This window comes from Chelatococcus caeni (assembly GCF_014196925.1).
Lineage (GTDB): Bacteria > Pseudomonadota > Alphaproteobacteria > Rhizobiales > Beijerinckiaceae > Chelatococcus_A > Chelatococcus_A caeni.
Genome location: NZ_JACIEN010000010.1, coordinates 1 through 56,219, shown reverse-complemented (window position 1 = coordinate 56,219; position 56,219 = coordinate 1). Strand labels below are relative to the sequence as shown.

Sequence of the window (56,219 nt, the reverse complement as noted above, 5' to 3'; positions counted from 1 at the left end):
GCCTCCTCGACGACGTCAGGGTGCATGCCACCGTCGCCTTCAAGGGCGTGGGCGAGACCCTCATCCTCATCGGCGAGACGAAGGGCTGGCTCGGCCAGTCGCTCTACCTGCGCGACATCTGCGGGCGCGAAGCGGGCGCGCCGCCGCCGGTCGACCTCGCCGTCGAGAAGCGGAACGGCGATTTCGTACGCCACCTCATCCGCGCCGGACGCGTCAGGACCGTGCACGACTGCTCCGACGGCGGCCTCGCGGTGGCGCTCGCCGAGATGGCGATGGCGAGCGGCATCGGCTGCACGGTGGATACCGTGCCGGAGGGCCTCTCCGCCCACGCCTTCCTCTTCGGAGAGGACCAGGCGCGCTACGTCCTCGCCGTGCCGGCGCACGAGGCCGAGGCGGTCCTCGCCAGGGCGGCGGAGGCCGGCGTGCCGGCCCTGCCCGTCGGCCTCACCGGCGGCGAGGCGTTGACCCTGCCGGGCGAGGCGCCCATATCTCTGGAACGCCTCAAAACGGCGCATGAATCATGGCTGCCGGACTACATGGCGGGTCAAATCGCCTGAACTGGCACGGCGGGACAAGGGAAGGGGCTGCGGCAATGGCAATGGACGCGCACGAGATCGAAGAGCTGATCAAGGCGCATCTTCCCGATGCGACGGTGGAGATTCGCGATCTCGCCGGCGATGGTGACCACTACGCCGCGACGGTGATCTCGCCGTCGTTCAAGGGCAAGAGCCGCGTGCAGCAGCACCAGATGGTCTATGCCGCGCTGCAAGGCCGCATGGGCGGGGCGCTCCACGCCCTTGCATTGACGACGGCCGCACCCGACAATTGATGCCGAACCGCGGGTCGACGGACGAGCCCCGCGAACAGGGAAAGATCATGAGCAACGCCCACGCTTTCATCGACAACGAGGTCAAGACCAACGACGTCGTGCTCTTCATGAAGGGCACCCCGCAGTTCCCCATGTGCGGGTTCTCCGGCCAGGTCGTGCAGATCCTCGATTACCTCGGCGTGCCCTACAAGGGCGTCAACGTGCTCGAGGACGACGGCATCCGCCAGGGCATCAAGGACTATTCCAGCTGGCCGACGATCCCGCAGCTCTACGTGAAGGGCGAGTTCGTCGGCGGCTGCGACATCGTGCGCGAGATGTTCCAGTCGGGCGAGCTGCAGGGCCACTTCAGCGACAAGGGCATCGCGGTGCGCGTGCCCGAGAAGGGCTGACGCGCGGCATAGCGAAACGCAACGGGGCACGTCGCACAGCGGCGTGCCCTTTTTCATGTGCCTTTTCCCTGGCTACGACGCGACGGAGGTGCACATGCCGAAAAGTGCAGCGCTTCCTGCGGCCCTTCTGCTGGCCTTGGCCGCCGCGCCGGGAAGCCTCGCCCGGGACAAGGGCGAGAGCCCCTTCGCCGCGGCCGATGCGCCGCCGGCGAAACCGGCCGCTTGCCACGAGATCCGCGACCTCATCCGCGACGCGCCCGATCCGGAGGAGACGGCCCGCATCGACTTCGGAGCCGTCGGGCCGCTGTCGCTCGTCGAGCATGACGGGGCGCTGGCCTATCTCGGCATCTGCACGGAGCCGGACGTCCGGGTGCTCTGCGTCACCTATTCCACCAACGGCATGCAGCCGGGCGAGGTCGTCGCCGTGACGGGCGGCTACCAGCGGGCGGACGAGGACCTCGTCATCCTCGATCCCTGCCTCGCGGCACGCCCCGGCGAAGGCGGCTAGCGGCCGAGCGCTGCCTTGATCAAGGCCACCGCGTCGTCCGAATGCCACTCGGCCGGGCCGGCGAGTTCGGCAACGGCACAGCCCTCCGGCCCGACGACGAGCGTCGTCGGCATGCCGAAGGCCTTGCCGGCGGACTTGAGCTCCTGGAAGATCTTCGCTTCCGGGTCCCGATAATGGGCGAGGCGCGTGATGCCGGCGTCCTTCAGCCAGGCCTGCGGCTTCTCAGGGTCGCGCGTGTCGATATTGACGGCGACGACCTCGAAATCGGCGCCGCCGAGGTCGGCCTCGAGGGCGTCGAGCGCCGGCATCTCCTGGCGGCACGGCGCGCACCAGGTGGCCCAGAGATTGAGAAGGACGGTGCGGCCCTTGAAATCGGCCAGCGTCAGGCGCTTGCCGTCCGGCCCGTCGAAGGCGAGTGCCGGCAGGGCCTGCGGGGTCGACGGCACCTTCACGGCCGCCACTTCGCCCTTGGCGAGCGGGCGCAGCCGGTCGAGCGTCGCCTGCGCCATCTCGCACTGGGCGGCTGCAGCGTCGTTGCCGCCGACGAGCCGGCCCGTCGTGAGGGCAAGCCCCACCCCGAGGACCGCGGCCCCGAGGACGGCTACGACGAACAGCGGCCGGCGGATGAGCGGCGTGGTCTCGGCCATGGGTCTGTCACCTCTCCTCAATCACCTCATGGGCGCATTAGTGCGCGCCGGCGGCGAAATCCAGACCGTCGCCGCTCACGAAGACGTGGCCGATGGGCGCAGGTGGCGGATCGCGCCTTCGGCCGCGCGACAGTACCATCGCCGGCGTTTGGGGCTCGCGCTTCGCGATCCTTCCGCTATAGTGCGCGCCGTTTTCCCGGAGAATGCCTTCGTGCCGTCACCGCTGCCCACCGTCCGTTCCCTTGCCGTCGTCCTCGCCGTCGCGCTTGCGCTTGCCGCCTGCGGCCGACGCGGCGCGCTCGAACTGCCGCCGGACCCGAACGCCCCGGCGCAGGAGGAGAAGACCTCGACCGGCGGTGCGAGCCTGACGCCCTCACCCGTCGGCACGCCGAGGAAACAGCCGGTCGCGCAGCCGCGTCCCAACGAGCCCTTCTTCCTCGACGCCATCCTTTGAAAGAGCGGCCGCTTCGGCGGCCCGTCCGGCCATGCACCACTTCTCCTACCGTGACGACGTTCTCCATGCCGAGGACGTCGACCTCACCCGTCTCGCCGCCGAGGTCGGGACGCCGTTCTACTGCTATTCCACCGAGACGCTGAGCCGGCACTACCGCGTCTTCGCGGAGGCTTTCGCCGGCGAGAAGGCACTCGTCTGCTACGCCGTGAAGGCCAATTCGAATCAGGCGGTGCTCAGGACGCTCGCCGATCTCGGCGCCGGCATGGACATCGTTTCGGCCGGCGAACTCGCCCGCGCGCTCGCGGCCGGCGTGCCGGCGCACAAGATCGTCTTCTCCGGCGTCGCGAAGACGAAGGAGGAGATGGCGACGGCGCTCGACGCCGGCATCCTGTGCTTCAACCTCGAATCGGAGCCGGAGCTCGAGGCCCTGTCCGAAGTGGCGCAGTCGCGCGGCCAGGTCGCGCCCATCTCGGTGCGCGTCAATCCGGACGTCGACGCGAAGACCCACGCCAAGATCTCGACCGGCAAGTCCGAGAACAAGTTCGGCATCCCGATCTCCCGCGCACGGGAAGTCTATGCCCATGCCGCCGCCCTGCCCGGCATCGCCGTGCGCGGGGTGGACATGCATATCGGCAGCCAGATCACAGATCTTGCCCCGTTCGACAACGCAGCAGCCCTGCTCGCCGAGCTGGCGCGCGACCTGATGGCGGCGGGCCACAAGCTGCACCACATCGACTTCGGCGGCGGCCTCGGCATTCCCTATCGCCACGACGATCCGCCGCCGCCGGATCCGAAGGCCTATGCCGAGGTCATCACCCGCCACACCAGGGGCCTCGGCCTCGAGCTCGTCTTCGAGATCGGCCGCATGATCGCCGGCAACGCCGGCATCCTCGTGACGCGCGTGGTCTACGTGAAGCACGGCGAGGGCAAGACCTTCGTCATCGTCGACGCCGGCATGAACGACCTCATCCGGCCGACCCTCTACGAGGCGCACCACGACATCATCCCGGTGGTGCAGGCCCCAGATGCGGGACAGATCAAGGCCGACGTCGTCGGGCCGGTGTGCGAGAGCGGCGACTACCTCGCCCTCGGGCGCCGGATGCCGGAGGTGAAGGCGGGCGACCTCATCGCCGTCATGACGGCGGGGGCCTACGGGGCGGTGCAGGCCACCACCTACAATACCCGCCCGCTGGTGCCGGAGGTGCTGGTGCGGGGTGGCGATGCCGCCGTCGTGCGGCCGCGCCCGAGCGTCGCGGAGATGATCGCCCTCGACCGAATCCCCGGCTGGCTCAACCACAAATCGGCGTGAGACGGGGTTCTCGTCGCGCCCGGGCATGTTAACCTTCGTGCCGGTGGGGGCATTGTGCCGGAGACGGCGCGTGGAGAACCCGCATGAGCGAAAGCCCGGCACGAGTGCCCGCACGTGCACGGCCCATGATCGATGAACGGCTCCGCGCGCTGACGACGCGCGCCCGGCTGGTCCTGTGGTGGGAAGCGCTGTGGCCCGCCCTGTGGTGGCCGCTCGGCACCGTCATCGTCTTCCTCATCCTGTCGCTCCTCGGCCTCTGGGACATGCTGCCCACGGGCGCGCGGCCCTACGGGGTCGGCCTTGCCGCCCTGGTGCTGCTTGCCTCGCTCGTCCCGCTCTTGCGCATCTCCCCGCCGACGCGGCAGCGCGCGCTCGCCCGCATCGACCGCGATTCGCCGGCGCCGCACCGGCCCGCCGCAGCGCTCGCCGACAGCCTCGCCGGCACGCCGAGCGACCCCGGCACCCTCGCCCTGTGGGACGCGCACCGGCAGCGCGCCGCTGCGGCGATCGATTCGATGCGCGTCGCGCCGCCGCGCCCGGGCATGGCGGCGCGCGACCCCTTCGCCGTGCGCGGCAGCCTCATCGTCGTGCTCGCGGCGGCGCTCATCGCCGCAGGCTCGGACGTCGTGCCGCGCCTGACGACCGCCTTCGACTGGCAGACGCCGCAGGGTACCGGCCCGGCCTTCCGCATCGACGGCTGGATCGACCCGCCGCACTACACGCGCCTGCCGCCGCTGTTGCTCGACCTGCGCGGCGGCGACGTGCGCCAGGCCAAGGCGCCCGTCGGCAGCACGGTCGTGGTGCGGGCGGCCGGCAGTGCCGACCTTTCCGTCTCCGCCGGCCGTGGCCTGGCGAGCGTCGAGAAGCCGGCCGGGGGCGCACCCGCCGGGCTCACCGAGCATCGCTTCACGGTAAAGGCGGACGACGAACTCGTGGTCTCGTCGCAGGCGGGCACCAGCCGGGTGGTCATCGAGGCGACGCCGGACATGGTGCCGACGGTCGCCTTCTCCGGCGAGCCGCAGAACAATTCGCGCGGCAGCATCACCCTCACCTACCGCATGCGCGACGACTACGGCATCGACACCGCCGAGGCGCTCGTCGCGCCGCTCGGACGCGAGGGCGCACGTACGCTGGTGCCGCCGCCGCGCATCCCGCTCGCCCTGCCGATCGACCCGGCGGCGGACGAGGACACGCGCACCACGAACGATCTGTCCGCGAGCCCCTGGGCCGGCGCCACCGTGGCCATGACGCTGGTCGCCCGCGACCACGCGGGCCAGGAAGGACGCAGCGAGACGAAGACCGTCGTGCTACCGCAGCGGCCCTTCACCAAGCCGCTCGCCAAGGCGCTCGTCGAGCAGCGCCGCAACCTCGTGCTCGCGCCGGACGAGCGCAACCGGGTGCAGACGGCGCTCGATGCATTGCTCATCGCCCCGGAAGACTTCACGCCGGAGCTCGGGATCTATGTCGGCCTCGGCCTCGCCTCCACGCGCCTTGCTGCCGCCAAGAGCGACGAAGAGCTCCTCGACGTCGCCGAACTGCTGTGGGCAATGGCGCTGCAGATCGAGGACGGCGGCATGTCGCAGGCCGAGCGCGATCTTCGCGCCGCCCAAGAGGCGCTGCGCCAGGCGCTGGAGCGCGGGGCGGACGAGGAGGAGATCAGGCGCCTGACGGACGAACTGCGCCAGGCGATGAACAACTTCCTGCGCGAATTCGCCCAGCGCATGCAGCAGAATCCCGGACAGACCAACCAGGCGCGGCCGGACGCCAATGCGCGCACCGTGACGCCGCAGGACCTCGACAACCTCCTCAACCGGCTCGAGGAACTGGCCCGGCAGGGCGCCACGGCGGACGCGCAGCGCCTGCTCGACGAACTGCGCAATATCCTGGAGAACCTGCAGACCGCGCGGCCCAACCAGGGCGGCGACCAGTTCTCGCAGGAAATGAACCGCTCCCTCAACGAGCTCGACGAGATGATGCGCGACCAGCGCAACCTGCGCGACGACACCTATCGCCAGAGCGCGCCGTGGTCGCAGCAGAACAGGGGCGGACAGCGCCAGCGCGGCCAGCAGGGTCAGCGAGGCGAGAATCAGGGCCAGCAGGCGCAGCCGGGACAGGACGGCCAGCAGGGCGAGGACGGCCAGGGGCTCACCGACCGGCAGCAGGCGTTGCGCGAGCGGCTCGAGGAGTTGCGGCGCCGGATGCGCGACTTCGGCCTTGAGGACGAGCCCGGCTTCGGCGAGGCCGAGGAGGCGATGCGCGAGGCCGAAGGCCAGCTCGGCCAGGGGCAGAGCGGCGATGCCGTCGATGCCCAGGGACGGGCGCTCGATGCCCTGCAGCGCGGCGCGCAGGGCCTCGCCCAGCAGATGCAGGGCAACGGCCAGCCGCAGCAGGCCGACGGCTCCGACGGGCCGCCCCAGCAGGGCGCGACAGGCCCCGGCGGGCCGCGCAACGAGGATCCCCTCGGCCGGCCGACGCGCAATCGCGACTGGTCCGACGGCCGCGTGCGCATTCCGGGCGCGGACGAATCAGCGGCGGTGCGGGCACGGCGCATTCTCGACGAACTGCGCCGGCGGCTCGGCGATCCGACGCGGCCGGGCGAGGAAATCGACTATCTGGAGCGCCTCCTGCGTCGCAATTGACCGACGAAGGCCGATCCCGGACGCAGCGGCGAGACGATCGGTCGCTGCGCCTTGCCGCGCGGGCGGGGTTGGAGGCGGCGCAAGGGAGCTCTAAAGCACAGACATGACCGCCAATACACTCGTCTCCGTGGCCGTCGGCATCGTCGCCGTGGTCCTCGTCCTCGGGCTCTTCAACATGCTGCGCGGGGGCAGCCCCGAGCGCTCGCAGCGCCTGATGCGCCTGCGGGTGCTGCTGCAGTTTCTCGCCATCATCATCATCATGCTCGTCGTGTGGATGCGCGGCTTCTGACGGCGACCGCAGCAGATCTGCAACACTGGCGTAAGACTTTGCTAACCATGTCCGGTTCAGGGTTGCCCGGCGATCAGCTCCGCTTTATGCCATTTCATCACGATCAGGCATGCCTCTGAGCGGGAGGGGTGCTGGTTCGCTCCTCGCTGGCAGGCTCCGTCCCGGGTCGCCTGTCATTTCTGGCATTCGCGACGTTGGTGCCGATGATCCTGCTCCGCTCCATTCGGGCTGCTCTTCTCCTGCCGGCCGTGTTCCTCTGGGGCCTTCCGGCGCAGGCCGCCGATCTCCTCGAGCCGCCCGCCCCGGCCATCTACCAGGCTCCGGATACGTCCCACAGCCTGTCGAGCTTCGTCTCGCAGCTGCGGCTCGGCGTGCTCGCGCACGACCCGGGCGGCAAGGAGGACGGCTCGGTCGACATCATGGGCGAGATCGTCTTTGCCAAGCCCTGGTCGAATCCCGATCCGCTCATCGACATGCTGCTGCCCGCCTTCAACGCCGGCGTCAGCGTCAACACCGGCGGCAAGACGAGCTATGTCTTCGCCGGCCTCAACTGGCATGCCGACATCACGGACGCGCTGTTCATCGAACTCGATTTCGGCGGCGCCGTGCACAACGGCAAGGTGGGCGACGTGGTGCCGGACGGGCGCGACGCCCTCGGCTGCCGGTTCCTGTTCCGCGAGGCGGCGTCCATCGGCTATCGCTTCGACGCCAACTGGAGCGTGCTGGCCACCGTGGAGCATCTTTCCAACGGCGGGCTGTGCGACGACAATCGCGGCCTCACCAATGTCGGTGCGAAGCTGAGCTACCATTTCTGAGGGGCCATGGTCCGCCTCAACCGCATCTATACCCGCACCGGTGACGACGGCACCACGGGCCTCGCCACGGGCGCGCGGCGGCCGAAGTACGACCTCAGGGTCGAGGCCTACGGCACGGTGGACGAGGCGAACGCCTGCATCGGGCTCGCGCGGCTGCACACGGGCGCGGATGCCGAGCTCGATGCCATGCTCGCGCGCATCCAGAACGACCTGTTCGATCTCGGGGCCGATCTCTCGACGCCGGACGACGGCAAGCCGCTGCCCTACGAGCCGCTGCGCATCCTCGACGCGCAGGTGGCGCGGCTCGAAGGTGAGATCGACCAGCTGAACGCGCATCTGTCGCCGCTGCGCTCCTTCGTCCTGCCCGGCGGCAGCCCAGCGGCGGCGGCGCTGCACCTTGCCCGCACCGTCTGCCGGCGGGCCGAGCGCCAGGCGACCGCGCTCGCCGCGCGCGCGGACGAGCCGGTGACGCCGGCGGTCGTCAAATATCTCAACCGCCTGTCGGATTTCCTCTTCGTCGCCGCACGCTACGCCAACGACAAGGGCGCGGCGGACGTGCTATGGATACCCGGGCAGAACCGCTGAGCGTACCGGGAGCGGCGCTGCCGCCGATCGTCCCCGGGCCGGAGCGCTCCACATGTTTGTGCCGCTGCACGATGGCGTGCCGATGCGCAATCTCAGGGCGCCTTACGCCACCTATGCGCTCCTCGTCATCTGCATTCTCGGCTACCTGCTGATTCTCGCCGATCCTGACATCCTGCCGGCGGACTGGGCCATCGCCGGGCTCGGCGTCATTCCGGGCGTGCTCTTCGGCGCCCTTTCCCTGCCGGAGGGGCTGCCGCTCGTGCCGGAGCCGGCGACGCTGCTGACGAGCCTCTTCCTGCACGTCTCCTTCCTGCACCTCGCCGGCAACATGCTGTTCCTCTGGGTCTTCGGCGACAATGTCGAGGACGCGATGGGGCACGCCCGCTTCATCCTGTTCTTCCTCCTGTGCGGCACCGCGGCGGGCCTAGCGCATGCCTTCGCCGTCCCCGGCTCGGAACGGCCGCTCGTCGGCGCCTCGGGCGCGGTCTCGGGCGTCGTCGCGGCCTATCTCATCCTGCATCCGCGCGTCCGGCTGTGGGGCCTCTTCTTCGCGCGCATCCCGCTTCGGCTGCGGGCCTACTGGGCCATCGGCGTGTGGTTTGCCTTCCAGCTCTTCCAGGCCCTCACCGCGTCGGACGATTCGGTCGGCTGGTACGCGCATATCGGCGGCTTTGCGATGGGGGCCGTGCTGGTCGTCATGTTGCGCCGCCGCGACCAGCCGCTGCTCGGCATCGCCGACGGGCCGCGCGAGACCGGAGACGCCTAGCCGCTCGTCGGCGTTGACAAGCCCGAACGGCGCTCGTTACGGTCCCCCGCCACGCAAGTTGCCTGTTGATGCGGCAGGCGGTCGCGCAGCTTTGCTGCACCGCCACATGACGGCAGGGCGTCCCATGTCGGTCCTCGGTCGAAAGGACTCAAGTCGATGAAGATCCTGGTGCCCGTGAAGCGGGTCGTAGACTACAACGTCAAGATCCGCGTCAAGGCGGACGGCTCGGGTGTCGAGCTCGCCAATGTGAAGATGTCGATGAACCCCTTCGACGAGATCGCCGTCGAGGAGGCCATCCGCCTCAAGGAGGCGGGCAAGGCGAGCGAGATCGTCGTCGTGTCGATCGGCCCGCAGCAGGCGGCCGAGACCATCCGCACCGGCCTTGCCATGGGCGCCGACCGCGGCATCCTCGTCAAGACCGACGTCGCCACCGAGCCGCTCGGCGTCGCCAAGGTGCTGAAGAAGGTCATCGAGCAGGAAGCGCCCGGCCTCGTCATCATGGGCAAGCAGGCGATCGACGACGACGCCAACCAGACGGGCCAGATGCTCGCCGCCCTCCTCGGCTGGTCGCAGGGCACCTTCGCCTCCAAGGTCGTGATCGGCGACGGCTCCGTGGACGTGACGCGCGAGATCGACGGCGGCCTGCAGACGCTGACGCTGAAGCTGCCGGCCATCGTGACGACGGACCTGCGCCTCAACGAGCCGCGCTACGCTTCGCTGCCGAACATCATGAAGGCGAAGAAGAAGCCGATCGACGAGACGAGCCCCGAGACGCTCGGCGTCGACGTGTCGCCGCGCCTCAAGGTGCTGAAGACGGCGGAGCCGCCCGTGCGCCAGGCCGGCGTCAAGGTGGGCTCGGTCGCCGAGCTCGTGCAGAAACTCAAGGACGAGGCGGGAGTTCTCTAAGATGACGACGCTGCTTCTCGCCAAGCACGACAACAAGACCCTCAACGACGCCACCGCCAAGGCGCTCACCGCGGCCAAGGCGCTCGGCGGGCCGGTGCACGTCCTCGTCGCCGGCGCCGGCTGCGGCGCCGTGGCCGAGGCTGCCGCCAAGCTCGAGGGCGTCGAGAAGGTGCTTCTCGCCGATGCGCCGCTCTACGAGCACCGCCTCGCCGAGCCGCTCGCCGACCTCATCGTGTCGCTCGCGGGCGGCTATGACGCCCTCGTCGCGCCCGGCACGACGACGGGCAAGAACGTCATGCCCCGCGTCGCGGCCCTCCTCGACGTCATGCAGGTGTCGGAGATCACCAAGGTCGTCTCGCCGAACACGTTCGAGCGGCCGATCTATGCCGGCAACGCCATCCAGACGGTCGAGACGAGCGAGGCCAAGAAGGTCATCACCGTGCGCACCGCCGCCTTCCAGGCCGCCGGCCAGGGCGGCTCGGCGCCGGTCGAGCAGGTCGCCGCCGGGCAGGATCCGGCCCTCTCCTCGTTCAAGGGCGAGGAACTGTCGAAGTCCGACCGTCCCGAGCTCGCCTCCGCCAAGATCATCATCTCCGGCGGGCGCGCCCTCGGCTCGGCCGAGAACTTCACCAAGGTGATCGAGCCCATCGCCGACAAGCTGGGCGCCGCCATGGGCGCCTCGCGCGCGGCGGTCGACGCCGGCTACGCGCCGAACGACTGGCAGGTGGGCCAGACCGGCAAGGTGGTGGCGCCGGAACTCTACATCGCCGTCGGCATCTCGGGGGCTATCCAGCACCTCGCCGGCATGAAGGATTCCAAGGTCATCGTCGCCATCAACAAGGACGAGGAAGCGCCCATCTTCCAGGTGGCGGATTACGGCCTCGTCGCCGACCTCTTCACCGCCCTGCCCGAACTCGGCGAGGAGCTCGCGAAGATCGGCCGCTGACGCGCGCGCCACGGCAACCGCCGCGAGCGGTTTCCGTGGCGTTCGCCCCGGAGAGTGATTAAAACAGAGCGCGGGACAGCCCCCGGCTGCCGCGCTTGACGGCTTTGGAGAGCCGCCACGCGCGCCGGCCGGCGAAAGTCGGCAGGTATCGACAGGGATGGATTGGACTTCATGTCTCAGCGGATCCGGACAGTAGGCATCATCGGCGCAGGGCAGATGGGCAACGGCATCGCCCATGTCTGCGCGCTCGCCGGTTACGACGTCGCGCTCAACGACTTGAGCGAGGAGCGCATCAACGCCGGGCTTGCGACCATCAACGGCAATCTCTCCCGCCAGGAATCGAAAGGCCAGATCACCGAGGCCGAGAAGCAGAAGGCGCTGGCGCACATCACGCCGGCCCTCACCTACGAGGCCCTCGCCCGCTGCGACATCGTCATCGAGGCGGCGACGGAGAACGAGGAGACGAAGCGCAAGATCTTCGAGGCGCTCTGTCCCGCCCTGCCGCCTGAAACCATCATCGGCACCAACACCTCATCCATCTCCATCACCCGCCTCGCCTCCACGACCGACCGGCCGGAGCGCTTCATCGGCATTCATTTCATGAATCCCGTGCCGGTGATGCAGCTCGTCGAGATCATCCGCGGCATCGCCACCGAGGACCCGACCTTCGAGGCCACGAAGGCGTTCGTCGCCAATCTCGGCAAGACGGCCACGCTGGCCGAGGATTTCCCGGCCTTCATCGTCAACCGCATCCTTTTGCCGATGATCAACGAGGCGATCTACACCCTCTACGAGGGCGTGGGTTCGGTCGAATCGATCGACACCGCCATGCGCCTCGGCGCCAATCATCCGATGGGGCCGCTGCAGCTCGCCGACTTCATCGGCCTCGACACCTGCCTGTCGATCATGCAGGTGCTCTACGACGGCCTGGCCGATTCGAAGTACCGCCCCTGCCCGCTCCTCGTGAAATATGTCGAGGCCGGCTGGCTCGGCCGCAAGACGAAGCGCGGCTTCTACGACTATCGGGGCGAACACCCGGTTCCGACCCGCTGAGGGTGGCCCGCCAAGGCGCGGCTGCGGCAATGACGCAGCCCCTTGCCTCCATCTTGGCGCTTCACAAGCCCGTCACACGGTTTATAGACTATCTCTGCTGACGGATTCGCACGTCACGTGCGAGGTCCCCAACCAGCGGAGGCCCCCGTGACGGTGCACGTGCCTCAATCGACGGTGTCGCCGGATGCCTGTCCGGCCCTAGTGCTCAACGCCGATTACAGGCCGTTGAGCTACTACCCGCTTTCGCTCTGGGGCTGGCAGGACACCATCAAGGCGGTCTTCCTCGAGCGGGTCAACATCCTCTCGCACTACGACCGAACGGTCCGAAGTCCGAGCTTCGAGATGCGCCTGCCCTCGGTCGTCTGCCTCAAGACCTACGTCAAACCGTCACGACAACCCGCCTTCACCCGGTTCAACGTTTTCCTGCGCGATCGTTTCACCTGCCAATATTGCGGCTCCCGCGAAGACCTCACATTCGACCATCTCATTCCCCGGTCGAAGGGCGGGCAGACCACCTGGGACAACGTCGTCACCGCCTGTTCCCCGTGCAACCTGCAGAAGAGCGACCGCCTGCCCGAGGATGTCGGGATGTGGCCCGGCCAGCTGCCCTACGCCCCGAGCGTGCAGGACCTGCACCACAACGGCCGCCAGTTCCCGCCCAACTACCTGCACGACAGCTGGCTAGACTATCTCTACTGGGATACCGAACTCGAGCCCTGATCAGCCGCGCGTCAGCGCCGCCTTCGCGCCGAGCGCCGCCACGGCCGCAATGGCCAGCGAGATCAGCACGTTCCAGCCCGCCAGCGACAGCCCCAGAAAGCGCCAGGCCGCCTCCGTGCAGCTGACGACGCGCACGCCCTGCAGGCTCTGCAGGAAGTCGCCGACCGCCTCGGGGCTCGCCCCGCCCGTGCCGGCGCAGTCGCTCGGCCCGAGCCACCAGCCCCATTCGACGCCCGCGTGATAGGCGCCGAGGCCCGCGCTGACGAGGAAGACGACGGCGAGCAGCAGCAGGCCGACGCCGCTCGCCCGCTCCAGTGCCGGCCGGGGCGGCAGCAGGGCGAGGCCGAGGGCGATGGGCATCGCCACATAATAGGGATTGCGCTGCATGAGGCAGAGCGGGCACGGCCGCAGGCCGAAGCCGTGCTCGAAGACGAGCGCGCCGCCGATGGTCGCGGCCGCGGCGAGGAGGACGGCGAGCGCGACGCGCCGCGGGCTCGCCAGAAACTCGGCCAGTGCGTTCATCCGCCTCGTCCTCCGTCGGCGCCGTCCCGGACGCCTTGTCCTTCCATGTGGCGCAGATGGCCACAGGTCACATCGGGTTGCATCTCACGATCGGCTGAAGCCACCGGCGTCAGAAGAGAAGGACCGCGGCGGCGAAGCCGCCGACGATGCCCACGATGACGATGGACGCCACCAGCGTCAGGTGCTCGTCGAGCAGGCGCCGGATGGGGCCGCCGAAGCGGTGCATCACCCCGGCGACGAGGTAGAAGCGGGCGCCGCGCGTCACGATGGACAGGAGCATGAACCAGAAGAGGTCGTAGCCGGCAAAACCCGAGGTGATGGTGACGAGCTTGTAGGGGATCGGTGTGAGCCCCTTCAGCAGGATGACCCAGTGCCCGTATTCCGCATAGGCGCTGCGGAAGGTCTCCACCTTGTCGCCGTAGCCGTAGAGCTGGATGAGCCACAGCCCGAGCGAATCGTACAGCAAGGCCCCGATCGCATAGCCGAGGAGGCCGCCGGCGACCGAGGTGACCGTGCAGACCATGGCGTAGAACCAGGCCCGGTCCGGCCGCGCCAGCGCCATCGGCACCAAGACGACGTCGGGCGGCACGGGAAAGAACGAGCTCTCCGAAAAGGAAACCGCGCCGAGGGCCCAGGTGGCGCGGGGCCGGCCGGCGAGTGAGAGCGTCCAGTCGTAGAGGCGTCGGAACATCGGCTTCGCTTACCGGGCGGGCGGGCGCTTGTCCATCGGCCAACGAGCCGCACCGGCACAAAGCCTCGCACATCGATATGTCGTGGCAATCCTTTCTAATGCATTGACCGGCGTTGCGCCGCCGCTATGATCCGCCGCGCCCCGGCTCACGCCGGCGGAAATGTGCGGGCGTGGCGGAATTGGTAGACGCAGCGGACTCAAAATCCGCCGGAGCAATCCTTGTCGGTTCGAGTCCGACCGCCCGCACCAGCTTTCCCTTTCACGCTTTCAGACGCCGTCGAGCCCGCCGCCCGCTGCGGCGGGGCGCCGCGTCGGACGCTACTCCTTCCGGTAGAGGATCATCCCGCCGTGATGGAGGACGCCGTCGATGAACTCGCCGTCGGCGGTGAAGCCGGTATCGTCCCAATAGTCGATGTGGTTGCCGCGCACCTCGTAGCGGCCCTGATAGGCGCTCTCGCGGGCGCCGCGCGCCTCGTCATAGCGGCCGTTCGGCAGCAGGTTGTGGCGAATGTGGCCGTCGGCGGTGACCCACATGCCGACGTAAGGGTGGCTCTCGGCCGGCGGGGCCACCGGCTGCTCCGGTTGCGGGGTCATCTGGGCAAGGCCTTTCTGGGCTGGGAGGAGTGCCGCGCCTGCGAGCAGCGCGGCGGCGAAAAGCGTCAGGCGATGGTTCATGGCATCACTCCTCGGGGCTGCGGCCGGAAGCGGCGCGCTCGGCGAACAGCTCCGCCAGGGCCCGGGAGGCGGCGATCGCCCGGGGAAAGCCGGCCGGCACGGTCACCATGTAGATGATCTCCTTCAGCTCTTCCTCGGAGACGCCGATGTTGAGCGCGTAGCCGGCATGGACCTTCATGAAGCCAGGCTCACCCATGGCGGCGAAGGCTGCGACGGCGGCGAGCTGGCGCGTGCGGTTGTCGAGGCCGGGCCGGGACCAGACATCGCCCAGCGCATAGCCCTCCGTCGCTTCGGCGAGGAACGGGAACTCCCGCCGCATGCCCTCCAGCACGGCCTGCGGGGCACCGTTGTTCAGGCCCCTGACGACGGCATCGCCGCGCCGCAGGCGCTCCTGCGTCGTCTCGGCAACCGCAGCCCCCGGGGCCGCGGCGAGCAGGAACGCCGCGGCGGCCGGCCCATACGTCGAACGTGCAGCAAAGGTCATTCTCGCCTCCCTCACCTGGTCGCCGTCGGGCGGACGACGATCTCGTTGACGTCGACATCGTCCGGCTGCTCGATGGCGTAGCGGACGGCCCGGCCGATGGCGTCGGGCTTGAGGGCGATGGCGCGATAGGTCTTCATCGCCTCGGCCGCCACGGGGTCGGTGATCGAATCGGCGAGTTCGCTCTCGACCACGCCCGGATGGATGCAGGTGACGCGGATGCTGTCGTGCTCCTGCCTGAGGCCGTCCGAGATGGCCCGCACGGCATATTTCGTGGCACAATAGACGGCGGCCGTGGGCGAGACGGCGAGCGCGCCGATGGAGGCGATGTTGATGATGTGGCCGGAGCCGCGGCCGGTCATCTCGGGCAGCACGGCGGCGATGCCGTAGAGCACGCCCTTGATGTTGACGTCGACCATGCGGTCCCACTCGTCGACCTTCAGCGAAGCCATCAGCGAGAGCGGCATGACGCCGGCGTTGTTGACGATGACGTCGACGCGGCCGAAGGTCTCGCGCGCGGCCTCGGCAAAGGCGGCGACATCGGCGCGGTCGGTGACGTCGAGGCGGCGCACCATCGCCGCCCCGCCCGTCGACCGGATCTCTTCGGCGAGGGCCTCCATCCGGTCGGTGCGGCGGGCGCCCAGCGCGACCTTGGCGCCGGCAGCGCCGAGCTCCCGGGCAATGGCGGCACCGATGCCGCTCGATGCGCCGGTGATGAGGACGACCTTGTCGAGGGACATGCAAATCTCCCGTTTCCGTTGGTGTTCGGCCGCCATGCGGCGGTTGCCACCAAGGTAGGACTGCCCCATTGTTGCGATAACATGCTCATTCGTTGCCATTGCGGAAAGAAATTCTAACCAATGCAGCCGGACCTCAATGCCCTCGCCGTCTTCGTACTCGTGGCGGAGGAGCGCAGTTTTCGGGCTGCGGCGGACCGCCTGGGCGTCACCCGCTCGGCGGTCAGCCAGACCATCCGGCGGCTCGAGGAGACGCTCGGCATCGCCCTCGTGCAGCGCACGACGCGCAGCGTCAGCCTGACGGAGGCGGGCGAGCGCCTCCATGCGCAGGTGGCCCCGGCGATCGCCGACATGCGCACCGCCGTCGAGGCGACCGGGAACCTGCGGGCGGGGCCGCGCGGCCAGTTGCGGCTCGCCGTCTCCTCGATCGCGGAGCGCTTCCTGTCCGGGCCCTTCCTGGCGCGCTTCGCCGAGGACAATCCCGAGATCCAGCTCGACATCACGGTGACGGACGAGGAGTTCGACATCGTCGCCGAGGGCTACGACGCCGGTGTCAGGCTGGGCGAGGTGATCGAGCAGGACATGATCGCCGTGTCGATCGCCGGGGACGAGCGGCAGCTCGCGGTCTGCGCGCCGGCCTATCGCGACCGCTTCGGCCTGCCGTCGCATCCGGCCGCGCTCGCCCGCCACCGCTGCATCGGCTGGCGCCCGGCCCCGCGGGTCGTGCCCTACCGGTGGGAGTTCGCCGAGGACGGCAAGGAGTTCAGCGTCGCCGTCGCGCCGGAGATCACGACGAACGACATGGCGCTGATGATCAAGCTCGCCCTTGCCGGCGCCGGGATCACCTTCGGCATGGAAGAGAGCTTTCGTCCCTTCATCGAGCGGGGCGAGCTCGTTCCTCTCCTGGAAGATTTCTGCCCGCGCTTCGCCGGCTTCTACCTGTACTACCCGAGCCGCCGCAACGTCGCCCCGAAGCTGCGCGCGCTCATCGAGCACGTGCAGCGCTTCCGGTGAGCGGCCATCAGCGCAGGGGCAGCACGTGGGTGTGCTTGACCTGCTCCAGCGCGAAGCTCGACTCGATGGAGGCGACCCCGTCGAGGCGCGTCAGCTTCTCCTTGAGGAAGCGCTCGTAGGCCGGCAGGTCGGCGCAGACCACGCGCATCAGGTAATCGCGCTGGCCGGTCATGAGGTAGCATTCCATCACCTCGGGCCAGCGGGAGACGGTGGCGGCGAAGCGGTCGAGCTCCTCCTCGCGCTGGCGCTCGAGCTTGATGGAGATGAAGACGCTGACCCGCAGGTCGACGGCTGCCTGGTCGACCACCGCGACATAGCCCCGGATGACGCCGGCCTCCTCGAGCAGGCGCACGCGGCGCAGGCAGGGCGAGGTGGTGAGGCCGACCCGCTCCGCCAGCGCCTGGATGGTCGTGCGCCCGTCCGCCTGCAGGGCGGCGAGGATGCGCCGGTCGATGTCGTCGAGGACGACGTGGCGTTTTTTCATCGCAGGAGCCAGATCTTCTCTCTATAATTGCCATGATTTGAACGTGCGCTGGCAAATTTGGCAAGTTATGCCACGTTGCGCGCCCTAGGCTAACCCTGTCGCGGCCGCCGCCGCCCAGAACGACAGAGGGACTGCCATGACGGACGAGCGCCTCGCCCATCTCTCCGCGCTGGAGAAGAAGGTGCTGTGGCTGGCGACGTGGACCATCCACAACGCCAACCACCTGCGGGACAACGAGGACGGGCTCAAGATCGGCGGGCACCAGGCCTCCTCCGCCTCGCTCGCCACCATCATGACGGCGCTCTACTTCTCGGCCTTGAGGCCGCAAGACCGGGTGGCGGTGAAGCCGCACGCGAGCCCCATCTTCCACGCCATCCAGTATCTCCTCGGCCACCAGAGCAAGGAGAAGCTCGCCGATTTCCGCGCCTACAAGGGCGCGCAGTCCTACCCCTCGCGCACCAAGGACATCGACGACGTCGACTTCTCCACGGGCTCGGTCGGGCTCGGCGTGGCGCAGACGCTGTTCGCCTCGCTGGTGCAGGACTACGTCAAGGCGCACGGCTGGGCGAAGGACTGGCCGGAGGGGCGCATGGTCGCCCTCATCGGCGACGCCGAGATGGACGAGGGCAACATCTTCGAGGCCTTGCTCGAGGGCTGGAAACAGGGCCTCCGCAACTGCTGGTGGATCATCGACTACAACCGCCAGAGCCTCGATGCCGTCATCCGCGAGGGGCTGTTCTCGCGTTTCGAGGCGCTATTCTCGGCCTTCGGCTGGGAGGTGGTGACGCTGAAATACGGCTCGCTGCTGGAGGAGGCCTTTCGCGAGAAGGGCGGCGAGGCGCTGCGGCGCTGGATCGACACCTGCCCCAACCAGCTCTATTCGGCGCTGACCTTCCAGGGCGGCGCGGCCTGGCGCAAGCGCCTCCTCGACGACATCGGCGACCAGGGGCCGGTCACCGCGCTCATCGAGCGGCGCAGCGACGAGGCGCTGGCACGGCTGATGACGAACCTCGCCGGCCATGACCTGCCCTCGCTCATCGCGGCCTTCGAGGCGGCGAAGGCGCACGACAAGCCGGTCGTCTTCATCGCCTATACGATCAAGGGCTTCGGCCTGCCGCTCGCCGGGCACAAGGACAACCATTCCGGGCTGATGACGCCGGCCCAGATGGAGGGCTTCCGCAAGGCGATGAACATCCGCCCGGGGCACGAGTGGGACCACTTCGAGGGCCTCGGCGTCGATGCGCGCAAGCTGCAGGCCTTCCTCGACGCCGTGCCGTTCAACGCCCGCGGGGCGCGGCGGCTCACCGCTCCGCGCGTGCCCGTGCCGGCGGAGCTGCCAGCGCCGAAGCAGGCGGAGATATCGACCCAGCAGGGCTTCGGCCTCGTGCTCAACGAGCTCGCCCGCTCGGACACGGCGCTCGCCGAGCGCATCGTCACCACCTCCCCGGACGTGACCGTGTCGACCAATCTCGGGCCGTGGGTCAACCGGCGCGGGCTCTTCGCGCGCGAGGCGATGGCCGACACCTTCCGGCAGGAGCGCATTCCCTCGACCTTCAACTGGGACTTCTCGCCCAAGGGCCAGCACATGGAGCTCGGCATCGCCGAGATGAACCTGTTCATCATGCTCTCGGCGCTCGGCCTGTCGCACAGCCTGTTCGGCGAGCGGCTCCTGCCCGTCGGCACGCTCTACGACCCCTTCATCGCCCGCGGGCTCGATGCGCTGAACTATGCCTGCTACCAGGATGCGCGCTTCCTGCTCACGGCGACGCCCGCGGGCATCACGCTGGCGCCGGAAGGCGGGGCGCACCAGTCGATCGCGACGCCGCTCATCGGCATGGCGCAGGACGGGCTCGCGGCCTTCGAGCCCGCCTTCGTCGACGAGCTTTCCGTCATCATGCGCTTTGCCTTCGACTACATGCAGCGCAGCGGCGAAGCCGCGGACGAGGACGGCAGCGCCGCCCGCTCATGGCTGCGCGACGAGACCGGCGGCTCAGTCTACCTGCGCCTGTCAACGCGGCCTCTCGCCCAGCCGCAGCGCACGATGAGCGCGGATCTTGCCCGCGACATCATCGACGGGGCCTACTGGCTGCGCGAGCCGGGGCCGAATGCGGAGATCGTCGTCGCCTATGCCGGCGCCATCGCGCCGGAAGCCATCGCCGCGGTGGGCCTGATGGCGGAGGACCGGCGCGACGTCGGCCTGCTCGCCGTCACCTCGGCCGACCGGCTCAATGCCGGCTGGACGGCGGCCAGCCGGGCCCGGGAGCGCGGCCTCGTGCACGCGCGGAGCCATGTCGAGCGGCTGTTCGAGAAGCTGCCGCCGCATTGCGGCATCGTCAGCGTGCTTGACGGCCACCCGGCGACGCTCGCCTGGCTGGGCGCCGTCGGCGGCCATCGCACCCGCTCGCTCGGGGTGGAGCATTTCGGCCAGACGGGCAGCCTCGCCGATCTCTACCGGCACTACGGCATCGACACGCAGGCCATCGTCGCGGCCGCCGAGACGCTGGCACCCGGCCGGCCGATCCGGCACCTCAGGGCGCTCGGCTGAAACGAAAGAACCCGGAGGTCGGCGCGACCTCCGGGTTCTCGAATCTCGAATATTGCCGACGGTGGATCGGCCTTCCAGCCGCGCGCGGGATCAGTAGCCGCGGCCGTTGCCCAGCACGTCACCGCCGAAGCGATCGTCACGCGGCAGCGGCGTTTGCATCAACTGATCCTCGACATATTTCGGCGTGCCGGACGGGATGTCTCCATCCACGCCCGAGCGTGACAGATTGCAGGCGGCGAGCGTGAGGGCAAAGCCCGTAGCAGCAAGCGCCACAACGAAGCGCGGCATGGAACCTCCTTGAGTCTTAGGTGGCGCCATTCGACATGAGCGACCTGCCGGGCGCAAGCAAGAAGAGGCAGGCCGCACAACTTCGCCACAGCCATAAGGCTTTGCTGCAACACTTCAGAAGCCGACCTGATCGCCGCCCTTGAGGTCGAGGATCTGGCGCGCCTCGTCCGGCGTCGCGATCTCGAGGCCGAGGCCCTCGACGATCTGGCGGGCAAGGCGCACCTGTTCGGCGTTCGATTCAGCGAGCCTGCCGGGCCCGGCCCAGAGGGAATCCTCGAGCCCCACGCGCACGTTGCCGCCCATGGCGGCGGCCATCGCTGCGATCGGCAACTGGTTGCGTCCGGCGCCGAGCACGGACCACTGGTACTTGTCGCCGAAGAGCCTGTCAGCCGTGCGCTTCATGTGCTGCACGTCCTCCGGATGGGCGCCGATGCCGCCGAGGAGACCAAAGACCGTCTGCACGAAGAGCGGCGGCTTGACGAGGCCGGCGTCGAGGAAATGCGCCAGGTTGTAGAGATGGGCCGTGTCGTAGCACTCGAACTCGAAGCGTGTGCCGGCATCCGACAGCGTGCGCAGCACGTATTCGATGTCCTGGAAGGTATTGCGGAAGACGATGTCCTTGTTGCCGAGGTGCTTCTCCTCCCACTCGTGCCTGAAGTCCTTGAAGCGGTTCAGCATGCCGAAGAGGCCGAAGTTCATGGAGCCCATGTTGAGCGAGGCGACTTCGGGCTTCCACGTCGCGGCGGGCTTCACGCGCTCCTGGACGGTCATGTAGGGCGCGCCGCCGGTCGTGAGGTTCACGACGCAGTCGGAGCGCTGCTTGATGATCTTGAGGAAGGGCTCGAAGGCCTCGGCCGACTGGTCGGGCTGGCCGGTTTCAGGGTTGCGGGCGTGCAGGTGGACGATGGCCGCCCCCGCCTCGGCGGCGCCGATGGCGGCGTCCGCGATCTCCTCCGGCGTCACCGGCAAGGCGGGCGACATGGAGGGCGTGTGGATGGCGCCGGTGACGGCGCAGGTGATGATGACTTTACGGGCCATGATGGACACTCCGACTGGTCGGGAAAAAGGATCAGGGGTCACCGGGCTGGCTCTTCTTGTGGGCGGCGAGCGCGGCGAGGCGCCGGTTGCGCCATTCGCTGCGCGCGGCGATGCGGGACGGATCACCCGAGCCGTGCCAGGCGGCGAGGACCTTCTCGACGTTCTCCGGGTCGTAGACCTCCGGGCGGGCCGGGTCGGCCGCGAGGCGCTTGTAGAAGCCGGTGTAGCGTGCGCAGTAATCGGCCATGCCGCCGGGAGCATTCAATTCGATGGTCTCGAACGGGCCGATGAAGGACCAGCGCAGGCCGAGCCCATCCTTCACCGTGTGGTCGAGGTCCTGCGGCGAGACATAGCCCTCCTCGACCAGGCGGAAGGCCTCGGCCAGCAGCGCGCCCTGAAGGCGGTTGAGGATGAAGCCGTCGATCTCGTTCCTGACCGTGACCGGCACCTGGCCGACGGCCTCGTAGATGGCGCGGGCACGTTCCATCGTCTCGGACGCCGTCCAGGGCGCGCCGCACAATTCCACCACCGGCACGAGATGCGGCGGATTGACGGGATGGGCGACGAGGCAGCGCGCCCGGCCGGGCAGATCCTCGGTGAAGAGCGAGGCGACGATGGCCGAGGTCGAGGAGGCGAGCATGGCATCGGGCCGCGCCAGCCGGTCGAGATCGGCATAGATGGCGCGCTTGGCTTCCACCTTCTCCGGCCCGTTCTCCTGCACGATGTCCGCCTCGCCCACCGCTTCGGCAAGGGAGGCGGCGACGTGCGCCCGGGCGGCGACGGCTGCCACATCGTCGACGAGCCCGTGGCGGGCAAGTTCCTCGCATTCACGGGCAATGAGCGCCGGCGCCTCGGCGAGGGTCGGCCGATGCGGATCCCACAGGCGCACGTCCCAGCCGGCACGAGCAAAGACGATGGCCCAGGCCCGGCCGATGAGGCCTGCTCCCACGATGGCGGCGGTCGGCATGTGTCAGGTTCTCCCAGCTCAATTCTCAAGCAGCGCGAGCGGCTGGCCCCCTCCCCCTTGTGGGGAGGGGCAGGGGTGGGGTCCTGCCGAAAGGACATCGCATCCTTCATACGCCCCCCCCTCCCTACCCTCCCCCACAAGGGGGGAGGGATAGCCTGCCCCTCGGCACCGCTGCCTCCTCATAACCACAGCACCTTGCGGCGCAGGTCGAGATCCTCGCGCAGCGCCTTCGACGGGCCGGCGTGGATGACCTCGCCGCGCTCCAGCGCCACCGTCTGGTCGGACAGGGCGAGCGCGAGATCGAGGTGATGGTCGACGATGATGATGGCGACCTCCTTGCGCAGGCGATCGAAGCTCTCGAAGAGCTGCTCGACCACCGCCGGGGCGAGGCCCTCGAAGGGCTCGTCGAGCAGGAGCACGCGCACGTCGCCCGACAGTGCCCGCGCCACGGCAACCATCTGCTGCTCGCCGCCGGAGAGGTAGTCCGCCGGCGTGTCGAGCCGCTCGCGGATGCGCGGGAAATAGTCGTAGATGCGCTCGAGATCCCAGTGGATGCCGTTGCCGGTGCGGCGCTTGAGGCGGCCGAGCTCCAGGTTCTCTGCCACCGTCATGCCGGCGAAGAGCCCCCGCCCCTGCGGCACATAGCCGATGCCGAGGCGCGCCACCTCCGCCGAGGGGCGGCCGAGGAGTTCCTCGCCCGCGAGGCTGATGGAGCCGCGCGCAGCCGGGGCGATGCCGACGAGGGACTTCAGCAGCGTCGACTTGCCGGCGCCGTTGCGGCCGAGCAGCGCCACGATCTCGTTCTCGTGCACGGTGAAGCCGACGCCGTTCAGAATATGGCTCTTGCCATAATAGGTGTGGACGTCGCGGAGCGTCAGGATCGGCTCAGGGCGCGCCGCCGTCTCGCGGGGCCTGGCCGCGACATGGGCGGCGCCGGAGCCGATATAGACCTCCTGCACCCTCGGGCTCGAACGCGCGTCCTCCACCGTGCCGTCGAGCAGCAAGCGCCCGTCGTTCATCACCGTCACATGGTCGGCGAGCTTGAAGACGCGGTCGATGTCGTGCTCGACGAGCAGCACCGGCACGTCCGCCGAAAGCCGCTTGATGATGTTGCCGATGCGCTCGCGCTCGGCCGCGGCGAGGCCGGCGAGCGGCTCGTCGAGGAGCAGCATGCGCGGGCGCGTCGCGAGCGCCAGCCCCATGTCGAGCAGGCGCTGGCCACCGTAGGAGAGCGAGCCGGCCTCGGCGCGCTCGATGCCGGCGACGCCGAGATAGCGCACGACCTCGGTCGTCTCGCCGTTGATCTCGGCGATGGCGCGCGCCTCCCGGAAGACGTTGAAGCGCTCGTGGTGGCGCGCCTGAACCGCGAGGCGGATGTTCTCCTCGACGCTGAGCGCCGGGAAGAGATTGGTGATCTGGAACGAGCGGCCGATGCCGGCTCGGCAGATGGCCTCCGGCGCCATGCCGGCGATGGAGCGGCCGGCGAGCGTGATCGTGCCTTCATCCGGCACGTACATGCCGGACAGGAGGTTGAAGGCCGTCGTCTTGCCGGCGCCGTTGGGGCCGATGAGCGCGTGCAGGGTGCGGTCCTCGACGGCGATGTCGAAGCCCTGGACGGCCTTGATGCCGCCGAAGTGCTTGACGACGCCGCGCGCCTCGAGCAGCGCGCTGTTGAAATGCTCGGCCGGCTTCAGGAACTCCGGCAGCGGCAGGTTCTCCACCTTGCGCGCCGCCATCGCCGCGGCCTCCTCCGTCTTCTTGCGGAACGGCACGAGAAGGCGCTCGCCGATACCGACGAGGCCGGTGGGCGAGAAGACGATGAAGGCGACGAAGAGAAGGCCGAACCAGAACAGCCAGTTCTCGGTGTAGATCGACAGGAATTCACGGAAGAGGATGAAGAACAGAGCCCCAAGCGCCGGCCCGAGGAAGCTGCGCATGCCGCCGATGACGACCATGGCGAGCAATTCGCCGGAGAAGGCCACCGAGATCGGCTCGGCCGAGGTCATGCGGTTCTTGTAGAGCAGCAGCATGCCGGCAAGGCCGGTGATGACGGCCGAAGCGACGAAGGCGATGAGCTTGTAGCGGTTCGTCGCATAGCCGAGGAAGCGTGCGCGCTGCTCGTTCTCGCGGATGGCGACGAGGACGGTGCCGACGGGCGAGTTGTGGAAGCGCCACAGCAGCACGACGACGAGGAAGCCGACGGCCGCGACGAACCAGTACCAGGCGGTGGAGCTCTCGAAATCGATGCCGAACCATTGCGGGCGCGTGATGCCGCCGAGGCCGTTCTCGCCGCCGGTCACCTCCGTCCAGCGGAAGGCGACGACATGCAGCATGGCGGCGAGCGCCAGGGTCATCAGCGAGAAATAGACGCCGCGCCGGCGCAGGATGAGATAGCCGAAGACCGTCGAGACGATGAGGACGGCGCCGAGGCCGAGGAGGACGGGCGCCACGAACGAGCCCGGGAAGAGCTCGCGCTGGGCAATGCCGGCGACATAGGCCGCCATGCCGAACCAGGCGCCATGGCCGAAGGAGATGAGCCCGGTGTGGCCGGCGAGGATGTTGAGCGCCATGCAGGCGATGGCGAAGATGACGACCTCGGCCGCCGAGGTCATGGTGAGGCCGAGCGCGAGCAGCACGGACGGCAGGACGATGAGCCCGACGGCCGCGATGGCGAGCGAGGAATATTTCTGCATTGTGCTGCGCCTCACTCGAAGCGGGTGATGCGCTCGCCGAACAGGCCGCGCGGCCTGAACAGGAGGACGAGGAACATGAGGAGGTAGATGGCGGCCGTGGAGCCGGCGGAATAGCCGACCGCCACCATCAGTCCCTTGACGAGGCCGACGAGCACCGCCGCGACGACGACGCCCCAGAAGGAGCCGAGGCCGCCGATGACGACGACGACGAAGGCCGGCGTGATGATCTCCGCGCCCATGGCGGGATGGACGGAATAGATCGGCGCGAGCAGCACGCCGGCAAGGCCCGCAAGGCCGATGCCGAGCGCGGCCACGGCCGACATGTAGGGCTGCAGCGAGATGCCGAGCGCGCCGACCATGTCCGGGTTCTGCACGCCGGCCCGCACCACGCGGCCGAAGGCGGTCTTCTGCAGGAGGAACCAGAGCCCGGCGATACAGGCCACCGCGACAACGAGCAGCATCGAGCGGTAGTAGGAATAGATGAAGTCGCCGATGAACACCTGCCCGCGCAGGGCCGGCGGGATGGAATAGGACAAGGGCGGCGCGCCGAAGATCATGCGCAGCGCCTGCTCCGCGACCATGGCGAGGCCGAAGGTGAGCAGGAGTGAATAGATCGGATCCGTGCGGTAGAAGCGCGTGAACAGGACGCGCTCGATGAGGACGCCGAGCAGCGCCACCGCAACCGGCGAGACGACGAAGGAGCCGCCGAAGCCGATATAGGGCGACAGGACGATCGTGAGATAGGCACCGATGGCATAGAAGGCGCCGTGCGCCAGGTTGACGATGCCGCCGAGCGAGAAGATCAGCGACAGGCCGAGCGCGATGAGAAGGTAGTACACACCGTCGAGCAGGCCGTTGAGCACCTGCTGCAGGAAGAGCGTGAAGGTCACGAGGTCATGCTCCGGCGGTCGTTAACGGCTGGGCGGCGGGGCGTGCCATACCCTGAACTCTCTATCGGCATTGGCGTCCCGGCGGCCTGATCCTCCCCCTTAGGGGGAGGTGGCGCCGCGAAGCAGCAACGGAGAGGGCCACCGGCGGACACCGCAAGCGATATCCCGGCCATAACCCCACCCGTCTCGGTCCTTCGGACCGATCCACCCTCCCCCAAAGGGAAGGGATCATCGCGCCACCACGTTTAACCAGCCCACGGCGAGGCGGTTGCGCTCCTCCTCACGCCGGGAAGGTGCAGGCATTCTCCTCGCGCGTCGCGGCGATGGCGTCGAGCGGCTCGTCGGGGCCAGGGACAGGCCCGGACGAGGTGAAGATGTCCCACTGGTTCTCAACCTTGTCCGCCGGCAGGGCTGTCACGGCATACATCTCGTGCATGAGCTGGTGGTCGAAATCGCGGAAATAGCCCTCGCGCGTCTTCAGCACGTCGAACTTGGCGCCCTTCTCCCAATGTTCGACGAGCTGCAGCGATTCCGTCGATTTCAGCTCGTTCATCGACTGGGCGATGATCTTGAGCGCGATGTAGTCGCCCCAGGCCTGGTTCTCCGGCGGCTTGCCGTATTTCTTGACGAAGCCTTCGGTGAAGGCCTTCGAGCCGGGCGTCTCGAGGAGATGGTGCCAGACCACCGGCCAGGTGCCGACGAAATTGCCCTTGCCGGCCGCCCAGGCGAGCGCCGTATCGAAGCCGAAGCCGCCGATCGGGAAGGTGAGGCCGAACTCGGCATATTGCTTGAGGAAGTTGGTGATCTGCGCGCCGGCGAGGTTCAGCACCACGAGGTCGGGGCTCGCCGAGCGGATCTTGATGAGATAGGCGGAGAAGTCGGTCGCGTCCGTCGGCACGAGGTCGTCGCCCGCGAACTCGCCGCCGTTCGCCTCCATGAAGCGCTTGGCGACCGAGAGCAGGTCGTGGCCGAAGGCATAGTCGGCGGTGAGCGAATACCACTTCTTGCCCTTGACCAGCCCCTCCTGCATGAACGAGCGGCCGACCGATTTCACATACATGGAATTCTGCGATTCCACATGGAACATGAAGCGCTTGCAGTCCTTGCCGCGCAATGCGTCCGAATTGCCGCCGGTGTTGACGAAGAGCGTCTTCGTGCGCTGGGCGACCTGGGCGATGGTGAGGCAGGAGGCCGAGGAGATCTCGCCCACGATGCAGGTCACCTTGTCGCGCTCCACCATGCGCTCGGCCTTGGTCGAGGCCGTCTGGGGATTGACCGAATCCTCCTTCAGGATCTCGACCTTGCGGCCGAGGATGCCGCCCGCGGCGTTGATCTCCTCCACCGCCAGATCGGCCGCCATGACCGCATATTCACCGAGCGGCCCGAGGAAGCCCGTGCGCGGGGTGAGGTGGCCGAAGCGGATGACGTCGGACTGGGCACGCACGATGGCCGGCATGCCGAGCCCGGCGACGAGCGCGGTGCCGGCCGCCCCCTTCAGCAGACCGCGACGGGACAGATGATCCTTGACTGTCATGACCTCCCCCTTGGGCTTTGGCCGCTTCCTGCGGCGTGGTTTTCCATCCCCCGATCAACCTGCCGCCCGATGCGCTCACCCGGTGGCCGATCGATCGTCTCCAATCACTTGGGCCTGAAGCCCCGCAGGCGTCGCATCTCTGAGCGGATGCGTTCGGCGCTTGCCGTGATCTGTGATCACAGTTAGATTTTCCCATGTCTCGGCTGATGTCGAGTCTTTTTTGAGGTTACCCTTGCCGCTCGCCCCCGCCCTCAACGAGATCGCGCCGCTTGCCCGCCAGACCCTGGGCGACCGGACCTATGCGCAACTGAGCGAGCTTCTCGTCTCCGGCCGCCTCGCGCCGGGCGACAAGCTCTCGCTGCGCGGCGCGGCCGAGGCGCTCGGCGTCTCGATGATGCCGGTGCGCGAGGCGGTGAGCCGTCTCGTGGCGGACGGGGCGCTCGAAGTGGCGCCCAACCGGGCCGTGCGCGTGCCGATCATGACGACCGAGCAATTCCGCGACCTGGCGCGCGTGCGCATCGAGATCGAGGGCTATGCCACCGAGCAGGCGGCGCTGCTGCGCGACGACGAGGACCTGGCCGCCATCGGCCGCTGCGAGGAGGCCTTCCGGCTGGAGAGCCATGCCGAGAAGCCCGACGCGCCACTGTCGGTCGAGCTCAACAAGAACCTGCATTTCGCGATCTACGGGGCGGCGCGCTCGCCGATCCTCGTCGAGATCATCCGCGGGCTGTGGCTCAAGGTCGGGCCGATCCTCAACCTCGACCTCAGGGCCAATCCGGACCGGCTGACGAGCGGCGGGGCCCGGGAGCGGCACGCCGCGGCGCTCGCCGCCATCATCGCGAAGGACGGCGCGGCGGCCCGCGCCGCCATCGCCGAGGACATCCGCAACGCGGCGGACTTCATCATCTCCCGCGGGCAGCTCGCGGACTGACGAACCAAAGGGACGGAACGGAGAGGGCAATGGATCTCGACATCAAGGGCCTGCGTGTACTCGTGACAGCGGGCGCGAACGGCATCGGCCTCGAAATCGCCCGCGCCTTCGTGCGCGAGGGAGCCCGCGTGCATGTGTGCGACGTCGACACGGTGGCGCTCGACGCGCTCGCCGGGAGCGATCCGGCCCTGACGCGCTCCACCTGCGACGTGGCGGACCGGGCCTCGGTCGCACGGCTGTTCGAGGAGGCCCTCGCCGCGCTCGGAGGGCTCGACGTGCTCGTCAACAACGCCGGCATCGCCGGGCCGACAGGCAAGGTCGACGAGATCAACCCGGAGGACTGGGACCGCTGCGTCGCCGTGTGCCTCACCGGCCAGTTCAACTGCGCGCGCCTCGCCGTGCCGCACCTCAGGAAGAGCGGCAACGCCTCCATCGTCAATCTCGCCTCGGTGGCGGGACGCCTCGGCTTCGCGCTGCGCTCGCCCTACGCCGCCGCGAAATGGGGCGTCATCGGCTTCACCAAGTCGCTCGCCATCGAGCTCGGGGGGGACCGCATCCGCGTCAACGCCATCCTGCCCGGCCTCGTCGCCGGCGACCGGCAGCGGCGCGTGCTGGAGGCCAAGGCCCAGCAGCGCGGCCTGAGCTTCAAGGAGATGGAGGAGCGCGCCTTCTCCTTCACCTCGATCAAGGATTACGTCACCCCACAGCAGATCGCCGACCAGATCGTCTTCCTCGCGAGCCCGCGCGGACGCACCATTTCCGGCCAGGCCATCTCGATCTGCGGCGATACCCAGATGCTGAGCTGATCGCGGCCCGCTCCACTTCGGCGCTTCGTCTGCCGCCGCATTGTGCAGCTGCGAAATGAGCTGACGCCTTTTCGGGCGCCTCCGGCATTGTCCAGGCCGGGCAGGCGCACGGAAACCCGGCTCTTTCCGGCCGCGTCGCAGTTGGCACGGTTGATGCTTTTTCTTTCGGCGAAGACCCGGAGGGGGGTCTGACAAGCGCCACAACGGGCGCAGCCTTCAGCCGCCGCCGGCCGGATCCGACGCATCCGGCCGGCGGCTTTTTATCGATCACGGCGGATGGTGCGCCGCAAAAGCGCAAGGATGACCCGCGGCGGCGCTCCGGGGGAGAATGCCATTCCCCCGAGCGGGGCGGACGGGCGCCACAAAGCAATCCCTTTGCGCCGATCGACGACTAGTCTTGCCGCATGAGAACCCATCCTGCCGACGAACTTCCGTCCGCCCTCGCGGCGGGCATCTGCAGCCGCGCCTGGCTCAACGAGGCGATTGCCCGCATCGAGGCGGATTTCAACCGCTCGGCCGACACGCATCTGGTGCGGCTCGACCTGCCCAGGGCGCCCGGCATCACGCTCTACCTGAAGGATGAATCGAGCCATCCCACCGGCAGCCTCAAGCACCGGCTCGCCCGCTCGCTCATCCTCTACGGCCTGTGCAACGGCCGCATCGGCCCCGCGACGACGCTGGTCGAGGCCTCGAGCGGCTCGACCGCGGTGTCGGAAGCCTATTTCGCCCGGCTGCTCGGCCTGCGCTTCATCGCCGTGATGCCGCGCTCGACCTCGCCGGAGAAGGTGGCGGCCATCGCCTTCCATGGCGGCGAGAGCCATTTCGTCGACGATCCGAAGGCCGTCTACGAGACGGCCCGCCGCCTCGCAGAGGAAACCGGCGGCCACTATCTCGACCAGTTCACCTATGCGGAGCGGGCGACGGACTGGCGCGGCAACAACAACATCGCCGAATCCATCTTCACGCAGATGCGCCTCGAGCCGGCGCCCATCCCGGCCTGGCTCGTGTGCGGGGCCGGCACCGGCGGCACCTCGGCGACGCTCGGGCGCTACATCCGCTACCAGAAGCACGCGACGCGCCTGTGCGTGGCGGATCCCGAGGGCTCCATCTTCCACCGCCATTATGCTGACCGCAGCCTCAGGGAGCTCGAGCGCTGCGACTGCATCATCGAGGGCATCGGCCGGCCGCGCGCCGAGCCGTCCTTCGTGCCCGAGGTGGTGGACCGGATGATCGCCGTGCCGGATGCGGCGAGCATCGCAGCCATGCAGGTGACGAGCGAACTCCTCGGCCGGCGCGTCGGTGGCTCCACCGGCACCAACATGTGGGCCGTCGCCACCATCGTCAGCGAAATGATGACCGCCGGCCGCAGCGGCTCCGTCGTCACGTTGCTGTGCGACGCGGGCGAGCGCTACAGCTCCACCTACTACGACCCGGCCTGGCTCGCCGAGCGCCGGATCGACACCGCGCCCTGGCGCGAGAAGATGCTGCGCTTCCTCGACGGCTGCGGCCTCGCGCTGACCCAACCCTGCTGACGGGGCTCCCGTACCCCTGTGGGGGTGAGGGTCGTGACGCAGGCGCACTGCGGCCCGCCAAGCTGCCCCCCCTCCCTGTCCTCCCCCGCAAGGGGGGAGGGAAAGGGCGGCGTACCTTCTCGGCGTCACGCCCTCCGGAAGAACGCAAGTAGCCTCAGGGCGTTGAGCGTGACGAGCACGGTCGCGCCGGTATCGGCGAGGAGGGCCATCCACAGGCCCGTCGCGCCGACGACCGTGGTGACGAGGAAGAGCGCCTTGAGCCCGAGGGCGACGGCGATGTTCTGGCGCACGTTGGTCATGGTCGCGCGCGAAAGGCGCAGCAGCACCGGCACGTCGCGCACCCGGTCGTGCAGCAGGGCCGCATCGGCGGCTTCGAGCGCCACATCGGTGCCGCCGCCCATGGCAATGCCGACATGGGCCCGCGCCAGCGCCGGCGCATCGTTGATGCCGTCGCCGACCATGGCGATGCGCCGCCGGGCGGCGAGCTCGCCGATGGCCGCGGCCTTGTCCGCCGGCAACATGCCGCCCCTTGCCTCGACACCCAGCGCGCCGGCGATGGCCGCCGCTGTGCGCGGATTGTCGCCGCTCAGCATGAGGCTGCCGACGCCGAGCGCGCCGAGTTCCGCGACCGCCTCGGCCGCATCGGCCCGGGGCTCGTCGCGCAGGGCGAGCAGCCCGGCCGCCTCGGCACCGGCGACGATGACGACGACCGTCTTGCCCTCGCCTTCCAGCCGCGCGATCGACGCGCGCAAGGCGTCGTCGGGCGACGCCCTTTCGGCGGCGAAGGGCGGCGCGCCGATGAAGACGCGTGTGCCGTCGACCGTTCCTTCCATGCCCCTGCCGGGCAGGGCGCGCACATCCGAGGCCGCTGGTGGCTGGACGCCGTCCCTTTCGGCACGCGCCGCGACGGCTGCGGCGAGCGGGTGGCTGGAATGGCTCTCGACCGCGGCGGCGAGGGCGAGGAGGCCGGCGGCGTCACGGCTGCCGACGGGCACGATGTCGGTGACGACCGGGCGGCCGACGGTCAGCGTGCCCGTCTTGTCGAAGGCCACCGTATCGATGCCCGCCAGCCGCTCGATGACGGCGCCGCCCTTGACGAGCAGGCCATTGCGCGCTGCCGAGGACAACGACGAGGCCATGGCCGCGGGTACGGAGATGACGAGCGCGCAGGGGCAGCCGATGAGCAGCAGCGTCAGGCCGCGGTAGATCCACGTCATCCAGTCCCCGCCGGCGACGAGCGGCGGCGCCACCGCCACCGCGGCGGCGAGCGCCACGATGAGCGGCATGTACCAGCGGGCGAAATCGTCGATGAAGCGGGCGGTGGGCGCCTTGGCGTCCTGCGCCTCCTCGACGAGGCGCACGATGCGCGCGATGAGGTTGTCGGCGGCGCCCGCCTCCACCGTCACGCGCAGGGCCGCCTCGGCGTTGATGGCACCGGCGAAGACCTTGTCCCCCGGTCCCTTGGCGACGGGCACGGATTCGCCCGTGATCGGCGCCTCGTCGAGGCTCGAGCGCCCCTCGAGGACGACGCCATCGGCGGGCACCCTGTCGCCGGGGCGCACCACGACGACGTCGCCGATGGCGAGGGCCTCGGCCGGCACGCCTTCGAGCCGGCCACCGGTCTCGCGCAGGGCCGTCTGCGGGACAAGGGCGGCAAGGGCACGGATGCCGGAGCGGGCCTTCTCGGCCGCCACGCCCTCCAGCACCTCGCCGACGGAGAAGAGGAAGACGACGATGGCCGCCTCCTCCACCGCGCCGATGACGAGCGCGCCGATGACGGCAACCGTCATCAGCATGTCGATGGTCATGGGCGCGCCGGCCACGGCCTTGCGCAGCGCGGTCCGGGCGATGGGCGCGGCGGCGACGAGGCTCGCCACGATGAAGGCGGCATCGGCGAGGCGCGCATCGGCCAGGCTGACGCCGTAGGCAACGAGGAGGAGAAGCCCGGCCGCAATGGCGATGCGGCCCTTGCCGGTCGCCCACCAGGACGGTGACGCGGCCCGGCGGGGCTCGGCCGGCGTCGCTGCGCCCGGCGTCGCCGGTGACGCGAGGCGCGCGGCGCGATAGCCGAGGCGGCCGAGCAGCGCTTCGATCTCGCCGGTGCTCGTGCCGTTGCCCAGGTCCAGCGAGACGGTCTCGCGGGCGAGCGAAACGGAGACGCCCGAGACACCCGGCAGCCGCGACAGCGCCTTGTCGATGGTCGCGACGCAGCTCGCGCAGTCCATCCCCTCGACGCGCCAGGTGAAGGCCGCCGGCGAGGCCCCGCCGGAGGGGGCCCCGTGGTCGTGCTCGCCATGAGCGTGGTGATGGCCGCAGCAGCCGCCTGCTTCTTGCGGAAGATGCGCAGTGGAATGGGTGCCGGTGTGCATGAACCTGCCCGTCCGTTTCTGGTCAGGCAGGCACCATAATTCCTGTAGCGACTACAGGGTCAAACGGCATCCGGCGCTTTTCGATCGCAGGGCGCGCATGGCCGCCCTGCGGTCCGCTCAGACCACCAGCTTGCGGTAGAGGTGCCACGTGGCGTGGCCCAGCACCGGCAGGACGACGGCGAGGCCGACGAAGAGCGGCAGCGCGCCGGCGAGCAGGCTGATCGCGACCACGAGACCCCAGACGAGGATGGGGATCGGGTTGACAAGGGCCGCCTTGATCGAGGTCGCCACCGCCACGGCCGCGCCCACGTCCCGGTCGACCAGCATGGGGAAGGAGACGGCGCTGAGGAGCAGCACGACGAGGGCGAAGCCGAGCCCGACGATATTGCCGATCACGATGAGGCGCAGCCCCTCGGGCGTGCCGAGGATAGTGGCGAAGAACTCGTTCATGGGCTTTGGCGCATCGATGCCGAAGATCGACTGGTAGATGGCATGGGCGGTGGTGACCCAGACGAAGAAGATCGCCATCAGCGCCACCGCCAGCGCGCCGATTGCCCAGATGGAGGGCGAGCGCAGCACGTCGAAGGCGTGCTTCCACGAGGTGTCGAGGCCCTGCTCGCGCCGCTTGCTCATCTCATAGAGGCCGATGGCGGCGAAGGGACCGATCAGCGCGAAGCCGGTGATGAGCGGATAGACCAGCGGCATCAGGTTGTTGTCGTAGGTCGCCCGCCCGAGCAGCAGCCCCATCACGGGATAGATGATGATGAGGAAAGGCAGGTGGCTCGGCATTTCCCGGAAGTCCTCGAGCCCGCGTGCGAGCGCCTGCCAGAGGTCACCGACCGTGATCTTGCGAACCGCGGGAACGTGGACGTCGTCGTTGGGCCCGGAAATGACATGGAAGACCATGGCTCTGCCTCCGCAAACCGTGGCGGTCGCGAGGCCCGAGATGGCGCTGCCCCCTTCTGCGCTGGTCACGTCGAGCTGCGACCTGCTGACGCAGCATAATCCCTTGCGGGCCTCCGTGTCATCCCACGGCAGAACCGGCTGCGAAGGGATCGCGGCCGCAGGCTGCGGAGATGGCCTCGCGGACCAGCCCGCGCAGGGCCGCCGCCGTCTTTTCCGCGCGGCGTGGCAGGGGGCGCCCATCGAGCGCCGCCGCCTGCATGACGAGGCGCAGGCTGTTGGTGGCGAGAACGGCATCGGCCTCGAAGAGGTCCTCCGGCGCGAGCGGGGCTTCGCGCGCTGCAAGTCCCGCTTTCGCCGCCTGCGCGAGGAGGAAGGCCCGCAGCGTGCCGGGCAGCACGCCGTCACGGACGGGCGGGGTCAGGAGCCCGCTTCCCTGGATGATGAAGAGATTGGCCATGCTCGTCGCGGCCACGCGCGCCCCCGTGTTGAGGACAAGGGCATCGTCGGCGCCCCGGGCCGCGGCCTCCTCCAGCGCCAGCACGTTGTCGAGATAGGCGAGCGTCTTCATCCGCGACAGCGGCGAGGTCTCGTTGCGGCGGATGCCGACGGTGGCGAGCGCGATCTCGGTGAAGGCCATCGACGGCTGCCACGGCGCCATGGTGACGAGGAGGTTCGGCGCCGCATCGGCGGGAATGCGCAGCCCGCGGGCACCGGGGCCGCGCGTCACGGCAAGGCGCAGCGCACAATCGCCGGCGGCGGCTTCGGCCAGCAGCATGGCAACCGCGCGGACAAACGCTTCGCGCTCCACTGGCAGGCGAAGCTCGGCCGCGGCAGAACAGAGCCGGTCGAGGTGCGCGTCGAGCATGAAGGGGCGGCCGGAGACGACGAGGATGGTCTCGAACAGGCCGTCGCCAAGCGTCAGGCCGCGGTCGCGCAGGTCGAGCGCGGCCGTGGTGCCTTCATGGATCTCGCCGTTCAGGACGAACATATGCCCTCCCCGTTGGCGGCGAACCGCTCGGCGGCGGCGAGAAAATTGGCGAGCAGCGCCTTGCCCTGCGGCGTCAGCACGGATTCGGGATGGAACTGGATGCCGTAGGTCGGATGCGCGCGGTGCGCGAGCGCCATGATCTCGCCTTCGGGCGAGCGGGCCGTCACGCACAACGGCCCGGCTTCATCGTCGAGCGTGACGATCAGGGAATGGTAGCGCCCGACGGCGAGCGGCTGCGGCAGGCCGGCGAAGAGCCCCTCCCCTTCGTGCAGCGCCGGCGCCGCACGCCCGTGCATCGGCACCCGGGCGCGCACCACCTGCCCGCCGAAGACCTCGCCGATGCACTGGTGGCCGAGGCAGATGCCGAGGAGCGGCACCCGCCCGGAAAAGGTGCGCACGACCTCGCAGGAGACGCCGGCCTCCGTGGGCGTGCACGGCCCCGGCGAGAGGACGATCGCGGCGGGACGCATGGCGGCCAGCCCTTCGACATCCACCGCATCGTTGCGCACGACCGTCACCTCGCGGCCGAGCTCGCGCAGGTAGCGCGCGATGTTGAAGACGAAGGAATCGTAATTGTCGATGACGACGATCATGGCTCACGCCGCCTCGCCTGCTGCCAAACCGGCGAAGGCCTCGAAGATACGACGGGCCTTCACCATCGTCTCTTCATATTCCGCCGGCGGGTCGGAGAGCATGGTGATGCCGCCGCCCGCCTGCACCACGGCCCTGCCGCCGGCGAGCGTCACCGTGCGGATGGCGATGTTGAGGTCCATGTCGCCGGAAAAGCCGATGAAGCCGATGGCCCCGCAGAAGACGCCGCGGGCGTGGCGCTCGAGCTCGGCGATGATCTCCATGGCGCGGATCTTCGGCGCACCGGAGATGGACCCGCCCGGAAAGGTCGCGGCGATGAGATCGACGGCATCGCGCCCGGCCTCGAGCTCGCCCGTCACGGTCGAGACGAGGTGATGCACGTTGGCATAGCTCTCCAGCGCACACAGCGCCGGCTCCAGCACGCTGCCCGGCCGGCAGACGCGCGAGAGGTCGTTGCGCAGAAGATCGACGATCATCAGGTTCTCGGCCCGGTCCTTCTCGGAAGCGGCGAGCGCCGCCGCGAGGGCGGCATCCTCCTGCGGGTCGGCGCTGCGCGGTGCGGTGCCCTTGATCGGCCGCGTCTCGACGTGGCCTCGGTCGAGCCGCAGAAACCGTTCCGGCGACGAGGAGGCGACCTTGATCTCGTCGTAGTCGAGCCAGGCGCCGAACGGCGCCGCATTGACCGAGCGCAGGCGCCGGTAGAAGGCCCAGCCGTCGAAGCCCGGCGGCAGAGGGGCCTCGAAGCGCTGGGCGAGGCAAGCCTGGAAGATGTCGCCCGCCAGGATGTAGTCGACGGTGCGACGCACGAGGGCGAGATAATCGTCACGCGGGAAGTCCGCGACCCAGGCATCGGAGGCGATCGCCGGATTGCCGCGCATTGGCGGTGCCGGCTGCCGCAGCCGGTCGAGAAAGGCCTCCGCCCGCTGCCCGGCGCGCCGCTCACGCAAGGCGGGGTCGGTCTCGGGCCAGCCGGTGGAGACGAGGAAGGCGCGGGGGGCGGCGAGGTCGAAGGCAAGGACGACGTCGTAGAAGGGCAGCACCGCCTCGGGCACCGCGCCAGCCCCGGCCGCCGGCGGGGGCAGCCTCTCGAAGGCGCGCGCGAGATCGTAGGCGAGGAAGCCGGCCGCCCCGCCCTGGAAGGGCGGCAGGTCCGCCAGCCTGTCCTGCCGGAAAGCGGCAAGGCGCGCCTTCAGCGCCGGGACGAAAGGCTCGCCGAGACGCTCCCCATCCCAGAAGCAGCGCCCGTCGCGCACCGAGAAGATGCCGAACGGATCGGCGGCCACATAGGCGTAACGGCCGAGGCCGCCGTCGCGGGCACTGTCGAGGAAGGTCAGGTGCCCGAGCGGCGCGAGGCGCGCCGCCGCGTCCACAGGATCAAGGCCGTCGAGAACACGTATCTGCATGGGCCCTGCCCGACGTCCCCCAGCCTGGTTCCTGAGCCGGCATTTATGATCGCGCGCCGGCGGTCCGCAAGCCCCGGCTGTCGGAGAACGGGCGTGGATGCCTGCGACGAGCGCACGGCTGCCCGGTCGAGGTTCGACCGCTTGGCTTCAACGCGTCGATCTCGCGTGTGAAACGGGTGCCGTCACTTTGGGGCGTGGACAGGACACACGGCGCTGACATGGTCTTCCGGCCGTCTCCGCCGTCATGCCCGCGCTTGTCGCGGGCATCCATGCCACCCACGCCTGCGCGCCGCCGGAAGGCGTGGATGGCCGCGACAAGCGCGGCCATGACGGGCGGGGAGGTTGTGGCCCCTTTCCGTTTTCATCCGCGCCAGCCGGACGGCCGTGTAGGCGCGGGCATGGCGGTGGGACCTGCACTCCCCCGGCAGCATCGGTCGCCGCTCCCGCAAGAAATCGTGATCTCGCCCCGGCGGCGTGCTACCAGTCTGGAATCGCACCAGAAAAGCGATCCGGCCTGCGACCCGGACGGCGGAGAGCGACAGGGAATGAGCGACGACGAAGCGGTGATGGCGAGGCCCCGCGGCAAGGGCCGGGCAAGTGTCGGCAAGGGCCGCCCGCTCGACGAGGCCGCGCTCGGCGAGGTGCGCGCCATCATCACGGAGACGCCGCTCCAGCGCGACCGACTGATCGAATATCTGCATCTCCTGCAGGACCGTTTCGGCGCGCTGCGCCCGCGCCACCTCCATGCGCTCGCCGCGGCCATGGGCCTCGCCCAGGCCGAGGTCTTCGAGGTCGCGAGCTTCTACCACCATTTCGATGTCATCGCCGACGATGCGCCGGACCTGCCGCCGGTCACCGTCCGCGTCTGCGACAGCGTCTCCTGCATGCTGGCCGGCGCCGAGGACCTCGTCGCGGCACTCGCCGACACGGTCGATCCGCAAGAAGTGCGCGTCGTGCGCGCGCCCTGCATCGGCCGCTGCGCCACGGCGCCTGCGGCGCAGGTGGGACAGCGGGCGGTCGATCACGCCACGGTCGCGACGGTCGCCGCGCTCGCGGCCGAAGGTGCGACCGACGCGAAGGTGCCGGAGTACGAGACGCTGAGCGCCTGTCTCGAGGCTGGCGGCTACCGCGCCTTCGTCTCCTGCCAGAGCGGGGCGAAAAGCCGCGAGGAGACGATCGCCGCGCTGTCGGACGCCGGCCTGCGCGGGCTCGGTGGCGCGGGCTTCCCGGCCGGGCGCAAATGGGCGGCCGTGGCGGCGCAGCCGGCTCCACGGCTCATGACGGTGAACGCCGACGAGGGCGAGCCCGGCACCTTCAAGGACCGCTGGTGGCTGGAGCGCACGCCGCACCGCATGCTGGAGGGCATGCTGATCGCCGCCTGGGCGGTGGGCGTGGAGCGCATCTACATCTACCTGCGCGACGAATATCCGGCCGTGCGCAAGATCCTGAAGCGCGAGATCGCGGCGCTCGAAGGCGCGGGGCTCGTCGCCCCCGGCTTCATCGTGCTGAGGCGCGGCGCCGGCGCCTATATCTGCGGCGAAGAATCGGCGATGATCGAGTCGATCGAAGGCAAGCGCGGCCTGCCGCGCCACCGGCCGCCCTATATCGCCGAGGTCGGCCTCTTCGGCCGCCCGACGCTCAACCACAATGTCGAGACGCTCGCCTGGATCCCCGACATCCTGTCGCGCGGCGCCGACTGGTTCACGGCCGAGGGTCGGCGGGGGCACAAGGGTCTGCGCTCCTTCTCCGTCTCCGGCCGCGTGCGCGAGCCGGGCGTCAAGGTCGCGCCGGCGGGCATCACGGCGCGCGAATTGATCGACGAGTTCTGCGGCGGCATGGCCGAGGGACACGCTTTCGCCGCCTATCTGCCCGGCGGCGCCTCCGGCGGCATCCTGCCCGCCGCCCTCGCCGACGTGCCGCTCGACTTCGGCTCGCTCGACCCGCACGGCGCCTTCGTCGGCAGCCATGCCGTCGTCGTGCTCTCCGACAGGGACGACCTCAGGGCCGTCGCGCTCAACCTCATGCGCTTCTTCCGTGCCGAGAGCTGCGGCCAGTGCACGCCCTGTCGCGCCGGCGCCGACAAGATGGTGCGCCTCATCGAAGCCGGCGAGTGGGATCGCGACCTGATGGAGGACCTCTCCGCCGCGATGCGTGACGCTTCCATCTGCGGCCTCGGCCAGGCGGCGCCCAATCCGGTGCGCTCGATCCTCGCCTTCTTCAACGGCACGGCGGCGGGAGCGGCACGATGAGCGAGACAAAGGCCCCCATCCGCTTCACGCTCGACGGGCGCGAGATCACGGCCCTGCCCGGCGAAACCGTGTGGCAGGCGGCAAGGCGCGCCGGCACCGACATTCCCCACCTCTGCCACCTGCCCGAGCCGGGCTACCGGCCGGACGGCAACTGCCGCGCCTGCATGGTGGAGATCGAGGGGGAGCGCGTGCTCGCCGCCTCCTGCATCCGCAAGCCGACGCCGGGCATGGTGGTGCACTCGGCCTCGCACCGGGCCGAGAAGGCCCGCGCGATGGTCTTCGAGCTGCTCCTCGCCGACCTGCCGGCGCGCGAGGCGGCGCCCGATCCGGATGCCCCGTTCTGGCAATGGGCGGAGCGCGTCGGCGTCACGGCGAGCCGCTTCGCGAACGGGCGCGCGGTCTCCCCCGTCCAAGTTGCCGAGATCGTAGCCCACGAGAACAGCGGCGCCGATCCCTCCCCTCCAGGGGAGGGTGGATCGGTCCGAAGGACCGAGACGGGTGGGGTCGAGGCCGGGAACGGCAGTTCCGGCGCCAACCGCATACCCCCTCCGTCGCCGCATCCGCGGCGCCACCTCCCCCATGCGGGGGAGGATCAGGCCCTTCCGCTGCGGGCGGGGGACGGCTCGGCGCTGCCCAACCACGCCCTTCTCGCCCAGCCCCTGCACGATGCGAGCCACGCGGCCATCGCCGTCAATCTGGATGCCTGCATCGCCTGCGGCCTGTGCGCGCGGGCCTGCCGCGAGGTGCAGGTCAACGATGTCATCGGCATGGCCTTCCGCGGGCTCGACGCGCGCCCGGTCTTCGACATCGCCGAGCCGATGGGCACCTCCACCTGCGTCGCCTGCGGGGAATGCGTGCAGGCCTGCCCAACGGGCGCGCTCTTCGAGAAATCGCTGATGGACGCGGCGGCACAGCAGCGCACGGTGGTGGCGGACCGGCATGTCGACAGCGTCTGCCCGTGGTGCGGCGTCGGCTGCCTGACGCGCGTCGCCGTGAAGGACGACACCATCGTGCAGGTGGACGGGCGCAACGGCCCGGCCAACGAGAACCGCCTGTGCGTCAAGGGCCGCTTCGGCCACGACTACATCCGCCATCCGCACCGGCTCACGGTGCCGCTGGTGCGGCGCGAGGATGCGCCGAAGCGCGGCGACATCGTCGTCGATCCCGCCAACCCGTGGGCGGTCTTCCGCGAGGCGACGTGGGAGGAGGCGCTCGACCGCGCGGCCGGCGGGCTGAAGCGCATTCTCGATGCGCACGGGCCGGGCGCGCTCGCGGGCTTCGGCTCGGCCAAGGGCTCCAACGAGGAGGCCTATCTCTTCCAGAAGCTGGTGCGGCAGGGCTTCGGCACCAACAACGTCGACCATTGCACGCGGCTGTGCCACGCCTCCTCCGTCGCGGCGCTGATGGAGGGCGTCGGTTCCGCCGCCGTCTCGGCGCCGTTCAATGCGGCGCTGGAGGCCGACTGCATCCTCGTCATCGGCGCGCGGCCGGCGCAGAACCACCCTGTCGCCGCCACCTATTTCAAGCAGGCGGCGAAGGGCGGAGCGACGCTGATCGTCGCCGACCCGCGCGGGCAGGACCTGATGCGCCACGCGACGCATGCCCTGCGCTTCAAGCCGGGCACCGACGTCGCGCTGCTCAACGCCATGCTCAACGTCATCATCGACGAAAAGCTCTACGACGAGCAGTACATCCAGGGCCATGTGGACGGCTTCGCGGCGCTCAGGGAGAAGGTCGCCGCCTTCACGCCCGAGGCGATGGAGCCGGTCTGCGGCATCCCGGCCGAGACCATCCGCACCGTGGCGCGCACCTATGCGCGCGCCGAGCGCTCCATCATCTTCTGGGGCATGGGCGTGTCGCAGCACGTGCACGGCACCGACAATTCACGCTGCCTCATCGCGCTCGCCCTCATCACCGGCCAGATCGGGCGACCGGGCACGGGCCTCCATCCGCTGCGCGGGCAGAACAACGTGCAGGGTGCCTCCGACGCCGGGCTCATTCCCATGGTCTTGCCCGACTACCAGAGCGTGGCGGATGGCGACATCCGGGCCCGCTTCGAGGACCTGTGGAGCCGACCGCTCGATCCGGTGCGCGGGCTCACCGTCGTCGAGATCATCGACGCGATCCACGAGGGCAGCATCCGGGCCATGTACATCATGGGTGAGAACCCGGCGATGTCGGACCCGGACCAGATCCACGCGCGTGAAGCGCTGGCCAGGCTCGAGCACCTCGTGGTGCAGGACATCTTTCTCACGGAGACCGCCTGGCACGCCGACGTCGTGCTGCCGGCCTCCGCCCACGCCGAAAAGCTCGGCACCTACACCAATACCAACCGGCAGGTGCAGCTCGGCCGGCCGGCCGTGCCGCTGCCGGGCAAGGCGCGGCAGGACGTCGCGCTCATCATCGAGATCGCCAACCGCCTCGGCCTCGGCTGGACCTATGCCGATGTCGGCGAGGTCTACGAAGAGATGCGCTCGGTGATGCCGTCGCTCGCCCATATCTCGTGGGAGCGCGTCGAGCGCGAAGGCTCGGTGACCTATCCGGCGCCGGCCGACGATGCGCCGGGGACGGAGATCCTCTTCGCGCAGGGCTATCCGACGAAGGACGGGCGGGCGCGGCTGGTACCGGCGGACCTGTCCCCGCCCGACGAACTTCCGGATGCCGAGTTCCCCCTCGTACTGACGACGGGGCGGCTCCTCGAGCACTGGCACACCGGCTCCATGTCCCGCCGCTCGAGCGTGCTCGACGCCATCGAGCCGGAGGCGATGGTCGCCATGCATCCAGGCGAGATCGGCCGACGCGGCCTCACAGCCGGCGAGATGGTGCGCGTCGAGACCCGGCGCGGCACGATCACCCTGCGCCTGATGGCCGACCGGCAGGTCGCGGAAGGCATGATCTTCATTCCCTTCTGCTACGGCGAAGCACCGGCGAACGTGCTCACCAACCCGCAGCTCGACCCCTTCGGCAAGATTCCCGAGTTCAAGTTCTGCGCCGCGCGCATCACGCCTGCAGGCTGATGACATGCGTCACCTGCGGCTGCGGCATGGCGCCGCCGGCAGGCTCGAACCTGCCGGCGACAATCTCGTTGTTATTGCAGGGACAAGGCCCCTCTATTTAATTTAGAATGATTAAAAACTTAAATGACTATGCCAAAGCGCCCGATATTCGGCGTTTGACTTGGCGAAACATGTTCTAGTATGGAGCTTCCATCGGCCGATATCGGCGAAATTGAGTGTTTCCGGAATTGCATCGGAGGTAGCGTCATGGCGGATCAGCAGCGGATGTTCGGTGATCGCGGCGCGGCCGGCGACATCAACCTGCGCGCCATGCTCGACCGCGCCCCGCGTTCGCCCATGGCGGGCTGCGCCTTCCACGACATGCGCGAGCGCCTGCGCAAGGTCGGCCTGCGGCCCACGCGCCAGCGCCTGATGCTCGGCTGGCTGCTCTTCGCCAAGGGCCACCGCCACGTCTCCGCCGAGATGCTCTACGAGGAGGCGACCCGCGCCAAGGCGGCCGTGTCGCTCGCCACGGTCTACAACACGCTGCACCAGTTCACGGAAGCGGGGCTCCTCAAGCAGCTCGCCCTGGACGGCACCAAGAGCTATTTCGACACCAACGTCACCGATCATCACCATTACTTCATCGAGGACGAGCAGGTGCTGGTCGACATCCCGCCCGGCGAGCTCGACGTGCGGGTGGTGCCGAACGTGCCCGCGCATTTCGAGCTGCGCGACGTCGAGGTGATCGTGCGCGTGCGCCGGCGCGACCGCCTGGCCCTGGCGCGCACCAGCGGCGAAGCCTGAGCGCGATTGACGCCTCCCGCGTGATGGATTGAACTGCAAGGCATCTTGCGAAGAGATGCCTTGGGTCAACCGTCATGAACAGCAGCGATCTCGCCTTCTTCCTCGCCGCGGCCCGGCATGGCGGCATCGGGCGCGCCGCGGCGGCGCTCAACACGGTCCAGTCCAACGTCACGGCCCGCATCCGCGCCCTCGAGGCGGAGATCGGCGAGGCGCTGTTTACGCGGCACAGCCGCGGCGTGCGCCTGACACCGGCCGGCGAGCGCCTCATGCCCTATGCCCTGCGCGTCGGCCAGCTGCTCGCGGAAGCGCGCGAGGCGGTGCGCGACGACGGCACCGACCCTTCCGGCGCGCTGCGCATCGGCTCGCTGGAGACCACGGCGGCGCTGCGCCTCCCGTCCATCCTTGCCGCCTTCGCCCGCGCCTGCCCGCGGGTCGACCTGCATGTGGAGACCGGGACCAGCGAGGCCCTGATCGGCAAGGTGCTCGACGGCGACCTCGCCGCCGCCTTCGTCGTCGGGCCGGTGGCCCATGCGGCGCTCGTGGCGGAGCCGATGGTGGAGGAGGAACTCGTCCTCGTCACCGCCCCCTGGCAGGGGCCGCCCCGCTGGCTGTCGCCCTCTCCCGACGCCACGCCAGCGGCCGAACAGGCAAAGCTCATCGTCTTTCGCACCGGCTGCAGCTATCGACGGCGCTTCGAGGCGCTCATCGCCACGGCCGGCGTCGTCGAGGTCCGCCATCTCGAGTTCGGCACGCTCGACGGCATCATCGGCTGCGTCGCGGCCGGGGTCGGCATCAGCCTGCTGCCCCGCGCCGTGGTGGAGCCGGCCCGCGCCGCGGGGCGGATTGCGACGCACGCCCTGCCCGCCGGCAGCGCCCGCGCCGTGACCGTGCTGGTGCGGCGGCGCGACGCCCATGTGCCCGCCGGGCTCGTGCGCCTCACCGACTGCGCGCGAAGCGCCATGTCCCCGGCCAGCCGCGATGCGGCGTGAGCGGGCAATGGACCACGCAGCAGTTGATGCCAATTCGGGCCGAGCTTCAGCACATCCTGCCGGAGAGGTGGCATAGCCGCGGAGGGCATGCGCCGGCCCACGCCTCTAACCTTCGTCAATCGTCAACCGGAGCTCGCACCGGCGGGCAGAAAGCGGAGTGCCCCATGAAACTGACCGACTTCAAGGTGCTGACCTTCGATTGCTACGGCACGCTGATCGACTGGGAGAGCGGCATCCACACGGCGCTGCAGCCACTCGTCGAGAAGGGCGGGCGCGCCCGCGCACGCGACGAGGTGCTGGAGACCTTCGCACGGCACGAGAGCAGCCAGCAGGCCGAGACGCCCGACATGCTCTATTCCGACCTTCTCACCCGCGTGCATCGGCGGATCGCGGACGAATGGGGCATCGCTGCGAGCGCCGAGGATGACCGGCGCTTCGGCCTTTCCGTCGGCGACTGGCCGGCCTTCCCGGATTCGGCCTCGGCCCTCCAGTACCTGCAGAAGTTCTACAAGCTCGTCATCCTCTCCAACGTCGATCACGCCAGCTTCGCGCGCAGCAACGAGAAGCTCGGCGTCACCTTCGACGCCGTCTATACGGCTGAGGACATCGGCTCCTACAAGCCGAACCCGCGCAACTTCGCCTATATGCTGGAACAGCTCGCCGGCCTCGGCTACGGCAAGGCGGACATCCTGCACACGGCCCAGAGCCTCTTCCACGACCATGTGCCGGCCAAGACCGTCGGCCTCGCCTCAGCCTGGATCGACCGGCGGCGCAACGAGGGCGGCTGGGGCGCGACGATGCCGCCGGACGGCGACGCCCGCTACGATTTCCATTTCGCCAGCATGGCCGAAATGGCAAAGGCCCATCAGGACGCCCTGCGCGGCTGAGCCCCGCGCTTTTCCCGGAGACCACGAGCCGATGACCGGCGCCCCGAAGCTCGACCGCATCGACCTCAACATCCTCGTTGAGCTGCAGAAGAACGGACGCATGACCAATGTGGCGCTGGCCGAGGCGGTCGGGCTGTCGCCGAGCCCGTGCCTGCAGCGGGTGAAGCGGCTCGAGGCGGCACGCTACATCGCCGCCTACGGCGCCACGATCAATCTCGCCAAGCTCGGCCAGACGGTCATGGTCTTCACGGAGATGACGCTGCACGACCACCGGCGGGAGGATTTCGTGCGCTTCGAATCCTTCATCCGCACGGTCGACGAGGTGATGGAATGTCACCTCGTCAGCGGCGGCTACGACTATCTCGTCCGGTTCATCACCCGCGGCGTGCTGCACTACCAGGAGGTGATGGACCGGATCATCGAGCGCAACGTCGGCATCGCCAACTACTTCAGCTACATCGTGCTGAAGTCGCCCTTCGTGCGCACGGAATATCCCCTCACCACCCTCTTCCGCGAGGAGGACTGACGGCAGCAGGGACGGCTCCCCGCCCGTCTCATCCCGCCAGCTGGTAGACCTGCGCGGCATTGCCGCCGAAGACCCGCGACCGTCCGTACTCGCCGAGCGGCGCGAGCAGCTCCTCGGCGGTGAGCACCACGCGCGCGTAATCGGCGGCGAGCAGGCAGACCGGCCAGTCGGAGCCGAAGATGAGGCGCTCGGAGCCGAAGAGGGCGATGGCGCGCGCGACATAGGGCGCCAGGTCCTGCGGCGTCCAGCGGTCCCAATCCGCCTCCGTCACGAGGCCGGAGACCTTGCACCAGACGTTGGGGCGCGCCGCCAGTTCGGCCATCAGCGCGCTCCAGGGCTCCATCGCGCCCTCGGCGATGCGCGGCTTGGCCATGTGGTCGAGCACGAAGCGCACGTTCGGGTTGGCGTCCACGCAGCGGAGCGCGGCGGGCAGTTCGCGCTCGCGCACCAGAAGGTCATAGGCGAGACCCTCGTGGCCGACCGCGGCGATGCCCGCGATCACATCCGGCCGGGCGAGCCAGTCCGCGTCGTCCTCGTCGTGCGCCTGGTGGCGGATGCCCTTGAGAAAGGCGCCGCCCGGAGCCCGGCGCAGCTGCCCGACGGCGCCCGCGACGTCCGGCCCCGTCAGGTCGACCCAGCCGACGACGCCGGCGATGAAGGCGTTGTCCTGCGCCTGGGCGAGGAACCTGCGCGTCTCCTCCATGTCGGAGCGCGTCTGGACGAGGACCGTCCGCGTGATGCCGGCGGCGGCGATGAGCGGGGCCATGTCCTGCGGACCGAACGGCCGGCGGATGGGGGCGAGCGCGTCCGGCGCCATCCAGGGATAGTCCGCTTCCTGCGGATTCCAGAAGTGATGGTGGGCGTCGATGCGTCCGCTCATGGTCCTCTCGCTGGCTCCGGGGCTGGCGCTGCGGGGTTGTCGCACCGCGCCGGCCCGGGGGCAAGGCGGTTAGCCGGCGCCCCGCTGCTCGATCGTATGTTCGGGCGCCCCGGCGTAGAGCGCGGCCTTCTGCGACTGCACCTGGCGCTGGTAGCGCTCGAACTGGGCGAGCACGTCGATGATGACCTGCTCCCGCGTCATGCCCATGATGTCATAGCCGCGGCTGCCGTCACTGAAGAAAGTGCGGGCCTCGTGGCGCTCGTCCGCCTGCGCCGCGTCGAGGGCTGAAAAGACGGGAAGGCGCTGCGACATCCGGCTCACCCCGTAGACGAAGTCGCGCACGTCCTCGGCCGGCACGACAAGGCTCACGCAACCCTCCCCGTCGCGCTCGACCCGCGCCTCGAGGTCGCGCCCGCGCATCTCCTCGGCCACGGCCTCGAAGGCCGGCACCGCGACCGTCTCGACGAAAGTGGCGACCTCCGCGCGGCCCGGCACGTTGAGGAGAAGGCCGAGCCGCTTCTGCCACGAGAGGCCCGCCGCAGGATAGGAGGCCGCCGGACGCTGGTATGCGGCCCGCCGCGCGAGATCCGCGTTCATGCCGCGGAACAGGCCCCAGCAGAGGATGAGCATGATGACGGAGAAGGGCAGCGCGCTGGCGATGGTCGCCGTCTGCAACGCCGAAAGGCCGCCCGCCAGAAGGAGGACGATGGCGACGATGCCCTCCATGGCGCACCAGAAGACACGCTGGATGGCGGGCGTGTCGGTCGCGCCGCCGGCGGCGATCGTGTCGACGACAAGCGAGCCCGAATCCGAGGAGGTGACGAAGAAGACCGACACCAGCGCCACCGCGATGGTCGACGTCACCACGCTGAGCGGCAGATAGTCGAGGAACCGGAACAGGGCCACCGAGACGTCCGCGGCAACCGCATCGGCCAGCGCGCCGTTGGCCACCGTGGTGTCGATGATCATGGCCGAATTGCCGAAGACCGTGAGCCACAGGAAGGTGAAGCCCACCGGCACGAAGAGGACGGCGGTGACGAACTCGCGCACCGTGCGCCCGCGCGAGATGCGGGCGATGAACATGCCGACGAAGGGCGACCAGGAGATCCACCAGGCCCAGTAGAACAGCGTCCAGGCGTCGATCCACGGCCGCGGCTCATAGGCGTAGATGTTGAAGGTCTTGAGCAGGAAGCGGTCGAGATAGAGCCCGATGTTCTGCACGAAATCGCGCATCAGCTGGGCCGTGGGCCCGATGAAGAGCACGAAGAACATCAGGAGGACGGCGAGCGTGAGGTTGAGCTCGCTCAGCCGGCGCACGCCCCTGTCGAGCCCGGTGACGACCGACAGCGTGGCGACGGCGGTGATGCAGACGATGAGCACCACCTGCACCGTCTCGTTCACCGGCAGGCCGACGAGATAGCCGAGCCCGGCGTTGATCTGCAGCACGCCGAAGCCGAGCGACGTCGCGATGCCGAACACCGTGCCGGTGATGGCGAAGATGTCGACGATATGGCCGATGGGTCCCGTGATGCGCTCCTTGAGCAGGGGATAGAGGCCCGAGCGCAGGGTCAGCGGCAGGTTGTAGCGGTAGCTGAAATAGGCCAGCGACAGCCCGACGACGGCATAGATGGCCCAGGCGTGGATGCCCCAGTGGAAGAAGGTGATGAGCATCGCCTCGCGCTGGGCGGCAATGGTGCGCGGCTCGGCCTCCGGCGGCGCCGAGAAGTGCATCATCGGCTCGCCGACGGCGAAGAACATGAGGCCGATGCCCATGCCCGCCGCAAAGAGCATGGAGACCCAGGTCAGATAGGGGAAATCCGGCTCGGCCTCGTCGGGCCCCAGCTTGAGCATGCCGTACCGGCTGAAGCCCAGGATGAGGATGCAGGCGAGGAAGATGGCCACGGACAGGATGTAGAACCAGCCGAAGGTGCCGAGCACCGCGCTCTGCAGGAGCTTGAAGAAGGCTTCGGCGGCTGTCGGCGCCGCGGCACCGAGCACGACGAAGGCGAGAATGATGGCGGCGGCGCCGAAAAACACGGGTGGATTGATGTTGAATGTCGATGCGCGACCGTTTCCGGCCTGCGGCTCTTGTTCAGCCATGGCAATCCCCTCTCCTCCCGCGCGAGCAGTGCAAAGGCACTACACAACGTCAACGCGCATGCGTAGCCGCTGAACTATGCTACACGCGCACGTCATTTTTTGGGAGAAAAGCGGATACTTGTGCGTAACGGTGTAGAAACGACCCGACGCCTCGTGTCAGGCCGTCAGAACGAGGCGGCCGAGGCGTTCGATGCTCGCTTCGAGGGCGTAGGGGCGCGCGCAGTGGAGAAGGCCAACAAGGCTGCCGGTGGTGACGATCTGGCCTGCACGCAGCCCGCCCAGTGCGTCGCACTGGGCGTTCGCCCAGGCGAGCAGCGGCGCAAGGGGATCCCTCGCCGGATGACCACCGGTCGCGTCGTGGATGACGGTACCGTCGCGCGACACACGGCAGTGCAGGTCCGGTAGCCCGTCGAGCGATGCGAGCGGCACGGGCTCGCCCGCCACGAAGCCGCCGTTGCCGAGATTGTCGGCCAGGAAGGCCGGAAACGGCGCGGTCGCCCCCTCGGCGAGGCGGCTCGCAACGATCTCGATGCCGATGAGCACACCACCCACCGCCGAGATGACCTCGTCGCGCACATACCCTCCGGCCCGGGGCGGCAGGTCACGACAGAGCCGGAAGGCGATCTCGACCTCGATGGCATCGGGACCACTGCCGCCGGTCAGGCGGTGGCCCGGCGGGAGGAGCGGGCCGAGCAACGGCGCAGCCACGGGCGTGCCATCCGCGAGGGCCACCTTCCAGCCGGCAATCTCCGCACCCTGACGGTGGGCGACGAGCGCCTGCACGGCATAGCCCTCGGCCGCATCGCGCGGCAGGTCTTGTGCCACGCAGGCGGCGGGCACGGCGCGCCGGCGGGCATCGAGAAGCGCCTCGGCAAAGGTGGCGAGGCGTGGGATCTCCGGCGGCATCGGCGTCCTCAATAGGTGGCGCGGCCGCCGGAGATGTCGAAGACGCCGCCGGTGGAGAAGGAGCAATCGTCGGATGACAGCCACAGCACCAGCCGGGCGATCTCCTCGACGGCGACGAAGCGGTGCATCGGAATGCGGGCGAGGATCTCGGCCCGCCGTTCGCTCGTCAGCTCCTTCGCCATGCTGGTCTCGGCGGCGGCGGGCGTGATGCAGGTGACGCTGATCGCTTCCTCGGCCGTCTCCTTGGCGACGCTCTTCGTCAAGGCGATGAGCCCCGCCTTGGAGGCGCTGTAGGCGCCGGCGCGCGGCATGCCCTCCTTGCCCTGGATGGAGGCGACATTGACCACATGGCCGCGCATCGGCCGCGCGGCCTGGCCGCGCATCAGCGCGACCACCGCACGCATCACGAGATAGGCCCCGACGAGGTTGACCTCCAGGACGCGGCGGAAATCGTCTGGGTCCGTCTCCCACACCGGCTTCACCTCGCCGAGTATGCCGGCGTTGTTGACGAGGATGTCGATGCGGCCCCACTGCGCGTGGCACTGCCGCGCCGCCTCGTCCACCGCCCCGGCATCGGTGATGTCGACCACGCGGCGATCCGGCTTGCCGCCGAGCTCCGCCGCGGCCGCTGCGAGCGCCGCCGCGTCGCGATCCCACAGGCTGACGCGCGCGCCCGAGGCGATGAGGGCCGAGGCGACGGCCCGGCCGATGCCGCCGGCCCCGCCGGTGACGATGGCCGTGCGGCCGGCAAGGTCGTAACGGATCATGCGCCCTCTCCCGCGAGCGGACGCTGGCACACCGCCTGCAGCCGGTAGAGCCCGAGTTGCGGCGTCCCGACCACGCCAGGCGCGAGCAGCTGATTAAGAGTCAGCTGGTCCTGGCAGAAGGCGGCGAAGGGCGCCTCGTCGCCCCAGCCCTCGACCACCACGATCCAGCGCGGGATGCGGTTGGGCTCGGCGCGCGCCTTGCGCTCGGCATTCTCGACGGCGCTCGCCTCGGCATCGGCGACGAGCAGGTGCACACCGGCGATACCCGGCTGTGCGGCAAGGCCCGGCAGGAGCCGGTCGCGCATCGAGGCGAGATGGGCCTCGGCCGATGCATCCTCCACGTCATAGCGGACGGTGGCCGCGAGGCCGCCCTCGCCGCGGCCGAGGCTGACGGCAACGCGGCAGATGGAGCGGGCGACCGAGCGGAAGTGCTTCACCGCCTTCAGCGTCCACGGCGTCGGCGCGTTGAGGCGGGCCGCGTAGTCCGGGCCGGTCACGGTCGCGTGGTCGCGCGCCTCGTAGAGGTTGAAGAATTCAAGGTCGGCCGCGCTGGCGACGTAGCGGCGCCCGCGCAGGAAGCCCGGGATGGCGACGCGCTCGGGCATGTGCTCGATGCCGTGCCAGGCATAGAACTCCTCCCGCCCCTCGGGCGCGATGTCGTGCCAGATGGCGACTGCCCCCCGTCCAGCAAGGCCCATCGTCTCTTCCTCCCGTCGGCTCGCCCCCGCGCCATGGAGCGCTCGGCATGCCCGCCGCGCCGCGGATTGACTTGCCGCGCCGGCTGCCGCTATAGCTAGCAGACAACAAAACTGGAACGCAATTCCAAATTGGTTTATCGTTCCACCCAAAGGGAAACGGACCCGGGACCCGCATGACCGTCGCTGCCGTCGATCGCTGCCTCAGCCTCATCGAGGCTCTTGCCGGAGAGCCGGAGCCGATCGAGCTCGGCGTGCTCGCGGAGCGCATCGGCATGCCCAAGAGCGCGACGCACCGCATGCTGACCACCCTCGTGGAGCGGGGCTATGTCGCGCAGGATCCGGCAACGCAGGGCTACGGCCTGACGCTGCACCTCTCCATCCTCGCCTTCCGCAATCTCGATGCGCGTGGCCTGCCGGATGTCGGCCAGGTGGTGCTCGACCGGCTGGCGCGGCGCACAGGCGAATATTGCCGCCTGTCCGTCGTCGAGGGCGAGCGCCTCGTCTGGGTGGCGCGGGCGCAAGGCGCGACCGCCGGGCTGCGCTACGAGCCGGACATGGGCCAGGAGGTCGTGCTGCACACGACGGCGACCGGCAAGGCCTGGCTCGCCACCTTGCCCGAGAGCGAGGCGCTGCGCATCGTCTGCGCCCGCGGCTTCGAGACCGGAACGGCGCTCGGCCCGCGGCGCCTGAGAACCGTCGACGAATTGCGCCGCCATCTCGACGAGACACGGGGGCGCGGCTATGCGCTCGCCGTCGAGGAGGGCGAGCCCGGCACCGTGGCCCTCGCGGTCGCCTTCCGGGCGGACGAGGACCCGACGGCGCCGGCCGCCGGCACGCTTTCCGTCGCCGGCCCGCTCGTGCGCCTCGGCGCGGACCGGCACGAGGCGATCGCCGCCGCGCTCTTCGAGGCCGCGCGCGAGATGGCGCAGCTGTGGCCGCTGCGCAAGCGCCAGCCGCGCCGGCTGGCCGCCGTCGCGCCGGCCGACGAGCGCAACATCCCACCGCATCAGCTGAGGGCCGGATGATGGTCGCCGACACGCAACATGCCGCCCTGCCCGCCGCGCAAGGTCCCGGCCTTGCGGCGCGTGCCCGCGGCTGGCTCGCCGCCGCGGCCTGGCCGCTCGCGAGCTTCGCCGTCCTGCTCCTCCTCTGGGAGTGGGCAGTGCCGGTGCTGGAGATCCCGGAATATATCCTGCCGGTGCCATCGGCCTTCCTCGCCAAGCTCGTCGAGGCGCATGCGCTCATCTTCGAGCACACGCTCGTGACGGCAAAGGAGATCCTCCTCGGCTTCCTGATGGCGACGGTGATCTCGATCCCGCTCGGCTTCCTCATCGTCTCGGTGCGGCTGCTCGAGAAGGCGGTCTATCCGATCATCGTCTTCTTCCAGCTGGTGCCGAAGATCGCCATCGCGCCGCTCTTCGTCGTCTGGTTCGGCTTCGGGTTGTTTCCGAAGGTGCTGCTCACCTTCCTGCTCTGTTTCTTCCCGACGCTGGTCGCCAGCATGAGCGGCTTCCGCGCCCTCGACGAGCGGGTGCTCTATCTCACGAAGTCCATGGGCGCGAGCGGCTGGCAGACCTTCCGCTACGTGCGCGTGCCGGCGGCGCTGAGCTACATCTTCTCCGGGCTCAAAGTGTCGATCGTCTTCGCGGCCACGGGGGCCATCGTCGGCGAGTTCGTCGGCGCCAATGCCGGGCTTGGCTATCTCCTGCTGCGCGGCACGAGCTTCCTCGACATGCCGCTCATCTTCGCCTGCCTCGTTGCGCTCAGCGTCATCGGCATCCTCTTCAGCTACGCCGTCGAGATGCTGGAGGGCCTGCTGATGCCCTGGCAGCGCAAGGGCTGAGACGCCGGGCCGGGAGGCCCGCTCACCAACCGCCCGCACGAGACGGGCGGGGACACAACACGATCGAAAGGAGGACAGGATGAGGAAGGCAATGCTGATCGCCGCAGCCGCCGCGCTGGCGCTGGGCATGGGGCAAACCGGGGCCGGGGCGCAGGAGAAGCTCACCCCGATGAAGCTGACGCTCAACTTCCTGGCGGCGGGGCCGAATGCCGGCTTCATGTATGCCAAGAAGCTCGGGCTCTACGAGAAGGCGGGCATCGACCTCACCATCGAGGAGGGCAAGGGCTCCGGCACCACTGCGCAGCAGGTGGCGACAGGGCAGACCGACGTCGGCTTCGCCGACGCGCCGGCCGCCATGCAGCTGCGCACCAAGGGCGCGCCGGTGAAGATCGTCGCCCCCATCCTGCAGACCAACGGCTTCGCCATCATCTCGCTGAAGGAAATGGGCATCAACACGCCGCAGGACCTGATCGGCAAGACCCTCGCCGTCCAGCCCGGCACGGCGCAGACGACGCTGCTCGAGGCCATCCTCGCCGCCAACAACATCGACAAGACGAAGGTCAATATCGTCAACATCGATCCCGGCGCCTTCGTCGGCGCCGTGCTCGAGAAGAAGGTGGACGCCATCCTCGGCGGGGCCGACTACCAGTCCATCCAGATGCGCGACCGCGGCTTCGAGGTGACGGACCTCTTCTACCGCGACGTCGGCGTGCCCACCGTCGGCCTGTCGATCATCGCCCGCGACGATCGCATCGAGAAGGATGCCGACCTCTACAAGAAGTTCGTGGCCGCGAGCCTCGCCGGCTGGGCCGCAGCGCGCAAGAACCCGGACGAGGCGGCCGCGGCGGTGCTCGAGCAGTTCCCGTCGGTGACGAAGGAGCAGATCGGCAAGCAGTTCGACGTCGTCTTCAAGCTGATGTGCGCCCCCGGCGCCAAGCACCTCGGCGAGGTGCCGGAAAAGAACTGGGAGACGACCTACACGCTGCTGACGACCTATCTCGGCCTGCCCAAGGACAAGCCGATCACCGACTACTACACCACAACCCTCCTGCCGGCCGACGCCCCGGCCTGCGAGTGACGGTCCCGGACCCGCGGCAGGTGAAGACGATGAATGCCCCGATCGCCGACAGGACAAAAGCCGCCGACGCCGCCTCCATCGAGGGGAGGAACGTCGTCAAGACCTTCGGCGGCTTCACGGCCGTCGATGATGTCTCCTTCGCCATCGGCAAGGGGGAGTTCGTCAGCCTCATCGGCCCCTCCGGCTGCGGCAAGAGCACCCTGATGCTCATCGCAGCCGGGCTGCAGCCCCTGTCGACGGGTGCGGTCGTCGTCAACGGCGCGCCCCTCGACAGGCCGCTGACGGACATCGGCATCGTCTTCCAGGACCACCTGCTGCTCGACTTCCGCACCGCGCTCGACAACGTGTTGCTGCAGGCCGAGATCCGCGGCCTGCCGATGGAGCCGGCGCGGGCGCGGGCGATGGAGCTGTTCGAGAAGCTCGGTATCGCCCATGCCGCCGATCGCTATCCCAAGCAGCTCTCCGGCGGCATGCGGCAGCGCGTGTCGATCGCCCGCGCGCTGATCCACGATCCTTCGGTGCTGATGATGGACGAGCCTTTCGGGGCGCTCGACGCCATCACCCGCACGCAGATCCGCCACGACCTCGAACTGTTGTGGATGGAGACGGGCAAGACGGTGCTCTTCATCACCCACAGCCTCGAGGAAGCCATCGGGCTGTCCGACCGGGTGCTCGTCATGTCACCCTCGCCGGGCCGCATCGTCGACGAGATCAAGGTGGAGCTGCCACGCCCGCGCCCGGCCCATCTCGGCGACTATCCGAGCTTCAACATCTACGCCGACCGCATCCACGCCCTGTTCCGCCAGTTCGGCGTCATCAAGTACTGACGGGGCTCCCGCGCCGCACTGCAAGCGATGGCGCAGCGCCTGCCACCCGGTGTTTTAGCGGCCGTTAACCGTGATCCGGGTAGGAATCGACCTGACAGAGTCACCAGAAGAATCTGCAGGCGTCGATGCGTAAACGGGAACTGCCTTCACGAAACAGCGAAACGGACGCCGCAGATGTCCTGCCCAACCCGCTCAGGGCCGCAGGCCGGCTGAGGCGCAACCGCCTGCCGGAGGAACCGGCGACGACGGCGCCCAAGCTGACGCCGCACCCGGCGACGATCGTGCTGCCGACCCACGTGCGCTATGCGCGCACGCCCGACAAGCTGCGCCAGATGGAAGCGGCCCTCGCGGCGGAAGCGGCGATCGCCGCCGAACCGGCGCCAGGCGCGCCAAAGGCCGGCACGACACGGGTCAAGTTCGGCCGCACGCCGGACCACCTCATCCAGCAGGTGTGGAAAGGCATCCTGCCGACCGTGCCGCCGCAGGAGGATGTGCCGGCCGATGCGCCGGTCGCCCCTGAGGCACCGTCGGCCGAAGGTCATGCGCCCGCGACGTCGTTCAGCCAGGAGCAGATCGCGGCCGAGGCGCCATCCGCCGAGCCCATGGAGCTGACCGAGGGCGAGGACGTCCCCTTCGTCGCCATTTCCGATCACGCCTTCTTCGAGTTCGACTGCAGCCCCGCCGTGCTTCCGGCGACGCCGGCCGGCCTGGAGGTCTCTGTCGAACAGGAGGTCGTAACACCGCCTGCGACTTACGCACCGGAGGCGTATGCGGCCGAAGATTATGAGCCTGAGACCCATCAAGCCGGGGCCGATGAACCGGAGTCCGAGGAGCAGGCAGCCCCGGCCGCCGTATCTGCGGATACGGTCGAGGCGTGGTGGAGCCACGCCTATAGCGTGAACCTGCGGCTCGTCGGCAGCACCGGGATCGAGCAGGCCTTCACGGCGGCCCCCACGCAGGCCCGGGAGCCTGCCGTCGAGGAAAGCCTTCCCGAAGAGCCGGCACTCCAGGTTGCCGCCGCCTCCGAGCCACGCGATCCGGAGCCGCGCACTCCTGAGGCGCCGAAGGCCAATGCCATCGCCGTCCCGCCAGGCAACGACAACAGGGTGGCGAGGCGGGAGGTGGCGCGCCCGCCCGTCGCGGCACCGAAGCCGGCCGCAGCGACCGCGCCGGTGCCCGCGCGCCAGCCCGCTCCTCCGCCTGCCGCGGAGGCCTTCGAACTCCCGCCCATGACGCTGCTTGCCGAACCTCCGGTCTCGACCGGCACGGGTGATGCGCCCGAGTTCATCGAGCAGAACGCGGCACTCCTGGAGAGCACGCTGGAAGACTTCGGCGTCAAGGGCGAGATCATCAATGCCCACCCGGGCCCCGTCGTGACGCTCTACGAGCTGGAACCGGCGCCCGGCACCAAGTCCTCGCGCGTCATCTCGCTCGCCGACGACATCGCCCGCTCGATGAGCGCCGTCTCGGCCCGCGTCGCCGTCGTGCCCGGCCGCAACGCCATCGGCATCGAGCTGCCCAACGCCAGGCGCGAGACCGTCTACCTGCGCGAGCTCCTCGCCTCCCAGGACTTCGAGCAGACGCGGCTCAAGCTCGCCCTGTGCCTCGGCAAGACCATCGGCGGCGAGCCCGTCATCGCCGAGCTCGCCCGCATGCCGCACCTGCTCGTCGCCGGCACCACCGGCTCGGGCAAGTCCGTCGCCATCAACACCATGATCCTGTCGCT

54 protein-coding genes and 1 tRNA gene (1 of these 55 running past the window's edge) are annotated in these 56,219 nt (G+C 69.4%); 32 read left to right on the top strand and 23 right to left on the bottom strand.

Features of this window, described 5'->3' with window-relative positions:
• The 4 genes from purL to GGR16_RS24905 form a co-directional block, all read left to right on the top strand.
• Positions 1-557, top strand: partial view of a phosphoribosylformylglycinamidine synthase subunit PurL gene (purL, locus tag GGR16_RS24920; protein WP_183318809.1) — the final stretch only. 1,657 nt of this gene lie to the left of the window's left edge; the window shows 557 of its 2,214 coding nt (coding positions 1,658-2,214); its start codon lies off the left edge, out of view; its stop codon occupies positions 555-557.
• A gap of 35 nt (positions 558-592) precedes the next feature.
• On the top strand, positions 593-829 hold the full coding sequence (locus tag GGR16_RS24915; protein WP_026015134.1) for a BolA family protein: 237 nt from the start codon (positions 593-595) through the stop codon (positions 827-829).
• A gap of 47 nt (positions 830-876) precedes the next feature.
• Complete coding sequence (gene grxD / locus GGR16_RS24910) at positions 877-1,218, top strand: Grx4 family monothiol glutaredoxin (RefSeq protein ID WP_026015135.1); 342 nt, start codon at positions 877-879, stop codon at positions 1,216-1,218.
• 94 nt (positions 1,219-1,312) lie between these two features.
• Complete coding sequence (locus GGR16_RS24905; protein ID WP_019402200.1) at positions 1,313-1,726, top strand: hypothetical protein; 414 nt, start codon at positions 1,313-1,315, stop codon at positions 1,724-1,726.
• On the opposite strand, the gene tlpA is transcribed toward GGR16_RS24905, so the two are convergent.
• The gene (tlpA, locus tag GGR16_RS24900; RefSeq protein WP_183318808.1) at positions 1,723-2,373 is read right to left on the bottom strand and encodes a thiol:disulfide interchange protein TlpA; all 651 of its coding nucleotides are present in this window, start codon (positions 2,371-2,373) and stop codon (positions 1,723-1,725) included. The genes GGR16_RS24905 and tlpA overlap by 4 nt on opposite strands.
• A gap of 211 nt (positions 2,374-2,584) precedes the next feature.
• On the opposite strand from tlpA, the gene lptM reads away from it, so the two are divergent.
• From lptM to GGR16_RS24845, 11 genes are all read left to right on the top strand, one after another.
• Positions 2,585-2,827 (top strand): LPS translocon maturation chaperone LptM, encoded by a 243-nt coding sequence (gene lptM / locus GGR16_RS26340; RefSeq protein WP_245258888.1) that lies wholly within the window; start codon positions 2,585-2,587, stop codon positions 2,825-2,827.
• A 31-nt stretch (positions 2,828-2,858) separates the two neighbouring features.
• Positions 2,859-4,136, top strand: a complete 1,278-nt coding sequence (lysA, locus tag GGR16_RS24890; protein ID WP_183318806.1) for a diaminopimelate decarboxylase — start codon at positions 2,859-2,861, stop codon at positions 4,134-4,136.
• A 125-nt stretch (positions 4,137-4,261) separates the two neighbouring features.
• Positions 4,262-6,775 (top strand): TIGR02302 family protein, encoded by a 2,514-nt coding sequence (locus GGR16_RS24885; protein ID WP_183318804.1) that lies wholly within the window; start codon positions 4,262-4,264, stop codon positions 6,773-6,775.
• A 103-nt stretch (positions 6,776-6,878) separates the two neighbouring features.
• Positions 6,879-7,064 carry a twin transmembrane helix small protein gene (locus GGR16_RS24880; RefSeq protein ID WP_019402206.1) on the top strand — a complete coding sequence of 62 codons (186 nt, stop codon included), beginning with the start codon at positions 6,879-6,881 and terminating at the stop codon, positions 7,062-7,064.
• 203 nt (positions 7,065-7,267) lie between these two features.
• Positions 7,268-7,879: an acyloxyacyl hydrolase gene (locus tag GGR16_RS24875; RefSeq protein WP_019402207.1), complete on the top strand. Its 612-nt coding sequence runs from the start codon at positions 7,268-7,270 to the stop codon at positions 7,877-7,879.
• Between the two features lie 6 nt (positions 7,880-7,885).
• The gene (locus GGR16_RS24870; protein ID WP_019402208.1) at positions 7,886-8,464 is read left to right on the top strand and encodes a cob(I)yrinic acid a,c-diamide adenosyltransferase; all 579 of its coding nucleotides are present in this window, start codon (positions 7,886-7,888) and stop codon (positions 8,462-8,464) included.
• A gap of 52 nt (positions 8,465-8,516) precedes the next feature.
• Positions 8,517-9,230 (top strand): rhomboid family intramembrane serine protease, encoded by a 714-nt coding sequence (locus tag GGR16_RS24865; RefSeq protein ID WP_019402209.1) that lies wholly within the window; start codon positions 8,517-8,519, stop codon positions 9,228-9,230.
• A gap of 156 nt (positions 9,231-9,386) precedes the next feature.
• Positions 9,387-10,136 (top strand): electron transfer flavoprotein subunit beta/FixA family protein, encoded by a 750-nt coding sequence (locus tag GGR16_RS24860; protein WP_019402210.1) that lies wholly within the window; start codon positions 9,387-9,389, stop codon positions 10,134-10,136.
• A 1-nt stretch (position 10,137) separates the two neighbouring features.
• Entirely contained in the window at positions 10,138-11,082 is a 945-nt protein-coding gene (locus tag GGR16_RS24855) for an electron transfer flavoprotein subunit alpha/FixB family protein (RefSeq protein WP_183318802.1), read from the top strand.
• Positions 11,083-11,253: 171 nt separating this feature from the next.
• Positions 11,254-12,135 (top strand): 3-hydroxybutyryl-CoA dehydrogenase, encoded by an 882-nt coding sequence (locus tag GGR16_RS24850; protein ID WP_026015138.1) that lies wholly within the window; start codon positions 11,254-11,256, stop codon positions 12,133-12,135.
• A 147-nt stretch (positions 12,136-12,282) separates the two neighbouring features.
• Entirely contained in the window at positions 12,283-12,855 is a 573-nt protein-coding gene (locus GGR16_RS24845) for an HNH endonuclease (RefSeq protein ID WP_019402213.1), read from the top strand.
• Here the strand turns inward: GGR16_RS24845 and GGR16_RS24840 are convergent, their stop codons facing one another.
• Complete coding sequence (locus GGR16_RS24840; protein ID WP_183318800.1) at positions 12,856-13,377, bottom strand: disulfide bond formation protein B; 522 nt, start codon at positions 13,375-13,377, stop codon at positions 12,856-12,858.
• A gap of 109 nt (positions 13,378-13,486) precedes the next feature.
• A complete protein-coding gene (locus GGR16_RS24835) occupies positions 13,487-14,068 on the bottom strand; it encodes a YqaA family protein (RefSeq protein ID WP_019402215.1) in 582 nt (193 codons plus the stop codon).
• Positions 14,069-14,232: 164 nt separating this feature from the next.
• Here GGR16_RS24835 and GGR16_RS24830 point away from each other — a divergent pair.
• A tRNA-Leu gene (locus GGR16_RS24830) sits at positions 14,233-14,317 on the top strand.
• A 69-nt stretch (positions 14,318-14,386) separates the two neighbouring features.
• Here GGR16_RS24830 and GGR16_RS24825 read toward each other — a convergent pair.
• The 3 genes from GGR16_RS24825 to GGR16_RS24815 form a co-directional block, all read right to left on the bottom strand.
• Complete coding sequence (locus tag GGR16_RS24825) at positions 14,387-14,662, bottom strand: Atu4866 domain-containing protein (RefSeq protein ID WP_246373313.1); 276 nt, start codon at positions 14,660-14,662, stop codon at positions 14,387-14,389.
• Positions 14,663-14,747: 85 nt separating this feature from the next.
• On the bottom strand, positions 14,748-15,227 hold the full coding sequence (locus GGR16_RS24820; protein ID WP_183318798.1) for a carboxymuconolactone decarboxylase family protein: 480 nt from the start codon (positions 15,225-15,227) through the stop codon (positions 14,748-14,750).
• 11 nt (positions 15,228-15,238) lie between these two features.
• The gene (locus tag GGR16_RS24815; protein ID WP_183318796.1) at positions 15,239-15,964 is read right to left on the bottom strand and encodes an SDR family oxidoreductase; all 726 of its coding nucleotides are present in this window, start codon (positions 15,962-15,964) and stop codon (positions 15,239-15,241) included.
• A gap of 120 nt (positions 15,965-16,084) precedes the next feature.
• Between GGR16_RS24815 and GGR16_RS24810 the strand changes: the two genes are divergently transcribed.
• Positions 16,085-16,975: a LysR family transcriptional regulator gene (locus tag GGR16_RS24810; RefSeq protein ID WP_183318794.1), complete on the top strand. Its 891-nt coding sequence runs from the start codon at positions 16,085-16,087 to the stop codon at positions 16,973-16,975.
• A 7-nt stretch (positions 16,976-16,982) separates the two neighbouring features.
• On the opposite strand, the gene GGR16_RS24805 is transcribed toward GGR16_RS24810, so the two are convergent.
• The gene (locus tag GGR16_RS24805; protein ID WP_183318792.1) at positions 16,983-17,459 is read right to left on the bottom strand and encodes an Lrp/AsnC family transcriptional regulator; all 477 of its coding nucleotides are present in this window, start codon (positions 17,457-17,459) and stop codon (positions 16,983-16,985) included.
• Positions 17,460-17,595: 136 nt separating this feature from the next.
• Between GGR16_RS24805 and GGR16_RS24800 the strand changes: the two genes are divergently transcribed.
• The gene (locus GGR16_RS24800) at positions 17,596-20,004 is read left to right on the top strand and encodes a transketolase (RefSeq protein ID WP_019402221.1); all 2,409 of its coding nucleotides are present in this window, start codon (positions 17,596-17,598) and stop codon (positions 20,002-20,004) included.
• A 90-nt stretch (positions 20,005-20,094) separates the two neighbouring features.
• On the opposite strand, the gene GGR16_RS24795 is transcribed toward GGR16_RS24800, so the two are convergent.
• From GGR16_RS24795 to GGR16_RS24770, 6 genes are all read right to left on the bottom strand, one after another.
• Entirely contained in the window at positions 20,095-20,292 is a 198-nt protein-coding gene (locus tag GGR16_RS24795) for a hypothetical protein (protein WP_019402222.1), read from the bottom strand.
• Positions 20,293-20,406: 114 nt separating this feature from the next.
• Entirely contained in the window at positions 20,407-21,330 is a 924-nt protein-coding gene (kce, locus tag GGR16_RS24790; RefSeq protein ID WP_183318790.1) for a 3,5-dioxohexanoate:acetyl-CoA acetone transferase, read from the bottom strand.
• A 31-nt stretch (positions 21,331-21,361) separates the two neighbouring features.
• Positions 21,362-22,297 carry a 3-hydroxyacyl-CoA dehydrogenase gene (locus tag GGR16_RS24785; protein WP_183318788.1) on the bottom strand — a complete coding sequence of 312 codons (936 nt, stop codon included), beginning with the start codon at positions 22,295-22,297 and terminating at the stop codon, positions 21,362-21,364.
• Positions 22,298-22,476: 179 nt separating this feature from the next.
• Positions 22,477-24,990, bottom strand: coding sequence for a branched-chain amino acid ABC transporter ATP-binding protein/permease (locus GGR16_RS24780; RefSeq protein WP_183318786.1), 2,514 nt, complete (start codon positions 24,988-24,990; stop codon positions 22,477-22,479).
• An 11-nt stretch (positions 24,991-25,001) separates the two neighbouring features.
• Positions 25,002-25,880 carry a branched-chain amino acid ABC transporter permease gene (locus GGR16_RS24775; RefSeq protein WP_019402226.1) on the bottom strand — a complete coding sequence of 293 codons (879 nt, stop codon included), beginning with the start codon at positions 25,878-25,880 and terminating at the stop codon, positions 25,002-25,004.
• Positions 25,881-26,160: 280 nt separating this feature from the next.
• Entirely contained in the window at positions 26,161-27,414 is a 1,254-nt protein-coding gene (locus GGR16_RS24770) for an ABC transporter substrate-binding protein (RefSeq protein ID WP_183318784.1), read from the bottom strand.
• Positions 27,415-27,646: 232 nt separating this feature from the next.
• Here GGR16_RS24770 and GGR16_RS24765 point away from each other — a divergent pair, with 232 nt between their 5' ends.
• The 3 genes from GGR16_RS24765 (at position 27,647) to GGR16_RS24755 (ending at position 30,683) form a co-directional block, all read left to right on the top strand.
• Positions 27,647-28,345 carry a GntR family transcriptional regulator gene (locus GGR16_RS24765; protein ID WP_019402228.1) on the top strand — a complete coding sequence of 233 codons (699 nt, stop codon included), beginning with the start codon at positions 27,647-27,649 and terminating at the stop codon, positions 28,343-28,345.
• A gap of 29 nt (positions 28,346-28,374) precedes the next feature.
• The gene (locus tag GGR16_RS24760; RefSeq protein WP_183318782.1) at positions 28,375-29,151 is read left to right on the top strand and encodes an SDR family oxidoreductase; all 777 of its coding nucleotides are present in this window, start codon (positions 28,375-28,377) and stop codon (positions 29,149-29,151) included.
• A 404-nt stretch (positions 29,152-29,555) separates the two neighbouring features.
• A complete protein-coding gene (locus GGR16_RS24755; protein ID WP_183318780.1) occupies positions 29,556-30,683 on the top strand; it encodes a PLP-dependent cysteine synthase family protein in 1,128 nt (375 codons plus the stop codon).
• Between the two features lie 125 nt (positions 30,684-30,808).
• Here the strand turns inward: GGR16_RS24755 and GGR16_RS24750 are convergent, their stop codons facing one another.
• From GGR16_RS24750 to pabB, 5 genes are all read right to left on the bottom strand, one after another.
• Entirely contained in the window at positions 30,809-33,052 is a 2,244-nt protein-coding gene (locus GGR16_RS24750; protein ID WP_210289706.1) for a heavy metal translocating P-type ATPase, read from the bottom strand.
• A gap of 117 nt (positions 33,053-33,169) precedes the next feature.
• Positions 33,170-33,958, bottom strand: a complete 789-nt coding sequence (locus tag GGR16_RS24745) for a DUF2189 domain-containing protein (RefSeq protein ID WP_183318778.1) — start codon at positions 33,956-33,958, stop codon at positions 33,170-33,172.
• 118 nt (positions 33,959-34,076) lie between these two features.
• Complete coding sequence (locus GGR16_RS24740; RefSeq protein ID WP_183318776.1) at positions 34,077-34,946, bottom strand: aminotransferase class IV; 870 nt, start codon at positions 34,944-34,946, stop codon at positions 34,077-34,079.
• Complete coding sequence (locus GGR16_RS24735; RefSeq protein ID WP_019402234.1) at positions 34,934-35,539, bottom strand: anthranilate synthase component II; 606 nt, start codon at positions 35,537-35,539, stop codon at positions 34,934-34,936. The genes GGR16_RS24740 and GGR16_RS24735 overlap by 13 nt, the downstream gene beginning before the upstream one ends.
• A 3-nt stretch (positions 35,540-35,542) precedes the next feature.
• Entirely contained in the window at positions 35,543-36,940 is a 1,398-nt protein-coding gene (gene pabB, locus GGR16_RS24730; protein ID WP_183318774.1) for an aminodeoxychorismate synthase component I, read from the bottom strand.
• A gap of 545 nt (positions 36,941-37,485) precedes the next feature.
• Here pabB and GGR16_RS24725 point away from each other — a divergent pair.
• The 6 genes from GGR16_RS24725 (at position 37,486) to GGR16_RS24695 (ending at position 45,394) form a co-directional block, all read left to right on the top strand.
• Positions 37,486-39,189, top strand: coding sequence for an NAD(P)H-dependent oxidoreductase subunit E (locus GGR16_RS24725; protein ID WP_183318772.1), 1,704 nt, complete (start codon positions 37,486-37,488; stop codon positions 39,187-39,189).
• On the top strand, positions 39,186-42,206 hold the full coding sequence (gene fdhF / locus GGR16_RS24715; protein WP_246373311.1) for a formate dehydrogenase subunit alpha: 3,021 nt from the start codon (positions 39,186-39,188) through the stop codon (positions 42,204-42,206). The genes GGR16_RS24725 and fdhF overlap by 4 nt, the downstream gene beginning before the upstream one ends.
• Positions 42,207-42,515: 309 nt before the next feature.
• Positions 42,516-42,992 (top strand): iron response transcriptional regulator IrrA, encoded by a 477-nt coding sequence (gene irrA, locus GGR16_RS24710; RefSeq protein ID WP_156332862.1) that lies wholly within the window; start codon positions 42,516-42,518, stop codon positions 42,990-42,992.
• 74 nt (positions 42,993-43,066) lie between these two features.
• The gene (locus tag GGR16_RS24705; RefSeq protein ID WP_183318770.1) at positions 43,067-43,981 is read left to right on the top strand and encodes a LysR family transcriptional regulator; all 915 of its coding nucleotides are present in this window, start codon (positions 43,067-43,069) and stop codon (positions 43,979-43,981) included.
• Between the two features lie 164 nt (positions 43,982-44,145).
• Positions 44,146-44,868, top strand: coding sequence for a haloacid dehalogenase type II (locus GGR16_RS24700; RefSeq protein WP_019401750.1), 723 nt, complete (start codon positions 44,146-44,148; stop codon positions 44,866-44,868).
• A gap of 31 nt (positions 44,869-44,899) precedes the next feature.
• On the top strand, positions 44,900-45,394 hold the full coding sequence (locus GGR16_RS24695) for an Lrp/AsnC family transcriptional regulator (RefSeq protein ID WP_019401751.1): 495 nt from the start codon (positions 44,900-44,902) through the stop codon (positions 45,392-45,394).
• 28 nt (positions 45,395-45,422) lie between these two features.
• Here the strand turns inward: GGR16_RS24695 and GGR16_RS24690 are convergent, their stop codons facing one another.
• From GGR16_RS24690 to GGR16_RS24670, 5 genes are all read right to left on the bottom strand, one after another.
• Complete coding sequence (locus GGR16_RS24690) at positions 45,423-46,274, bottom strand: amidohydrolase family protein (RefSeq protein ID WP_019401752.1); 852 nt, start codon at positions 46,272-46,274, stop codon at positions 45,423-45,425.
• 69 nt (positions 46,275-46,343) lie between these two features.
• Entirely contained in the window at positions 46,344-48,374 is a 2,031-nt protein-coding gene (locus GGR16_RS24685) for a BCCT family transporter (RefSeq protein WP_053193695.1), read from the bottom strand.
• Between the two features lie 156 nt (positions 48,375-48,530).
• Positions 48,531-49,280 carry a fumarylacetoacetate hydrolase family protein gene (locus GGR16_RS24680; protein WP_053193692.1) on the bottom strand — a complete coding sequence of 250 codons (750 nt, stop codon included), beginning with the start codon at positions 49,278-49,280 and terminating at the stop codon, positions 48,531-48,533.
• Positions 49,281-49,288: 8 nt separating this feature from the next.
• Positions 49,289-50,047 carry an SDR family NAD(P)-dependent oxidoreductase gene (locus GGR16_RS24675; protein WP_019400078.1) on the bottom strand — a complete coding sequence of 253 codons (759 nt, stop codon included), beginning with the start codon at positions 50,045-50,047 and terminating at the stop codon, positions 49,289-49,291.
• Positions 50,044-50,745 carry a hypothetical protein gene (locus GGR16_RS24670; protein WP_019400077.1) on the bottom strand — a complete coding sequence of 234 codons (702 nt, stop codon included), beginning with the start codon at positions 50,743-50,745 and terminating at the stop codon, positions 50,044-50,046. Before GGR16_RS24670 ends, GGR16_RS24675 begins: the two co-directional genes overlap by 4 nt.
• Before the next feature lie 173 nt (positions 50,746-50,918).
• Here GGR16_RS24670 and GGR16_RS24665 point away from each other — a divergent pair, with 173 nt between their 5' ends.
• From GGR16_RS24665 to GGR16_RS26335, 5 genes are all read left to right on the top strand, one after another.
• A complete protein-coding gene (locus GGR16_RS24665) occupies positions 50,919-51,770 on the top strand; it encodes an IclR family transcriptional regulator (protein WP_019400076.1) in 852 nt (283 codons plus the stop codon).
• The gene (locus GGR16_RS24660) at positions 51,767-52,588 is read left to right on the top strand and encodes an ABC transporter permease (RefSeq protein ID WP_019400075.1); all 822 of its coding nucleotides are present in this window, start codon (positions 51,767-51,769) and stop codon (positions 52,586-52,588) included. Before GGR16_RS24665 ends, GGR16_RS24660 begins: the two co-directional genes overlap by 4 nt.
• A gap of 79 nt (positions 52,589-52,667) precedes the next feature.
• On the top strand, positions 52,668-53,666 hold the full coding sequence (locus GGR16_RS24655) for an ABC transporter substrate-binding protein (protein WP_183318769.1): 999 nt from the start codon (positions 52,668-52,670) through the stop codon (positions 53,664-53,666).
• A gap of 29 nt (positions 53,667-53,695) precedes the next feature.
• Entirely contained in the window at positions 53,696-54,493 is a 798-nt protein-coding gene (locus GGR16_RS24650; protein ID WP_183318767.1) for an ABC transporter ATP-binding protein, read from the top strand.
• A 125-nt stretch (positions 54,494-54,618) separates the two neighbouring features.
• On the top strand, positions 54,619-56,219 hold a 1,601-nt coding region (locus GGR16_RS26335), incomplete at its 3' end, for a DNA translocase FtsK (protein WP_281380667.1).

Coding starts and splice junctions, on each gene's coding strand:
- GGR16_RS24915 (WP_026015134.1), top strand. CDS start 593: ATGGCAATGGACGCGCACGAGATCGAAGAGCTGATCAAGGCGCATCTT.
- grxD (WP_026015135.1), top strand. CDS start 877: ATGAGCAACGCCCACGCTTTCATCGACAACGAGGTCAAGACCAACGAC.
- GGR16_RS24905 (WP_019402200.1), top strand. CDS start 1,313: ATGCCGAAAAGTGCAGCGCTTCCTGCGGCCCTTCTGCTGGCCTTGGCC.
- tlpA (WP_183318808.1), bottom strand. CDS start 2,373: ATGGCCGAGACCACGCCGCTCATCCGCCGGCCGCTGTTCGTCGTAGCC.
- lysA (WP_183318806.1), top strand. CDS start 2,859: ATGCACCACTTCTCCTACCGTGACGACGTTCTCCATGCCGAGGACGTC.
- GGR16_RS24885 (WP_183318804.1), top strand. CDS start 4,262: ATGATCGATGAACGGCTCCGCGCGCTGACGACGCGCGCCCGGCTGGTC.
- GGR16_RS24880 (WP_019402206.1), top strand. CDS start 6,879: ATGACCGCCAATACACTCGTCTCCGTGGCCGTCGGCATCGTCGCCGTG.
- GGR16_RS24875 (WP_019402207.1), top strand. CDS start 7,268: ATGATCCTGCTCCGCTCCATTCGGGCTGCTCTTCTCCTGCCGGCCGTG.
- GGR16_RS24870 (WP_019402208.1), top strand. CDS start 7,886: ATGGTCCGCCTCAACCGCATCTATACCCGCACCGGTGACGACGGCACC.
- GGR16_RS24865 (WP_019402209.1), top strand. CDS start 8,517: ATGTTTGTGCCGCTGCACGATGGCGTGCCGATGCGCAATCTCAGGGCG.
- GGR16_RS24860 (WP_019402210.1), top strand. CDS start 9,387: ATGAAGATCCTGGTGCCCGTGAAGCGGGTCGTAGACTACAACGTCAAG.
- GGR16_RS24855 (WP_183318802.1), top strand. CDS start 10,138: ATGACGACGCTGCTTCTCGCCAAGCACGACAACAAGACCCTCAACGAC.
- GGR16_RS24850 (WP_026015138.1), top strand. CDS start 11,254: ATGTCTCAGCGGATCCGGACAGTAGGCATCATCGGCGCAGGGCAGATG.
- GGR16_RS24840 (WP_183318800.1), bottom strand. CDS start 13,377: ATGAACGCACTGGCCGAGTTTCTGGCGAGCCCGCGGCGCGTCGCGCTC.
- GGR16_RS24835 (WP_019402215.1), bottom strand. CDS start 14,068: ATGTTCCGACGCCTCTACGACTGGACGCTCTCACTCGCCGGCCGGCCC.
- GGR16_RS24825 (WP_246373313.1), bottom strand. CDS start 14,662: ATGACCCCGCAACCGGAGCAGCCGGTGGCCCCGCCGGCCGAGAGCCAC.
- GGR16_RS24820 (WP_183318798.1), bottom strand. CDS start 15,227: ATGACCTTTGCTGCACGTTCGACGTATGGGCCGGCCGCCGCGGCGTTC.
- GGR16_RS24815 (WP_183318796.1), bottom strand. CDS start 15,964: ATGTCCCTCGACAAGGTCGTCCTCATCACCGGCGCATCGAGCGGCATC.
- GGR16_RS24810 (WP_183318794.1), top strand. CDS start 16,085: ATGCAGCCGGACCTCAATGCCCTCGCCGTCTTCGTACTCGTGGCGGAG.
- GGR16_RS24805 (WP_183318792.1), bottom strand. CDS start 17,459: ATGAAAAAACGCCACGTCGTCCTCGACGACATCGACCGGCGCATCCTC.
- GGR16_RS24800 (WP_019402221.1), top strand. CDS start 17,596: ATGACGGACGAGCGCCTCGCCCATCTCTCCGCGCTGGAGAAGAAGGTG.
- GGR16_RS24795 (WP_019402222.1), bottom strand. CDS start 20,292: ATGCCGCGCTTCGTTGTGGCGCTTGCTGCTACGGGCTTTGCCCTCACG.
- kce (WP_183318790.1), bottom strand. CDS start 21,330: ATGGCCCGTAAAGTCATCATCACCTGCGCCGTCACCGGCGCCATCCAC.
- GGR16_RS24785 (WP_183318788.1), bottom strand. CDS start 22,297: ATGCCGACCGCCGCCATCGTGGGAGCAGGCCTCATCGGCCGGGCCTGG.
- GGR16_RS24780 (WP_183318786.1), bottom strand. CDS start 24,990: ATGCAGAAATATTCCTCGCTCGCCATCGCGGCCGTCGGGCTCATCGTC.
- GGR16_RS24770 (WP_183318784.1), bottom strand. CDS start 27,414: ATGACAGTCAAGGATCATCTGTCCCGTCGCGGTCTGCTGAAGGGGGCG.
- GGR16_RS24760 (WP_183318782.1), top strand. CDS start 28,375: ATGGATCTCGACATCAAGGGCCTGCGTGTACTCGTGACAGCGGGCGCG.
- GGR16_RS24755 (WP_183318780.1), top strand. CDS start 29,556: ATGAGAACCCATCCTGCCGACGAACTTCCGTCCGCCCTCGCGGCGGGC.
- GGR16_RS24750 (WP_210289706.1), bottom strand. CDS start 33,052: ATGCACACCGGCACCCATTCCACTGCGCATCTTCCGCAAGAAGCAGGC.
- GGR16_RS24745 (WP_183318778.1), bottom strand. CDS start 33,958: ATGGTCTTCCATGTCATTTCCGGGCCCAACGACGACGTCCACGTTCCC.
- GGR16_RS24740 (WP_183318776.1), bottom strand. CDS start 34,946: ATGTTCGTCCTGAACGGCGAGATCCATGAAGGCACCACGGCCGCGCTC.
- GGR16_RS24735 (WP_019402234.1), bottom strand. CDS start 35,539: ATGATCGTCGTCATCGACAATTACGATTCCTTCGTCTTCAACATCGCG.
- pabB (WP_183318774.1), bottom strand. CDS start 36,940: ATGCAGATACGTGTTCTCGACGGCCTTGATCCTGTGGACGCGGCGGCG.
- GGR16_RS24725 (WP_183318772.1), top strand. CDS start 37,486: ATGAGCGACGACGAAGCGGTGATGGCGAGGCCCCGCGGCAAGGGCCGG.
- fdhF (WP_246373311.1), top strand. CDS start 39,186: ATGAGCGAGACAAAGGCCCCCATCCGCTTCACGCTCGACGGGCGCGAG.
- irrA (WP_156332862.1), top strand. CDS start 42,516: ATGCTCGACCGCGCCCCGCGTTCGCCCATGGCGGGCTGCGCCTTCCAC.
- GGR16_RS24705 (WP_183318770.1), top strand. CDS start 43,067: ATGAACAGCAGCGATCTCGCCTTCTTCCTCGCCGCGGCCCGGCATGGC.
- GGR16_RS24700 (WP_019401750.1), top strand. CDS start 44,146: ATGAAACTGACCGACTTCAAGGTGCTGACCTTCGATTGCTACGGCACG.
- GGR16_RS24695 (WP_019401751.1), top strand. CDS start 44,900: ATGACCGGCGCCCCGAAGCTCGACCGCATCGACCTCAACATCCTCGTT.
- GGR16_RS24690 (WP_019401752.1), bottom strand. CDS start 46,274: ATGAGCGGACGCATCGACGCCCACCATCACTTCTGGAATCCGCAGGAA.
- GGR16_RS24685 (WP_053193695.1), bottom strand. CDS start 48,374: ATGGCTGAACAAGAGCCGCAGGCCGGAAACGGTCGCGCATCGACATTC.
- GGR16_RS24680 (WP_053193692.1), bottom strand. CDS start 49,280: ATGCCGCCGGAGATCCCACGCCTCGCCACCTTTGCCGAGGCGCTTCTC.
- GGR16_RS24675 (WP_019400078.1), bottom strand. CDS start 50,047: ATGATCCGTTACGACCTTGCCGGCCGCACGGCCATCGTCACCGGCGGG.
- GGR16_RS24670 (WP_019400077.1), bottom strand. CDS start 50,745: ATGGGCCTTGCTGGACGGGGGGCAGTCGCCATCTGGCACGACATCGCG.
- GGR16_RS24665 (WP_019400076.1), top strand. CDS start 50,919: ATGACCGTCGCTGCCGTCGATCGCTGCCTCAGCCTCATCGAGGCTCTT.
- GGR16_RS24660 (WP_019400075.1), top strand. CDS start 51,767: ATGATGGTCGCCGACACGCAACATGCCGCCCTGCCCGCCGCGCAAGGT.
- GGR16_RS24655 (WP_183318769.1), top strand. CDS start 52,668: ATGAGGAAGGCAATGCTGATCGCCGCAGCCGCCGCGCTGGCGCTGGGC.
- GGR16_RS24650 (WP_183318767.1), top strand. CDS start 53,696: ATGAATGCCCCGATCGCCGACAGGACAAAAGCCGCCGACGCCGCCTCC.